Here is a 57,671-nt window from a genome sequence, read left to right as displayed (position 1 = left end):
ACAATAGCACAGCGCTCCATGGCCGAACACTTCAATGTCCATGTCTATGTTGTCCTTTTTAAGCTGTTCTGTTGTTTGCCTGATTTCATCGATTGTGACTTCCCTTGGAAGCACCACCCTTTTTATGTTGTTTTTGGCAGCCCATTTGATTGATGAGTAATTGTTCAGTCCCATTTGTGTTGATGCATGTACTTCCAAATCAGGAATGAATGTCTTCAAAAGCCAGATCAATCCGAAATCCTGCACGATGACTGCATCCACTCCAATCTGATATAATTTGAACAGGTATTTCAAAACGTCAACTATTTCAAAGTTATTGACCAATGTGTTGACGGTCACATGGATTTTGCTGCCATTCATATGGGCATAATTCACTGCCTTTTCAATTTCTTCGAAGCTAAAGTTTTTAGCATATGCCCTGGCACCATATTTTTGGCCTGCAATATAAACTGCATCGGCTCCTGCATTGACTGCAATTGTCAACACTTCAGGAGAGCCTGCGGGAGCTAATAATTCTTCTAAAACCATTTTATAATTACACCTTGATTGATTATTCATTTATATATTTGTAATTAATTATATATTAAATTAAAACATATTCTATCATATGTATATCGTTTTTGAAGGAATTGATGGTGCAGGTAAATCAACCCAAATCCAAATGCTGAAAGACTGGCTTGAAGCCAATGGGTTCAGGGTTGAAACGGTAGTGGAACCGACAGAGTCTGAAATTGGGGATTTGATTCACAAGATTCTGCAGCGTCCCGATGCACAAACAGATAAGGTTCAGAATCTTCTGGCGCTACTGTTTGCGGCTGACAGGATGATGATAATGGACAAGCTTGAGGATAAATCCAAGATTATCATTTCCGACAGGTCATTCATCTCATCTCTTGCATATCAGGACAATGCCGAATGGGTGGGGGTTCTAAATAAATATGCCAAAAGACCTGACCTGCTAATCTTGCTTGATTTGGATGTCAAGACATCAGTTGCAAGGACTTCCGGTGAGGATACCTTTGAAAACGAGGCATTTTTAACCAGGGTCAGGGAAAACTATCTTAACTTTTCCAAGGATTACACCTGCGAGATAATTGATGCAACCCGAGGTGTGAATAAGGTCTCCTCAGATATTAAAAAGGCTGTTGCGCCGTATCTTGGAATTTGTCCGGACTGCGTTCTGTAGCTGCGGACAATCCTTAATATAGTTTTAAAAAAAATAAGGTTGGGAAATTATTTTTTCCCTTCTAATTCTTCTAGTCTTTCGCGAATTGCGTTTTCCAGAAACTCTCTTACTTTTACAAGCTCATCATATTCGCCGATTAATTTAGGACCGAATTCGGTTTGTTCCAGTTTAATGTCGAATTTTTCAAAAGCATGTGCAAGCATCTGTTCACCAACACCGTTTGGCAAACCCATTTCGAACTCTTCTTTTTCTTCTACCATTAGTTTTCCTCCATAAATTCTCTAACAGGAGCAAAGAACTCAATTAAGAAGTCTTTAATTCCATTTTTCAAATCCATCGGATGCAAGTTACCTTCACTGAAGTCTTTAATCAACTCATCATGGGTAAGTTCAATGTCTCCTCCGAATTTTTCAGGTCTTTTGATAAGTAAAGTATCTTGATTTGGGAAAACGAATGTTTCTGCAATCTCAATCATAGGATTTCCCTCAACTTCTCCCTGAGGACAGAAACTTTTCTTGATTTTTTTGGTGATCACTTCAACGGAATCGTCCACTGCAATGTAGTTTCCTTTACTTGAAGACATCTTTGCGTCACCGTCAAGACCATGCAATAAAGGTGTGTGAATACATACGGGAACGTTTTCACCGATTTTTTCCAGGTTTTCACGTGCCAGCATCTGGATTTTCCTCTGTTCCATTCCTCCAAGGGCGATATCGACTTCCAGTGCAGCCATGTCAACAGTCTGCATAATAGGATAGATTACACTTGCCACCTTAGGGTTATCGTCTGCACGGCTTACCTGATCCATACTTCTTCTGGCCCTTTTTAAGGTGGTCATGGTGGCCAATTGATAAACTTTATCGGTGTAGGATGGCTCTAACTGAAAAGAGGACCCTAAAACGAATTCGGTGGTTTCATCAAGCCCTAATGCCTGGAAACATTTTTTGTTGTATTCCGCAGTTTCGGCGATTTCTTCAATTGTTCCTTTTCCATTAAGGAATGCATGATAATCCGCTAACAGGATTTTGATTTTGAAACCTAACTTCTGGAGCTGTTTTAATTTCTGCACGGTTACGGCATGGCCTAAATGGATTTTACCTGAAGGTTCATAACCGGTATAAGCTATAGGCTGTTCTTTTTCAAGCACTTCTTTCAATTCTTCAGTGTCTATAACTTCCAAAGTTCCTTCTTCAATCAATTGAATCTTTTCTTCAATATTCATTTTATCACTTAATTCAATAAATAAACGTTATTGTCAATTCTAATAAGTTTCACTTCTTGGCCAACATTCAATTCATCATATTCCTCTTTCATGTTCAGGTCCAATGCAGAATAGTCGACTGGATCGAGAATTTGTATGAATTGAGGGGATTTTGAAATGACTGTTGCAGTTTCGATATCGTCTGATTTTTTAACGAGATTTATGTTTTCCATATTTTTCATTGGGATGTTATGCTTTTTGTTTGTTGAAATGTCGACTCCAACAACGCTGCTTTTGCTGATGCTGTGCACTTGTAGGATCTTATCCTCAAAGCCAATAAAATCATCAATTTCAAATTCAGGGATTCTGACAGAAATCCAAACTCTGTAAAGCCCTTTTCCGGTGGATTTGTCTTCACTGATGAGCCTTGGAGATTCCTTCACGATTCCTCCAAATTCTTCTGTAAGCGCTTCGGCAACCTTGTGGCCTGATTTGAAAGATCCGATATAGTAATCATAGCCTTCCTTTAGCTTTGCAATCTGAGGGCAATATGCTAATTTGTCGCTTTTGGATTGTTTTATCAATGTACGTTCTACAATTTCATCGGCTTTGGCATATTCTTCATCTTTTATTTCCCTTGAATCTGCTCTAAATTGAACAACGGTTTCATAATATCCGGACTGCATTTTGCTGCAACTCGGACAAACTGTCTTGAGGATTTTAACTTCACACTCGTGGGTTTCTTCTATTTGTTTGCCATGAACTTCACCGACAACTTCGACATAACAGTAAGCTATTGTTCCCTTGATTTGGTCTATCTCAAGGTTGATGATTTCATTTTCAACTTCATCGGCGATTTTGATGTTTCTCTCGAGTGCGCGGTAGATAATTTCTTCTTCAGGAATGAATTCATCACTCCACTTGCCTTCTTCAAGTTTGCTGTTACAGTGGCTGCATATTTGAACTTCAATGCGCCTTTCCAGTTCGATCATCTGGAATTCTTTCAAAAAACAGTCTATGCAGATGTCTCCAACCATTTCTTTATCTGTACTTCCACACTCTGGACAAAACATAATATCTCTAAAAATAAGTAAAAAAGTAGAATTATAATGATTTTAAAGGTGCTGTTGCACCGCATGCAGCACATTTAAGTAAGAATATTCTACCTTCTCTGATAATTCTTGTATCTGGCCTGTTGCATTCGTGGCAAATTACATATTTGTCTACATAATCTTCAATTCTTTCATTAATTAAGTAGTGGGTAAATTTACCTTGTAGGATTGCTCTTTGACCTTCAATATTTCCTGCAGTACCTAATTCTCTCATTAAGAATTTTAATAAATGTTGAGGGTCTCTGTTCAAACCTTCTGCAACATCTTTAAAGTTTTTAATGAATGTTCTATTACCTTGGATATCTGAATAAGCTTTAGGAATTTTGAATCTTTTGTGTTCAAATACTTCAGGAGGTAATTGGTCTATTGCTCTTTCTAATAAATCTTCATATTTGTCCATAATTATCGCTCCTTATAAAATTAGTATAAGTATAATATATTAAGTTTTGTTTTAATGTTATATTAATGTATTGTTAATATGGGGATTTTGCAAAAATTTTCATAAAAAAAATAAAAAAATGGATTATTCAGGCTATACCCGCCTAAAGTATCCTGTGCTTGGTTCGTAGATGACTCCTTTTTGAACAAGGTTTCTTACAATTTGCTCGGTTTTATCTTCGCTGACTCCATATTTTTCACTCATGTTGGATATTAAAACATTTAATGGAGCATCTCCGGCAAATTCTTCTTCAAGGAGTTTGATTTCTTCAGTTACTCTTTGTATTTTGTCCCTGTCTGATTTCGGTGTTCCTCCACTAAGGACTTCGGCATCGATTTCACCGGTTTCAGGATCTACACCAACATCTTTTAGACAGTATAACGTTAATTTCACAGCTTTGTCAGCATCCTCTTTTTCAACTTTGTCCTTGAGTTTGATTTTGGCGCTTGCTTCCGCCAAACGAATGAGTGCTTCGAGCTGCCTTGCAGTGATCGGAACTGCGCCCTGCTCTTCAGGGTTGCTGTTCCTTGTGCTTACATAAAATTCTTTCAGAATTTCAACAGCTTCATCGGTCAGTTGAGGATTGACATTTTTACGGGCGTATGCAATGTACTTTCTAAGTAATTCAGGTTCAATTTCATAATTAACGGTATTTTCTTTATGTATTTTTAAGATGTGTTCCGCTAACTTTGAATCCCCCTCTTTACTTGGCTTGTCTTCAATTACAAAGATTAAATCGAAACGGGAAATGATTGGTGCAGGAAGGTCAATTTGCTCTGCAAGCACTTTGTACCTGTCGAATCTTCCAAATTTAGGGTTTGCCGCTGCAAGAACGGAACATCTTGAATTTAATGTTGCCATGATTCCTGCCTTTGCAATACTTACGGTCTGTTGTTCCAATGCTTCGTGAAGCGCTGAACGGTCTTCTGACCTCATCTTGTCCAGTTCGTCAACACATACGTTACCTTGGTCCCCGAGCACCAATGCACCGGCTTCAAGAGACCATCCTCCGAGTTCGTCCCTTACTGCTGCTGCGGTTAATCCGGCACCACTTGTACCCTTACCACTTGTATAGATACTTCTTGGGGCGAGTCTTGAGACGTATTTTAATATCTGGGATTTACCGATACCAGGGTCCCCAACAATCAGAATGTGGATGTCTCCCCTTAGTTTGGTTTCATCCTCGAGCTGTTTGGCAGCTCCTCCGAATAGTTGGAGAGCAATTGCTTCCTTAACTTCTCTGTATCCTCTGATTGATGGAGCTGTGGATTGGATAATCTTATCGTAAATGTGAGGATCCTGTGACAGTTCAATGATTTTTTCCTCATCTTCTTCGGAAAGATGCAATTCTTCGAATTCCTGCTCCAGCGGTTCTATGTGGTTTACGTAAATGTAGTTTTTGAATTTGCCGCTTCTTTCCTCTCTGAAGGTTTTTAATGTTCCGGTAATTCTCACTTTATCTCCAGGATTTAAATCGTCAACCAAATCGTCTTCCAAAATCATCAGCATTTGTTTAGGCTCGGTTCCTCCGGACAGATTCTCCAAAGGCTCTTGCATCCTTGCGGTCTGGGTATCGATGTATTTGGATTCCTCCTGGAGCAATCTGAATGACCGTCCTCCACATTCACTGCATAATGACGGTTCTATAATGTGATTTCCGGATGTTTGTTCGACCTCGTGCAATCTCATGCATCCTCTACATTCAAAAACACCAGTCTCAATACGAGGCCTTATTTCATCAGTTTTTCTCACAATTCCGTCAGCGGCGACAAATGTTCCAATATATTTGCTTAGAAGGTCCTTTAGCGCCACAATATTGCTCAGATTTTCAAAACGAATATTGATGTCTGCATCCTTAACTAACGGGTCAATATTTTTTATTGCGATTTGTGCCGCCTGAATAACCTCTTCAGGCTTTTCAATTAGCAAATCCGCCAATTCCGGATCAAACATCTCTAATGATTGATAATTTACAGTCAGAGACCTTTCATCAGGATATTTTTCAAGTATCTTAAATACATCATCCTTATATGATGTTGCAAAAAATTCTTCAAATTTTGCAGTTGATGTTTGTGTTTTGGTAGTAGAGTTCATTGTCATAATATTATTTTTTTATAGTTAAAAAACATTGCCTTAGAGCATTTGAAAAGTAACATTAATATACTAAAATTAATATATCATTAACTAATAGATTATTTTTTGAGGTTAATATGAGAAAATCTAGATTGAGCTTATTCAAATCCACTTCAATGATGATTTCTGTTGTTGGAATCATTATGATAATTTCAACAATCATTGTTGTTGCATATGTAGGTTACAGTGTTGTTTCAAATGGAATTACAAATGAGATATCCTCTGGAACACAATATGATGAACTTGCAGAGTTAAGATCTTCATATAATAATCTGTCTGTCAAGTTTGATAGTATAAAAGCAACTTATTATGCAGGCGGTCCTGATGATGTCAAGGTGTATAATGATGCTAAAATAGAGTTGTCACGGGCAGATTCGGCTATTCAGAATGTTCAAAGTGCTTTAGATGCAGGTAAACCATCTAACGAAGTGGACAGTAGGATTGAATTTGCTAAAGAAAAACTCAAAACAGCTAATCAGGCCTACAACGAACTTTAATTTATTTTCTTTTTCTCTTTTTTTTATTAGGCGTGTATTCGAGGCCGACGACATACATTTCAGAACTCTTTTTACGTGATGATGCTGGTTTGGTAGTTCTGACATGTCTGAATTTGCTTTTAAGAGAATCCAACATCTCCTTATATTCAGGACCCTGAAATACCTTCATTACAAGGTTTCCCTTTGGCTCCAGGATATTCTCAGCTATTCCAATAACAGCATAGGTCAGGTCAATGGATCTGAGCTGGTCGATGTTTTTGATTCCGCAAAGTGAAGGTGACGCATCGGACATTACGACTTTAGCTTTTCCTCCGATGATTTCCATTATTTTTTGCTGAACTTCTGGAGTCGTAAAATCTCCCCTGATTCCATAATAGTTCTCCTCTTGGAACTTTTTGAACCTGTTCAAATCGACTCCAACAACGATTCCGTCTTCACCTACCTTTTCCAGTGCGACCTGGGACCACCCTCCTGGTGCGGCGCCAAGGTCCACTACGGTATTTCCCTGTTTGATGAGTTTATACTTTTTATCAAGCTGTTTGAGTTTATATGATGCTCTTGAACGGTAATCCTCTTTTTTAGCTTTTTTATAATAGGGGTCATTATGTTTTTCCATTTGCCATTTGCTTCCCATTTCAATCCCTCTTGTATTGGTCAAAATCAAGTGCGCTGCATACTGGAGAGCCAATCTTAACGATTTCCACATCAACTGCCCTGTTATCAATTTCAAGCAGCATCACTGTTCTGTCAGCAAGTCTTGGGACAATCGGACTTCCCGGATTTAAAAGCAGAATCCCTTCCTTCTGCTCTATTTTAGGCTGATGTGAATGTCCTGAAACAAGGATGTCCACATTCAATTCCTTGGCCAGATACAATAGCTGGTCGCTGTCTGCTCGTGGATACACTTCTCCATGTATGATTCCGATTTTCAGGCCTTCGACTTCAACAATCTTTGCCTTTGGCAGGTCGATTCCATTGGCCCTGTCCATATTTCCCTGAACCGCCATGACCGGAGCAATCTGTTCCAGTTCATCCAAAACTTTCGGGGAAGTCAAATCTCCAGCATGTAAAATCAATTCAACATCGCTGAATGCATCAATAACATTTTGAGGCAATATTCTTGCTCTGTCAGGTATGTGGGTGTCTGATATTAAACCAATTAACATTTTTTTCATTCCTTAATTATTCATATAATGTTCTGTTAATTATTCCTATTAAAATTAATTAAAAAAACTTTATTAATTGTTAAAAATATATATTTAAATATCATTCTTTTAGGAGAAGATAAAATGGGAGAAGTTAAAAAGGAAGATATTTTAGATATTTTGGCTGGTTATGACAAAAGTGAAATCACAATAGCTACTCTCGGAAGTCACACTTCTTTACATATTTTGCAAGGTGCAAAAGAAGAAGGATTTAGAACCGCTATCGTTTGTGAAAAAGGAAGAGAAGTTCCATATCAAAGATTTGGCGTTGCAGATGAATACATCATTGTTGATGAATTCAAGGACATAGTCAATGAAGATGTTCAACAAAAACTCAGAGATATGAACGCAATCGTTGTTCCTCACGGATCTTTTGTTGCATATGCCGGACTTGATAATGTAGAAGATAAATTTAATGTCCCAATGTTTGGAAACAGGGATGTGCTCAGATGGGAAGCTGAAAGAGACAAAGAAAGAGCATTGCTTGTCGAAGGTGGTGTGAGAATACCATTCAAATATAATGACCCTTCAGAAATCGACCGTCCTGTAATGGTTAAGTTCCCTGGTGCAAGAGGTGGAAGAGGTTACTTTGTAGCATCATCTACCGAAGAATTCGATGCAAAAATTGAAGCCATGAAGGCTCGTGGATGGTTAGAGGACAGTGATGTGGAAGCTGCTCACATTGAAGAGTATGTTTCCGGATGTAATTATTGTATTCACTATTTCTACTCAGCACTCGATGATACGGTTGAGTTAATGGGTATGGATACAAGATATGAATCAAGTATTGATGGTTTTGTCAGGATGCCTGCAAAAGACCAATTGGACATTGATTTAAGTCCATCTTATGTTGTAACCGGTAACCACCCTGCCGTTATTCGTGAATCCTTACTTCCACAAGTGTTCGATATTGCTGATAAATTAACCGAAAGTGCTAAAAAATTAGTTGCTCCTGGATTAAACGGACCATTCTGTATGCAAACATTAGTAAATGATAATCTGGAAGTAATCTGTTTTGAAATCAGTGCAAGAACCGACGGTGGAACAAACACATTCATGGATGGTTCTCCTTACTCATACCTGACTTATGGTAAACCAATGAGTATGGGAAGAAGAATTGCTCTTGAAATCAAAAACGGTATAGAAAGAGATGAATTAGAAAAAATAATAACATAGAGTTATTATTTTTTATTTTTCTTTTTATTTTTATTTTTACCAATTTTCTGTCTTTTTTCCTGTTCTTTTAATGCTTTTTCACGACTTCTTTTTGTCCATGCGCCAACGAAACCGACGAATGCACCAATAATGAATATCATTGCCGCTAAAGCGATCATTCCATTTTGAGTTAAGAAAAATCCATCGAATTGGCCCATGTATCCCTGGAATGTCAGTACAATGATAGGTGTTGATGCAATCGCACCGCTCAATGTTCCCTCTTGCCAGCTGTTCTGGCCATATCCCGCATATAAAAGTCCGATTGATGCAAATGGATAAAGCCAATCATTAATCTGCCATCCGAATAATATGAATGCGCCAGCTATTGCCGCTCCAAACACCAAAGCCTTAAAATTAAAATTTGTAAACTTGTTCATTTCATATCTCCAAAACTATTCATCTTTAGGAGCTAGTGCTCCTCCAATTGCTCCGGTAATTCCCATTACAATTGCATAATAAATTAAACTTTCAATAACAGTAATCAGGCTTGTAATTCCGGAAATGGTAAATCCAGTCAATCCTCCAAATGGACCTGCAAAACTTCCTCCAAATGTTGCAACCAAAACAAATAATATTGCAGAGATGATTGTACCTAATGCTCCTGCAAGTGCGGCATTCCAAAGGCCGCCTAATGCTCCGGAATGAGCAAGATATCCTGTAATGAATCCTATAATCAATAATCCTACAAATTCATAGGGTGCAAAAAATAATTTTACAAAAATTGTTAGTATAAATCCAATAAGAACTGCACTTGTTTTTGCCATAGTATCACTGTTTAATATAATTATCTAATCTCATTGTTATAAGTTTTTATATTTTGCACGGGGAATGTCAACGAAAATGTCGGTATTTTCCAATAATTTCTTAAACATTTTTCACAGTCTACAAAAGCTTGAAATTAATTTAAATGGATATAATATCCATCAATAAATAAATAATGAATTAAATATTCTTTTTTGACTGTTGAAGGGATTTACTGATTTTTTGGATTGGTATGTAATTTGAATGGTATTGAAACTATTGATGTTTAAAACAGGGGGTCGTGTAAACAAAATCAATGTATGGATTATATTACGGTATTATATATTCTTAAGTACAATAGTTATATATCCGGTTAATTTGATATTTCAAGGGATGAAAAATAATGTTAAAATACAAGCGATTTTTAGTTTCAATGTTTGTCCTGGTGATGCTCACTATAGGTTTTGCTTCTGCTTCAGAAGCTTCTGACTTATATGATGCCTCCGATAACAATTTGGACAGTTCATTAGAGGTGGAAAGTAGTGATGATTTGTCTGCTTCAGATGATGGGGCAAGTTTCACACAGGCGAGTGATGATGTGGAATTAACCGCCACAGTCAAGCCGTCAGGCAACACATTCGCTGATATCCAAACTGCAGTAGACAAAGCAAATGGAAACGATGTGATAGAACTTGATGGCACATACACAAGTTCAGGCAAGACAATTGCTGTTAAAAAGTCATTGACCTTCAACGGTGTCAACGGCGCTACACTTGATGCCAAAAAGCTTTCAGGAATCTTTCACATTACCAAGAAGGTCACAGTAAACTTTAACAACATAACATTCATAAATGCAAAAGATGGTGCAATATTCGCCGATTCGGATGGATATGTTGAAAAGGTTCTAGTCAAAGTGAATATCGATGGATGTAGTTTCAAAGACAATTACAAGGACTGGAATGGGGCTGCCATTGAGGCATTCACTTTTGGATTGTGCAAGATTACAAACTCCAACTTCACAAACAACTATGTTGCAGAACCTGGAAAAAATGTAAAAGGACCCGATTCTTATGGAGGAGCGATTTGTGCATATAATCTTGAGATTGTAAACTGCAGTTTCATCAATAACCATGCTCAAAGGTATGCAGGAGCAATAAAGGTTGAAGGAAGTGCAAATATTACAGATTGCTTCTTTAAGGGAAATTACGCTAACGCCGGTGGGGCGATTTATGGAAATAGGCTCAACATGGTAAACACAATTTTCGAGTCCAATTACCTCAAAAGCTTTTCAGGACTGTCTGAGTATTGTGGAGGCGCAGTATCTGCAGGTGCCGTCAATGCAATAGGATGTACATTCAGGAGCAACTCAGCAGGATACAACGGAGGTAAAGGTGGAGCAATTTATGCAAATGATGTTGATGTCACAAATTGTTCATTCGACAAAAACACAGCAAACTTTGCGGGAGCGATATTCGCCGACAATGCAATAGGTGAAGACGACTATGAGCCGGGATTGCTCAGGATAACCCAATGCAATTTCACTTCCAACGGTGAAGCGGCAGTCAAATCCCCAAAAATTACACTCGACAATTCAAAAACATTCAAAAACAAGGCACTTGACAATAATATGAATGCAATCACTCTTCTCAAGGCGACTTCAAAAAAGCTGGTTACAACATACTACTCAGGAAAGACCTTACAAATCAAGGTCGTCACACTATCAGGTAAGCCTGCTGTAAGGATTCTGCTTCTTGCCGTTGCAAAATCATCCAAGAAAACATATTCCCTCCCAATTACTACCAACTCCAAAGGGATAGCAACAATAAAGGCATCCAAATTGAATGCCGGCACATACAAGATAACAGTTTATGAGGCATTTTGCATTCCGGGAGAGGATCCTGGTGATGAAAGATACGTCAAGGTTCCGGGAGTCCTCACAACAACAACTCTCAAGGTCAAAAAGACAAAAGCCATTGTGAAGGCCCCTAAGGTCAAGTTCAAATACAAAAAATCCAAATATTTCAAGGTTGCCCTCAAACATAAAAGCACTAAAAAGCCAATGAGCGGTATCAAACTTAAATTGAAGATATACACCGGCAAGAAATACAAGAAATACACGGTCAAAACCAATAAAAAGGGTGTGGCCAAGTTCAACACTAAAAAACTCAGCTATGGTAAACATAATGTAAAGGTAATGTCTGGCAATAAAAATGTTATTCTTTCCAAGAAAAGTGTAATAAGAATCAGATGATTCCCTTTACCTTCTTTTTTTATTTATAATTCTTTTAATTTATCTTTGATTTGCTCCAGTATTGCCTGATGCATTCTTTTTGTAAATTCTCCACGGTCATTCTGATTCAATACATCAAGGTATCCCTGTGAAACCAGATTGAATGCAAATGGGCTTGGAATTACTGTATTGATTGTCTTTATTTCCATCTCTCCTGAATCAATCATGTTTATAACTTTCAGTGCATTTTTAATGTCCATGTAGTCTTCCATGGCCTCTCTTCTGGCTTCCTTTAATATTGAAAAATTGTCATCCATGTCCTGCACATACTTAAGCAGTATTTTTCCGCGCACCTGCTGGCGGCCGACTGACTTTGATTCTCCTTTATATCTTCTCAATGTCATCAATGACCTTCCGGCACAATGTCTGAATCGTGAAGCCAATGTTTCGGTCTTATTGAGGGAGTTTGTCAAAATCTGTTCAAAGTTTTCGGGGTTCAGTTCCCTGAATGATTCCAAACCTCCTATTGTACCGTCTGAACTTAGATAAAATCCGTTGTCCGATATGGATATGGTGACATTTGTGTTGTATCGTTGGGCAACCACGTAGGCCACTGCACGTGAAAGCGCGTCATTGACCTTGCGGCCGAAGAGGGAATGGAATATCACGAATTTTCTTCCTCCAAAACCTTTATAGTATTCTATGAGAAGGCAGCGGTTTGAAGGAATTTTGGCATACTTGTACTGCTCAACGAAGTATTCATAGATTGAATTGGCTGCAAAGTCATCAACATAGAGGTAATCATAGATGAATTTCATTATTTCCTCTTTACTTCGCCTGTACTCGAATCTGGCTTCCATGAAAGATCTGAATTTCTGTATGTCCATTGCAAGGTCAAAGGATAATGGAAGCTGCTGTGAAAACCATGAAGGGATAGTTGGTGGTCCGCTTGCGGGGGTCACGTTGATTGTCATTCCCTTGCCGTAGTTGAATCTGTATGTTCGCCCTCCCAGTACGAAGGTGTCGCCCTTTTTCAGCCTTTCCATAAATGACTCTTCGATCTTTCCGACGGTTTCGCCGTCGCATTTGACAAGCACTCCTGATGAATCAGGTATTGTTCCGATGTTTGTTGAATAAAGCATTCTTGCCAGTTTTCCACGCTTTCCGAAGGTATTTTCATTATAGTCAATCCAGATTTTGGCATATACATACCTTTCTTCAAGCTCTTCGTATTCTCCTCCGAGATAGCTTAAAACATCTTCGTAATCGTCTCTTGTAAGGTCCTTATAGCAGTAGCTCTTTCGTATCACATCATATGCATAGTTGATGTCCCATGGATTTTCAATACTCATTCCGTAGATGTGCTGTGCAAGGACGTCCAGACAATTTGTCGGTATTGTTATCTTGTCGATTTTTCCTTCCTTGGCATTTTTAAGCAGAACTGAGCATTCCACCAAATCATCACGGTCGGTCACTATGATTCTTCCCTTGGATTTTTCATGCAACCTGTGTCCGCTTCTTCCTATTCTCTGCAATGCTCTTGCAACTGATTTCGGAGAGTTGATTAAAACAACCAGGTCAATGTATCCTATATCTATTCCCAGTTCCAGGGATGTTGATGAGACGACTGCCTTGAGCTTTCCTTCCTTCAGCTTGTTTTCGGTTTTCAGGCGAACTTCCTTTGAAAGCGATGAGTGGTGGGCCATTATGTTTTCGTTATTGTAATGCATCGGATACATTTTCTTCAGGTTGTAGACAAATCTTTCAGTTCCGCTTCTTGTATTCGTAAATATCAGTGTTGTCTTGTTTTCCTGTATCAAATCATCAAGCAAGTCATACATTCCCAAACGCGTATCCTCTTCATCTGCAAGCACGATGTCGCTTACCGGACACATGACCTCCATGTCCAGTTCCTTTAGGTAGTTCACATTGACTATCTTGCAGTTCCTTTCGGCACCATATTCATAGCCAACCAGAAAGCGGGCAACTTCTTCAAGTGGACTGACTGTTGCTGAAAGCCCTATTCTTGTATATTGTCCGATTAGATGCTGCAGCCTTTCCAGGGACAGGCTTAAATGAACTCCCCTTTTGTTTTCGGCCAGCGAATGTATCTCATCAATGATTACATATTTCACATGGCTCAGCTTTTCCCTGAACTTCGGAGCCACCAATAGGATTGACAAGGTTTCAGGGGTTGTTATTAGAATGTGTGGCGGCTTTTTAAGCATCTTCTGCCTTTGGTATTGTGTGGTGTCACCGGTTCTGACGGCCTTTCTGATTCCCAAGCTTTTGCCAGCTATCTTTTCCACTCCGTCAAGGGGTTCATCCAGGTTCTTTTCAATGTCATTGTCAAGGGCCTTTAGGGGTGAGATGTAGATGCAGTAGACCTTGTCTTCCAGCTTGTCCTTTTCGGCCAGTGCGGTCAGTTCGCTGATGACTGATAGGAATGCGGTCAGTGTTTTACCGGAACCTGTCGGTGATGAGATGAGGATATTGTTTCCCTTGTGGATGTCAATGATTGATTTTTTCTGAGCGGGGGTGAAATCTTCAAATTGGGAGTCGAACCATTTCCTGACCCATGGATGGAGTGTCTTGAAAATTTCCTTTTTGGAATAGCTTTTTTTCTGCTCTTCAATCATTTTGTCTCATCTCTTGAATAATATTTTTGTGCTTGACATAACTGTTTGATTTATGTGAATATATTTTTGTTATACATTTTGTAAATATTTTTGTACAGTCAAAAAAACATAACATGTGTTTATTAACCAGTTTATTCATTAATTTTATCATTTGTTTAAATTTGTTTATTTGTTCAATTTGATTTATTGAATATTACTCAACAATTCAAATAAAAATAGTTAAATAGTTTATTTTTTAAATATTTATACATAGTCTTAGGACTAAGGTGATTAAAAATGAAAAACTATTTCGATATTAAAGACAAAGTTGCAGTCATTACTGGAGCTTCATCAGGTCTTGGTTGGCAAATTGCTCAAGCATACGCAAGCCAAGGTGCAAAATTAGCATTATTCGCTAGAAGAGAAGAAAGATTATTAGAGAACGTTGCTGAAATCGAAAAAGAATTCGGAACCGAAGTAATGTATGCTGTATGTGACGTAGGTGATTACGACAGTATCACCGCAGCTGTTGCAAAAGTCATGGATGCTTACGGAAGAATCGACATCTTAGTTAACGCAGCAGGTATGGGTAACAACAAAATGGTTACTGACCAATCCAACGAAGAATGGGAAAGACACATTCACATCGACTTAAGCGGTGTCTACTACATGTGTAAAGCTGTTGGAGAAATCATGATTGAACAAGAATATGGTAAAATCATCAACATCGGTTCAATCCACTCAAGAGTTATCTTCCCTGGTGGAGGTATTAGTGCATACTCCTCCGCTAAAGGTGGAGTAATGAACTTAACCAAAAACTTAGCTGTAGAATGGGCTAAATACAACATTACCGTAAACGCTATTGGTCCTGCAGTATTCGAAACCGAATTGACTGTAGACTCCATTGAATTACCTGGATTCATGGACCTTATTGCAGCATATTGTCCAGCAGGCCGTTTAGGTAAACCTGGTGAATTAGACGGTATTGCAATTTACTTAGCATCTGACGCATCCAGTTTCTGTACAGGTCAATTGATCTGTATCGACGGTGGTTGGACAGCTATTTAGATAAGAGATTTTTTCTCTTATTTTTTTCTATTTTTTTTTAAAAACATTTTTTTCTTAAAGATTATATATTTCTAAAATCTAATTATAACTATGTCAAATTTAAGTTTTGAAGAAGCAATTAACAATTTATCCGACGAAGATGTTAAGGTCAGAAAAGAAGCTATCGAATCATTGGTCGGAGTCACTGATGAAGAAGCTATTGAACCCTTAATCAAAGCTACTACTGATGATAATGCGCAAGTAAGATTCAAAGCGGCTGAAATTTTAGGCAGCATGGGTGATGTGGCTGTCGATAAATTAATTGAAGAATTTACAAATGCCGAAGGTAAAGACAAACGTTTTTTAGCATTTGCACTTAAAGAAACTGAAGATAAAAAAGTCATTCCTTATTTTGTTGAGGCAACTTCCGATGAGGATTTCGGAGTTAGAAAGGTTGCAGTTCGTGCCTTAGGTGAGCTTCAGGCTGAAGATGAACTTGATTCAATTGCAAAATGTTTGGAGGATGAAGATTGGGGAGTCAGGCTTGCTGCCATTCAGGCATTGGGTGACCTTGCAAGTGATGAATCAATTAAATTGATTAAAGATGCAAGAAAGGCTGAAGAAGATAAGGACTTCAAAAAGTCATGCAATAAGGCCATTAAGAAAGCTCAAAAAAGGCAAAAGGCAAAAGCATCTGGTGAAGCGGTTGTAAAAGTAATTCCTATGAGCACAATTAAGGAAATGGAAAAAACCAATCCTCAAAAGGCTATCAAGGAATATGAACGTTACGTCGAAGCAAAACAGGCTAAGGATGCGCCATATAAAAGATTATGTATTTTATACAGAAAAGCTGATGACTATGACAACGAAGTCAGGGTCATAGAAACAGCAATTGAAGTATTTGACGGCACCAAAAAAGTCGACTACTTCGAAAAAAGATTGGCTAAATTGAAATAGCTATTTTTGAACAACTTCGTAGAGGTCTTTCCTTTTATTTTTTAAAACGGGAAGCTCTTCTCTTACTTTTTTTATTGCACTTAAATCAATTTCGCAGATAATCAATTTCTCTTTTTCATCTGCTTGGGCAATGACTTCTCCCCAGGGATTTGTGACTATTGAATGTCCGTAGCTGTGATAGCTCGCATCCATATTCAATGCCGGTGCAACGCCGACGCAGAAGACCTGGTTGTCCAGCGCTCTTGAGCGGAACAGCAGTTCCCAGTGTGCAGGACCTGTTGTCTGGTTGAATGCTCCCGGATAAAATAAGATTGATGCGCCTTTTTCAGCCATTATCCTTGCAAGTTCAACAAAGCGAACGTCATAGCATATTCCCATGCCAATTTTTCCAAAGTCAGTATCTGCAATCGTAAACTCGTCGCCGGCGGTAAGCACATCAGATTCCTTAAAAGTGATTTTATCTTTAACGTCAATGTCAAAAAGATGCATTTTCCTGTGTTTTGCAATAATTGTGCCGTCTTTATCAAACAGGTAACTGGTATTGTACAGTTTGCCTCCATCCCTTTCGGGAATCGATCCTGCTAGGATATAAACATCATTTTCCTTGGCCAGCTGAGAAATGGTGTTTAAAGTCTGACTGTCCTGTTCCTCTTCACCATATTCAATGAATTTATCATTTGAATAAGGACAGTTGAACATTTCCGGCAAAACAATAAAATCAGCATCGTTATCTGCACTATCAACTATCATTGAGCTTGCTTTTTTGATATTGGCAGATTTATCATCAATTACATTCATCTGACAAAGGGCAAGTTTGATTTTAGTCATTTTAACACAAAAAATAGAAAAAAAAGTATGAATTGAATCATACTTAAGCGATATCTGCGGTTTTTATAGCATTTTCAATATCTTCAGAAGTAATTGATTTTTCAGAAGATCCGGTTACTTTGAAAACATATAATTTTCCATCACTAAACATTGATACGTATCTGGTGTAATCTCCATCAGCATTTTCTAATAGCATATTTGAAGAGTTTCTACCATCTAATGTTATTGTTTCAACAAGTTCGACATAATCTCCGCCTTCTTGGGCGTGTGAGATTCTTTGTTGAGTTATGTCTTTTAGGGAATTAGCACTGCTAGTAATGTTGTAATACTCTATGGTCACATTTTCCTCATTTTGGAAGAAAACGGCATCAGGATGTTCTTCATCGCTTCCATTCACTTTTTCCCAAGTGTTTGGATATTTAAATGAAAAATCTCCTTCCTTGTATTCAACCAAATCATTTGACTGAATTACAGGATTAGAGTTTCCAGCATTATCATTACTATGGGATCCCATAAGAACAATTCCACAGATAACAATTAATGTTATTATTAAAATGATTCCAATAACTAATTTCTTTTCTTTAAGAATAGTAAGAATGCCTTTATTGTCATCGGTTTTTTTCTCTAATCTTGGTTTTTCTTGGAAAATATCCTCTCTTTTAGGTGGTGCAACTTTTGGTTTGGGAAATGTATAACCGCAATTTCCACAAATAGGAGCACCATCATAACTAGGATTTCCACATTCAGGACATTTTTTCACAGATTTACCTCCATTAGATTTTACATTTAATTTTTATAATATAAAAAACTATTTAATTAATGTGATAGTATGGCAGATGAAGAAATTATTAATCTTGATGATATAAATTATGCGGTATATAAAATTGGTGAATGGGAAAACCATTATGAAATTAACCAGATTGGCCTATCCAGAGAAATACCTGTTACAAAAAACACAATTGACCATATCAAGTTTTCTATGGATGAAATCAGGAATACAAAATTTTCTATTTCAGATAAAACAGTCAATGGATTTGTAGCCATTGCAATGCAATTGAATCCTAAGGTTCAGGAGATGGAATTGGAGGATGCCATTGCACTGGAAGAAACAGAATATCAAAATATCCTGTCCGAATTGGAGGGTCTTGAGATTTTAGGTGATGATGGGACTATTCCTCTTCAAAGCGATGAGTATCTCATTTACAAATTGGAAAAGGACTGTCATGTAACCACTTCAATTCCGGCTAATGAATTCACTCAGAAATTCTATGAATCCGAACTAAAAAGAATTGAAGATGCCCTGGATTAAAAGAAATCCAGAGTTACTTTTTTGTCTCTTTTTAACTCACGGGGAGGTTCGACTGATACAAATTCTATGCCTTCCTCTTCAATCATCTCCAATGCGTCATCCATGATTGAAGGCGCAACAAGCAAACCTCTTATCTTTTTCTTTTCAGCTTCAACTTCCCTTAAATAATCGTTGTCGGTATTTTCCATATCCTGAATGTAGCGTCTAAGCTGCTTTACAGCAGTCACTCCTGCTTTTCTTGCTTTCAGTTCCAGAATCATCAAATTGTTGTCGCTGTCCTTTCCTAAAATGTCAATGAATCCATGTTCGACACTGTACTCTCTTGTGGTCGGCTTGAATCCTTCCTCAATTATATGTGGCTTTTCCATTATCATGTCGCTCATGTCCTTTTCATATCCGGCCTGTTCAAGCTCCTCAAAGTCCTCAACATTTGCATAGTTGATGAACTGAATCTGTTTTATTTCAACGGTCAAAAGCTCTTTTGGGGTTCTTCTATGGCTTTCTAAAAACAGGTTATCGTTTTTGATGTATGCTCTGGTTCGTGATTTTGGGGGCTGCCAGTTTACAGGTTCCACCTTTTTTTCCTGATGGATTAAAAAGGCTCCGTCAGGTTTAATCATTATGATGCGTTCTCCCCAGTTCAATTCGCTCAGGGCCCGTCCCTCATAGTTTACCTTGCAGCATGCAAAAATAAGTATTGTTGCCCTTTTTCTGAGAGCCTCCTCAATTAGGTCATATGCATCTTCGCAATTCGGTTTTTCTAAAATTTTATATTTCATCACAATTTACATTGTCTAGATTAATTTAAATAATTTGTTTTCAAAATCAATTATTATAGTTCAGGGGAGGAATTTCCATTTACGATGATGAATATTTTGAAGAAAAAAAAGAGTATTTTACCATGGATTCGTTCGAATTTGAAAATGGTGATGTGATTGATGATGCTGTTGTTGAGTATATGACCTTTGGAACTCCAAAATATGATGAAGATGGAGCTATAAATAATGCAATCCTTTATTGTTCCGGATCTCTTGGAACATTTGCCGGAATAAATAAGATTTTGCCATTGACCGAAAAGGGTGATGCGTTTGATGGTGAAAAGTACTTTTTTGTAAGCATGTCTGCATTGGGCTCTCCTGGGTCTTGCTCTCCTTCGACAACCGATTTGAAGAATAAGTTTCCAAAATATTCCCTTGTTGATGTGGTCAATTTTCAAAGGCAGTTTTTGGCTGAAAAGTTTGGCATAAGACATGTTTTGGGACTGATCGGCAATTCGATGGGAGGCTTCATCGGTCTGACACAGGCTATTCTCTATCCTGAATTTCAGGAATTCATCATCTGTGGCGTAAGCAGCTATAAGGTTGCAGGTCATGATTATATCCTTTCAAAATTCGTGGATGAAATCATAACATCCGATCCGGATTATGCAAGCGGCGAAATGACCTATTCATTGATCAGGACTTTGAGATTGGCGAATCTTGCCGAATTTAATTTTGGACTTTCCAAGGAAGCATTAAGGGCAATGTCCAATGAGGAGCTGGCCTTTGAATTTGAAACATTCGGAAATGAGATGCTTGAAACAGACATTTACGATTTGAAATACTGCAATGAATCCTGCATGAACTTTGATGTCGAGGACGATTTGGACAAGATTACTTCTGAGGTTTTAATCATCTCATGCAAACAGGACCCTCATTTTCCTCCTGAATTGGATGGCATTCCAATGTCTCAGATGATTGAAAATTCACGGCTGATTATAATGGATTCCGAATTGGGGCATCTGTGTTTCAACGAGCTTGAAACAATTTCCGATGACTTGAAAGAATTTATGGAGGGGTTTGATGATTGTTAGCATTTCAGATTATGGTGATGGCGACGATGGGAAATTCATCAGATATTCCGTTTCAGGATTGTCCGAAAGCCAGCTGGATTACCTGAAGGCCAATTTGGATGAGGATGTTGTCGTAAATGATGATGTTTTGACATTGACAATGCATTTCAGTGATGAATTGTATCCCTTCCAAAGTGATGTTGCAAAAATCAGATTGGATGATTTCATTGCCCGTGAAGAGATTGAAATGAATGTCTTCCTGTCAAGTTTTTTGGAAGATATGTAATATATTTTATACTTTTACATTAAAATCTGAATGTATTTAATTTTTCATCAATTTTTCCCAAACTTTTTTTAAAAAAATTTATATGTTTTCAGTTACTACCTATTTATTGAAAAGAGGTTTTTTTTAAATGTATCTTGAAAGTAATTTTCATGTAATGGACTCATTTGAATTTGAGTATGGCAGGGTGCTTGAAAATGTTGAAGTCGAATATAAGACATTCGGCACTCCAAAATATGATGAAGAGGGATTTATTACAAATGCAGTCCTGTTTTTTTCCACTTTCAATGGAATCTATTCCTTTTTAAGAGAATCTCATCAATATATAATGGATAATGGTAATTTTACTGATGAGTTCTATTTTATTGTAATTAGTCCGTTAGGAACTCCAGGGTCATGTTCTCCTTCATCCACCGGTTTAAATTATGAATTTCCAAGATATACTTATATTGATGGAATAAATTTTATTAGACAGTTTTTGGTGGAAAAATATAAAATAAGAAAAATTTTAGGCCTGGTTGGAGAGGGTATTGGAGGTTATATAGTTTTATCATGGGCATGTGAGTTTCCTGATGAAATGGAATTCATTTTTATTGTAAATTCTGCCGCTAAGGTTTCAGGATACAGATTTATCATTTCAAAAGTTTTAGAACTTATCATAGATTCAACTGAGGATTATTATACCGAGGGGTATAGCATTTCAAAAACTAAGAATCTGATTGCAATCAATGCGCTTCTTTTTGCACATTCTTCCTCTAAAAAAATATTTAATAATTTAAACAATGATGAAATTACTGCAATATTTGAGGATTTCAATGATGAATGCATCTTCCGGGACATCTATGATTTCAAATTCAGAAATGAATGTTCTATGGAATATGATGTGGTGGATAAACTGGGCAATATTAAGGCCAAATCATTGTTCGTTGGAACCAATGATAACTATTTCAATTTTGAATTGGATATGTTGCCATTTGAAGAATTGGTTCCAAATTCAATTGTCATAAAACAAGAGGATAAAAAAGAGAATTATTACTTTGAAGAAAAAGATTATGATCCTGTTGGTGAAGATGTTATTGCCTTTTTAAGTCAATTTAAATAATAAGGTGTTAAAGCTAGTCTAGCTAGCATTTAACATGTGTTCAACAGCTTTTCTGGATTTGTCAGCAACATCGCTAGGCAATGTAACTTCCGGAGCTTCATTGACAAGTGCATCCCTGATTTTTTCAAGTGTATGGAGCTTCATTGTTTCACAGATTGCCCCTTCGAGCATAGGATATAATTTTTTGCCCGGAACCTCTGAGTTTATTCTTGTAATCATGTCGATTTCAGTTCCGATAACAAATTCCTCCTTGTCGCTTGCTGCAATGTGTCTTAACATTCCTCCGGTTGACATCACTTCGTCACACGCTTTTTGAACTTCAATCTTACATTCTGGGTGGCAGATTATCTCAGCGTTAGGATATTCTTTTCTTTTAAGCTCAACATCTTCAACATGGAACAGCCTGTGTACATAGCAATGACCGTCTTTTGGAACCGGAATGATTTCCTTGTCTGTTCTTTCTGCAACATAGGTTCCCAGGTTTTTGTCCGGTCCGAACAATATCTTGTCATGTGGCAGGCTTTCGGCAATCTTAACGGCATTTGCGGAGGTACATAATGTGTCTGCGTGCTGTTTTGCCTCAGCAATACTGTTGACGTAAAGAATGACTCCTGCATCAGGATGCTCTTCCTTCGCCTTTAGCAGTTCCTCTTCAGGAAGCATATGTGCCATAGGACATTCGGCCTCAAGTGTTGGGATGATGATCTTTTTATCCGGATTCAGGATAAAAGCGGTTTCTGCCATAAAGTCGACTCCGCAGAATATTACCAGATCCTTGTCATCTATTTCAGAAGCTTTTATACACAATTCCAGTGAATCTCCTAAAAAATCGGCAATTTCCTGAACTTCCTTTGGTTGGTAGTTGTGTGCAAGAATTATTGCATTTTTCTCTTCTTTTAATTTTAAGATTTCTTCTTGAAGTGAGTTACTCATATTTTCCACCCTTTTCAACATATTTCCTTATTTCGTTAGTGACTATTAATTTATATTTATCTTTACTATTATAATCTTTTACCCAAAATGACACTTTCACTTTACTTTGTTTAAAAGATATCTCTTTGGCATAGACCTCGGGTTCAGGTTCCTTTGAGATTTCATCATATTCTAAAATCTTTTTGGTAATGTAGGATTTAAACTCGACAACATCAACATCCAATGCCAGTCCCGTCTCTATATCCACTCTATATTTTTCCGGAGCTTTATACTGCAGATAGGCGTCATTTGTCAATGTTGAGTTGGGAATATGGTCTTTAACTCCAAAATCATCGACAATGATTGTGGATCGGAGGGTTACCCTCTCAACAACGCCCTTTTTGCCGTGGATTTCAAGGGTGTCCCCAACTTTTATGCTTTTGCCCAAAATTAGTATGATTCCGGAAAACAGGTTTGAAATGATGTCTTTTGCAGCAAAACTCACGGCAATACCTACTATACCCAAACTCAATAGGGTTCCGGTCAGATTGATTCCGAAAAACTGCAGAATCACCATCAGTGCAATGAAATAGATTACGTAATTGATGATGTCTCTTATGAGATAGATTATAGTCATGTCCTTTTCAAATCTGCTCATTTTGTTCATTAGAAAGGCAATAATGCGTGTAAGCATTGATGCTGCAATAATGATGAGTAGAATATAAATTAGGGTCATTGGGGGATTGTCTATTTGTGGAATATTCATGATTTGCCTCGAAGATTTTCTTCCAGATAATCTCTTGCCAATTCGGTATTTTCAAAGATTTCCTGAGCTTCCTTCAACATTATCTGAGCGTATTCTTCCCCATATCTTGTGCTGATGTGGGTGATTATCAATTTTTCGCTGTTTGATTCACGGGCAACAAAAGCGGCATCCTGGGAAGTGGAATGCCCATAGTCTTCCGCATTCTGCGCTTCTTTTTGTATGAAAGTTGACTCATGAATGAGCAATGTGCTGTCTTTTGCAAACATGATCATCTCTTCACAGGGACGTGTGTCGCCGGAATATGTTAGCTTAATTCCTTTTCGAGGAGGGCCAAGGACTTGTTCTGGCTTTATGATTTTGCCATCAATTTCAACCTCTTCACCATTGTGCAGCTTTCCAAAAGCAGGGCCAACAGGAACTCCAAGTTCAATGGCTTTTTCACGTAAAAACCGTGGTTTTTTCTTTTCTTCAATTGAATAGGCCAATGACGGAACATTGTGTCTTACGCTTTGCGCTTTTATGACATATTCGTCAGTTTCTTCTATGATTCCTGTGCCGATTTCAATAAATTCGACAGGATACTCGATTGCACAGTATCCAAAGCTGTAAATTGCATCTTTTATTTTATTCAAGCCTCTCGGACCGTAAACGGTTAATTTTGATTCTCTTCCATTCAGGCTCATTGATTGAAGCAATCCCGGAAGGCCCAAAATATGGTCTCCATGAAAATGTGTGATGAATATCTTTGATATTTTCATGGGGCTTACATTGGTAAACAATATTTGTCTCTGTGTCCCTTCACCGCAATCGAATAAGAATACGTCTCCAAACGCCTTGGCTGCAATTGACGGATGATTGCGGTCTTTCGAATGGACCGCTGATGAGGTTCCTAAAAATGTCACTTCCATAATATATCACTTCAATATTAATATAGAATTAATTATATATTCATAATTATATTAAATTTTAGGTGATTTTTTGGATAAGATTATTGAATATATGCTAGCTGAGGATGAGGGCTTTGGAGACATTACTTCAAATGCAGTTGTCGAAAAGGATAAGATTGTAAATGCATCTATCGTATCAAAGGATGAAGGCATTCTGGCTGGAATTGATGTTATTCGTGAATTGTTTGAAGAATATGGTGTTGAAATTACCCTTTGCTTAAAGGAAGGGGTTAGGATTTCTAAAAATGATTTGCTTATATCATTTAGGGGAGATGCAAGAACAATCTTGCTTCTTGAAAGAACCGCACTGAATCTGCTCATGAGAATGAGTGGTGTGGCCAGTGCCGCACATGAATACGTCAATTTGGTTAAGGATTATGGAGTAATAATTGCAGGAACCCGTAAAACATCTCCTGCAATAGCAAAATTTGATAAGTATGCCTTAACTGTCGGAGGCGCTGATGCACATCGCTTTAGCCTGGATGACATGGTTCTGATAAAGGACAATCATATAGCGGTTTGCGGGTCTCCTTTGGATGCGTTGTTGAAGGCCAAGGAAAACACAAGCTTTTCCAAAAAAATCGAAATAGAGGTTGAAACATTGGATGATGCAATCGCATGCGTTGAAAATGGTGCGGATATTGTAATGCTTGACAACATGTCTGGCGAGGAGGTCAAGGAAGTTATCGATGAGTTAATTAGATTAAACATCCGTCAAAACTCCCTGATTGAAGTTTCAGGAGGAATTACCAAGGAAAATATCCTGGATTATGTTGAATATGGGGTTGACATCATTTCAATCGGCGCTCTGACCCATTCGTCAAGAAGCCTTAATTTCAGTTTAAGAATAGAATAACTTACCTAATTATTTAAATTTGATTTATATGAAGGGTTCCGACATTAAACATATAAACGAGTTAAAATTTTGGGCAGGAAATGTGAAAAAAGAAGGGACGTTGCATAATTCTTCCTATGAAACTTTTTATATCTCCGATTTTAAAATAAGTCCTGAAGAATATGAAGACAAGGCGATATTGGATATCGGCTGCGGTCCTAGGGGAAGTTTGGAATGGGCAGATATGGCAGGCTTAAGGATAGGTCTTGATCCATTGGTCAATGAATATTATAAGCTCAATGGCGGAACATTATTCCATAAAATGCAATATGTTAGGGGATACAGTGAAGATATGCCATTTCCGGATGAGATATTTGATTTTGTATTTTCCATCAATTCACTTGACCATGTCGACGATTTGGATGAAACCATATCTGAGATAAAGCGTGTTTTAAAAATTGGCGGCATTTGCGGCATAATTGTGGATGTTAACCACGAACCAACAGTCAACGAACCCATAACAATTGATTTGGATTTGAAAGATAAGTTCTTGGATGTCTGTGATGTAGTTGAGGAAAGGGTCTATGAAACAGTTTACAAAACAGGCTTTAGGGATAATCTGGATGATCCTACCTTTTATGATTTTGATAATGAAGAGTTCAGGCCCGCCATTCTGCTTTTGAAATTAAGGAAAGTTAAGGAATATGTTGCTGAAGTTAATAAAGTCCCTAAAAAAGATGCAAATGCATATAATAATCTATTCAACCAAAATAATAAATTAAAAAAAGAGAATAAACGATTGAAAAAAGAAATTAATGCATTTAAAAACAGAAAAGTTGTGAAATTTGCGAATAAATTAAAGTCCGGAAAGAAATAACTATAATCTTAATGATAACTTTTCCTTTAATTCCTCATCACTCATTTCGGTGATGAATGTTTCATCGCTGCTTATGGCCTTTTCAGCAAGATTCAACTTGTTTTTGCTCATCTCGTCAATCACTTCTTCAAGGGTTCCCTTTGTGATGAACCTGTACACCATCACATCGCTTTTCTGACCAATCCTGTGCACACGGTCTGTTGCCTGATTCTCGATTGCAGGATTCCACCATAAGTCATAATGGATGACGTTCTGTGCGGCTGTCAGGTTAAGACCAACGCCCCCTGTCTTGAGTGTGGCAACCAGAATCTTACAGTCCTTATTCTCCTGGAAATTCTCAATCACTTCTGTCCTTTTCTGCTGTGAGAGGGAACCGTGTAAAAATAGCACTTCGGTTTTCAGCTTTTTGGAGACCAGTTTCTGTATTATTTTGCCCATTTGAGCATATTGGGTAAAGATTATTACCTTTTCATCCATATCCAGAATGTTTTCTAGGATTGTTATCAGCAGCTCCATCTTTCCTGATTCTGAAATCTTCGGATTGTCCGAACGCAGAAACTGTGCCGGATGATTGCATGCCTGTTTGAGTCCGGTTATGATGTTTAGAATAATTCCACGTCTTTCAATGCCGGTCTTTCCTTCCAGATCCTCGAAGATGCCGTCCATTATTGCATTGTACAGTTTAATCTGTTTGTTTGTCAGGCTGCAGTAGATGTCATTGACAATCTTGTCCGGAAGCTCGTCCTTGATGTTGTCATCGGTCTTGAGACGCCTCATGACAAATGGTTTTGTTATTGTCCGGAACTTTTCCAATGTTTTTGTCTCTTCCAGCCTCTCGATTCTCATCACGTAATTGGCCTTGAAACTGTCCAGTGATGAGAGGTATCCCTTGTTTACAAAATCAAATATGGACCAGTAATCTGTCAATTTGTTTTCTATTGGAGTACCTGTAAGGGCAATCTTTGTTTTTGCCTTGACATTCTTGATGGCCTTTGTCTGCTGTGTATTCGGATTTTTGATGTTTTGAGCTTCATCAATGACGCACATGAACCATGTCTTGTCTAAAAACATGTCCAAATCAAGCCTTATGACTCCATAGGAGGTCAGCATGATGTCATATTCCTCAAACGGAAATGTCCTGTTTGATCCGTGATAGACATAATAAGACAGTTCGGGGGTGAACTTTTTAATTTCATTTTCCCAGTTTGATATCAGTGTCGGAGGGACAATAATCAGTGACGGTTCGCTGTCCAGAGGATTTGTCTCCTTGAAATGGAGTATTGCGGTTAAGACCTGGACCGTTTTACCGAGCCCCATGTCATCTGCCAATATGCATCCGAACTTATATCTGGCATTGGAAACAAGCCAGGAATATCCAATTTTCTGGTATGGTCTCAGCTCTCCGGTGAATGACTTTGGAACGTCGTAAGCTTTGGTTTCTCCAATCATTTTTTTGAATTTCTTGAAGTCATTCGGATTTTTCATCTGATTTTTGATTAACTTTTCAGATTCCCTGTCCATGGTCTTATTTTGGTCATTTTAATTAATAAATTTTCAAAATTGAATTTTTAAATTTGAATTATTTTTTCAAAAAATGAGGATTTCCTCACTAAAAAACAAAGTTTAATAATAATCTAAAATAAAATATAATAAAGATAGTAAATTTTTATATTTTATTATGGTGATTTAATGGTAAAAATAGCTAAATTGGCTTTGGAAGATGGAACTATTTTAAAAGGTGAAGCATTCGGTTATGAAACCACCAAATTAGGAGAACTCGTTTTTTCCACTGGTATGGGCGGTTACACCGAATCATTGACTGATCCGTCTTTTAGAGGAGAAATTTTAATGTCCACTTACCCGCTTGAAGGTAATCATGGGGTAAGTGAAGAGTGGTACCAATCTGACAGTATTCAGGTTGAAGGATTTGTTTGTCGTGAAGTTTGCCGTGAGCTTTCAAACTTCGGACCTCAAAAAACATTGGACGAATTTTTAAAAGAGTTTGAAACTCCTGGAATCAGCGGAATCGACACTCGTGATTTGACACTTAAAATCAGAGAAAGAGGTTCACTTAAAGCTGCAATCACAACTGAAGACATCGATGATGACAAACTCCTGGAAATGGCAAAAGCACAGCCAAGCATTGAAGACATGGACGTTGTGCCTTTAGTTTCCACTAAGGAAATCAAGATATTCAATGAGGATGCCGATAGGAAAGTCGCTCTGATTGACTGTGGTGTTAAAAAGAATATCATAAACTCATTTTTGGAACGTGACATCGGAGTCATACTGTTCCCTTATGACACTGACTACAAGACCGTCTTGGATTACTCTCCATCCGGACTCATGATTACTTCCGGACCTGGAAACCCTGACAGAGTGTCCGAAACTATCGAAACCATGAAAAAGCTATCAAACAGATTGCCAATATTCGGTATCTGTATGGGTCAGCAACTGATTGCCAAATCATTCGGTGCAAGGTCATATAAGATGAAATTCGGTCACCGTGGTGAAAACCAGCCGGTAAAAGACCTAAACACCGGAAAAGTATTCATCACATCGCAGAACCACGGTTTCACAATTGACAAGGAATCTCTAAAGGAAACCGATTTAGTATTGACTCAGATTAACTTGAATGATGGAACTCCGGAAGGTATTTCCCATAAGGAGTTACCGTTACATTGTATACAGTACCATCCTGAAGCAGGACCTGGTCCAAACGATACAAGACACATTTTTGATGAATTTAACCAAATGATGGATGATTATTAATTAGAGGGATTACAAATGCCAGTTGATAAAGATATTAAAAAAGTATTAATTATTGGATCTGGACCTATTCAAATCGGACAAGCAGCAGAATTCGATTATTCAGGTTCACAAGCATGTAAATCACTAAGAGAAGAAGGTATTGAAACAGTACTCGTTAACAGTAATCCTGCTACAATCCAAACTGACTTAGGAATGGCCGATACTGTCTATACCGAGCCGTTGACTCCTGAAGTCGTTGCAAAAATTATTGAAGAAGAGGAAATTGATGCTATTTTACCAACCATGGGCGGACAGACCGGATTGAATATTGCAACAGGACTCGGAGATTTAGGATTACTTGATGGAATTAAGGTAATAGGTTCCGACGTTCAAACAATCAAGGATGTAGAGGACCGTGACTTATTCGCAAACCTTATGGAAGAAATCGGAGAGCAAATTCCAAAATGTCACGCTGTTGAAAGCGTAGAGGCAGCTCTTGAAGCGGTTGAGGATATCGGTTATCCTGTTATCGTAAGGCCGGCCTTCACATTAGGAGGAACCGGTGGAGGAATCGCCCACAACGAAGAGGAACTTATTGAAATTGCAAATCACGGTTTGGATATGAGTTTCATCAACCAGGTCCTTATCGACGAATCCGTTCTCGGATGGAAGGAAATCGAATTTGAAGTTATGAGAGATAAGGAAGACACCTGTATCATCGTATGTACAATGGAAAACATAGACCCAATGGGAATCCACACAGGAGACAGTGTCGTAGTTGCTCCTATCCAATGTTTATGTGATGAAACCATTCAGAAAATGCGTGACGCATCAATCAAGATTATCAGAGCATTGGGAATCCGTGGAGGATGTAACATTCAGTTTGCGCTAAACCCTGAAACCGACGAATACAAAGTAATCGAGGTAAACCCAAGGGTATCAAGAAGTAGTGCACTTGCATCAAAGGCAACAGGTTATCCAATCGCTAAAATCTCATCAAAAGTTGCATTAGGATTGACCTTGGATGAAATCAAAAACGACATCACCAAGGAGACTCCTGCATCATTCGAACCTGCCATCGATTATGTGGTTATCAAAATCCCAAGATGGCCGTTTGACAAGTTCAAAGGAATCAGCCGTGAAGTCGGAGTTCAGATGAAGGCGACCGGAGAGGTCATGGCTATCGGAAGAACCTTCGAAGAGGCATTCCAGAAAGCATTAAGGTCACTTGACATGGGATTCGATGGATTCGAATATGTCGAATGGAGCGAAGAAGACCTTGCTCATCCAACAGACCTTATCTACTTCCAGATCTATTCAGTTATAAAGGACGGAATGGATATCGACAAGATCCGTGAACTCACCAAAATCGACAATTTCTTCCTATACAAAATCAGAAATATCGTGGAGTTCGAAAACGATGTCACCGCTGAAAAACTGGACGATGAAGAGTACTTAAGAAAAGCAAAACAGATGGGATGCTCAAACAAACGTTTGGCAGAATTGTCAGGCCAGACTGAAGAGTATATCAAAAACCTGCTTACCAGATACAACATAAAACAGTCCTATAAGATGGTAGATACCTGTGCTGCTGAATTCGAAGCTAAAACTCCATATTACTACAGCAGCTATGATAAAGGTAATGAACTGACTTCAACCACAAAGAAAAAGGTTGTAATTCTTGGTGCAGGACCAATCAGAATCGGACAGGGTATTGAATTCGATTACTGTTGTGTACACTCCTCCCTCGCTTTAAAAGAAGAGGGAATAGAAACAATCCTGATCAACAATAACCCTGAAACCGTAAGTACCGATTATGACATTTCAGACAAGCTGTTCTTTGAACCGTTAACCTTTGAAGATGTGATGGGAGTAATCGAACAGGAAAAACCTGATGGAGTCATCGTGCAATTCGGAGGACAAACCTCAATCAACCTTGCCGTGCCGCTCGCAAATGCAGGCGTTAAAATATGGGGAACACCATATGACAGCATCGACAGGGTAGAAGACAGAGAATTGTTCGCAGAGCTCCTTGAAAAACTTCACATTCATCAGGCACCATACGGAACAGCAAATTCATTCGAAGAGGCAAAAGAGATTGCAGAAAGAATCACATTCCCAGTCCTTGTACGTCCGTCATATGTTATCGGCGGAAGGGCAATGGAAATCGTTTATGATATGAACGAGCTTGAGGAATATATGAAAGAGGCAGTTAAAGTCTCACCAGACCACCCTATTCTTGTGGACAAGTTCCTTGAAGATGCAATCGAGCTTGATGTGGACCTGTTATGTGACGGAGAAGACGTATTCATTGCAGGAATCATGGAACACATTGAAGAAGCAGGTGTTCACTCAGGAGATTCCGCATGTGTAATACCTCCTCAGACAATTCCTGAACATATCCTGAACACAATCCGTGAACACTCAACCAAACTTGCTTTGGAATTGGATGTCAAAGGTTTGATGAACATCCAATACGCTGTAAAGCTTGACGAAGAGATGGTTTACATCATTGAGGCAAACCCTCGTGCAAGTAGGACCGTTCCGTTTGTAAGCAAAGCCATCGGTGTGCCATTGGCAAAAGTTGCAACATGGATTATGAACGGCGCCAAATTAAGGGACTTCGGACTTGAAAAAGAAATCAAGATAGGTCACGTGGCTGTAAAAGAATCAGTATTCCCATTCCTGAAACTTCCTGAATCTGATACAGTGCTCGGACCTGAAATGAAATCAACCGGTGAAAGCATAGGTATTGATGACAGCTTTGGAATGGCATTCTACAAATCACAGCTTTCAGCTAATATGGAACTTCCTAAAGAAGGTAAGATTTTTATCAGCGTCAAGGAAGCCGACAAGAAGAAAATCAGACCTATTGCTGAAAAAGCTGCCAATTTAGGATTTGATATTGTTGCAACTGCAGGTACAGGTGATGCAACCGGCCTCGATTCAGTTGAAAAAGTCCTGAAAGTGTCACAGGGATCACCTAACATCAGGGACGCTATCCTGAACAAGGAAATCGACCTGATTATCAACACATCTGAAGGTAAGCAATCCGCTAAGGATGGTTATATCATCAGACGTTTAGCTATTGAGTTAGGTATACCTTACGTAACTACTTTGGCAGGCGCAAGAGCAGTTTTAAATGCTATTGAAGCTGTGCAAAATAATGAACTCAATGTAAAATCTTTAAACGAATATGTTGATGGAGAATAATTATTCTCTATCCTTTTTTTAATTATTATACAAATAATCCTTAATGTTAATACCACATGAAGGACATTCCTCTTCACCGATTTTCAACCTGCTTTTACACTTAGGACAGAAGTTGAGTTGAACCTTATACTCTTTGCTTTGATCAATGACTGCATTGACCTCGATTCTTTCGGTGATGTGTGATTTCAGCACGTTCATGTCCCAATCGTTGTCCATCAGCATCTTTTTATAGTAAAACGCTTCAGTCATTGTGTCGTAATGGCCTATGATGTCATCGCCTTTCTTAATGTAGAATTTCCTTATTTTATGGTCAAAAAGGATTTCTCCTTCCCTTTCCTTTTTATTGAATTTTGTTCCTTTGATTCTGCCTTTTGGCCGTTTTTCGGGAAAAGGGGGCAATTCCATGTTTTCATACTTGTTTTCAAGGTCGCATTCGACAAGCAGGTCATAATCGAAATTACAAAAAAACAGCGCATCCCTTTCATATAATGCATCAGATAATTTACTGAACTCTCCATAATCCTTATTATTGTATTTGACTCGATATACATTGCCGGTTTTTACAATATTCCTGTAAAAATATCTTATTTCCTGGGAGTTAATAGAAATCACCTTGATGGTTTAAAAAAGAGATAATCGAATTTTCACGATATCTAGTTAATATTATTGTTTTTCAAATTAAATAAATTTATTGAATACAAAAATACTTTAATAAAAAAAATTAGATTTTACTTTAATGTTTACTGTATCTAATGGAATTATATTGAAAGGCCAGGATTTGGTTCCTGTTCGCGAAAATGTCGTTGTGGACGATGGGAAAATCATTGAAATTGCAAAAGATGCAAAAGAGGGCAAAATCATAGATGTTGATGGTGCCATAGTATGCCCGTCCTTCATCAACGGTCATGTTCACATTGGGGACTCCATAATTAGGGATGAGGGTTATGGCCTTTCGCTGGCTGAAATGGTCAAGCCTCCAAATGGCGTCAAGCACGTTGCCTTGTCAAATGCCGAAGACGAGGATTTGGTCAACGCCATGAGGCAATCCATGCAGGACATGATCAGTTCGGGAACAACCCACTTCATCGATTATCGTGAAGGGGGAATCAAGGGAGTCAAGCTTTTAAGGGAGGCTTCAAAGGATCTTCCAATCAAGCCGATAATTCTGGGCCGTGACGACAGTTTCTATGGTGATGATCCCGATTTGGGCAGGGTCAAAATAGCCATTCGAAAATTATTGAAGATTGCGGATGGAATCGCTCCGAGCGGATTTGGGGAAATCACTCCGGAAGTTGCCAGTCTGATTTCAGAGGAATGCAGCAAGCAAGGCAAAATCTCATCAATTCATGTGGCCGAATCAGAATCCAATCAAATCGAGTCATTAAACAATGATAAGCTAACTGAAATCGCCAAAGGCGTTAACAGCAATTTCAGTCAACTGGTTCACCTGACCAATCCAAAGGCGAACGATTTGGAATTGGTTGCCGGTTCAAATCAGAACGTTGTAGTTTGTCCAAGGGCAAATGCAACCTTAAACGTTGGTGTGGCTCCGTTAAACAGGATGCTTGGGTTAGGAATAAGGCCTTTGCTTGGAAGCGACAATGTGATGCTGAATTCGCCAAATATGTTTAGGGAATTGGAATTTACCCTAAAGCTAATGTCCATTTATCATAGAAGTTATATTAATCCTAAAGACTTGGTTAAAATGGCAACAACCAACATATGCGGATTTGAAATCAACACTGTAGTCGAAAAATCATTGATTTCAGAGGATAATTTTGCCGAATTTATTGTTTTAAAATCTTTTTCTAAAAATCCATACCTTAATATATGTAATCGTGTAGAAACGAAAAATATATTATATACCATTAACAAAAAGATAAATGTATAATATCATGGATATGAATCCATATATTATGGGAGATGTTAATGATGTATAAAAAGATATTGGTTCCTACAGACGGTTCAGAATTCGCAAAGAAAGCTGAAAAACATGCGTTATTCTTATCAAAGGTTAGTGGGGCCGAAATAGTTGCTGTGAGTGTCACAGAAAATAATTTTGTTAACGGACTTCCATTGGATGATGAGATATACCAGTTAAACGAAATCTTAAAAGAAAGATCAGAAGAAAATCTCAAGGAATTTGATGAATTGAATGATAGTGATTTAAAGATTACTCACATAATTAGGGAAGGCTCACCTGCTAGAGTTATTTTAGAGGTTGCCCAAGAAGAAGATATTGACCTGATTGTAATGGGTAGTTCAGGTAAATCCGGCTTCGATAGATTTATTATGGGTAGTGTGGCAGATAAGGTTGTAAATTCAGCAAAATGCGCAGTTCTTGTTGTCCATTAAATTATATTTATTATTGTATTTTATAAAGGTGTTTTTATGTTAGTTAAAAGAACAATGTCTAAAAATGTTGTCAGTGTTTCCGTTCCAGGAAACAGGGAAAAAGTTTTAGACTTAATGAGAAAAGAAAACAAAGCAGTGCTTCCTGTAGTTAAAGAAGATACTGATATTTTAGTAGGACTAGTAACTCGTTCTGATTTAATTAATAATCCTGATGAAGAACAAATTGCAATGTTGATGACCAGAGAGTTAATCACCGTCAAACCTGGCGATGATGTAGTTGATGCAGCTCGCGTAATGATGGAAAATAATGTTAGAAGAGTTCCTGTTATAAATGATGATGGTGAATTAGTTGGTATCATCACCTCCTTTGATTTGGTGTCTAAAGCATTAACCAAAATTGAAGTGCATGATGCTGTTGAAAATTATATGATTACTACCGTTCCGACAACCTGGGAAAAAGCTCCATTGAATGTCGCTTTTGAAACCATGAATCAATTCGGATTGAAATCAATCTTGGCACTTGATGACGACGCTAAATTGTCAGGTATATTGACTGAAACCGATTTCATTTCTGAAATCGAAATTATCTCTGAAAGAAGTGAACACAGTTCCACTGTCGGAACCGAAGGGGATAAATGGTCATGGGACAGTACTTCAGTTTTATACATTGAGAAAAACAGTTTGAAATTTGCCGACAAGACTGTTGCTGATGTTGCTGTCAGCAATGTTGAAGTTGCAAATTCCAAAACCAAAGTTTCTGACTGTGCTAAAAAAATGAAATCCTTAAATATCGAGCAAATCCCTGTAATTGGTGTTGAAGGAGATTTGGTCGGTCTTGTAAGGGCTAGTGATTTAATCAAGGCTTTGGTTAAAAAAGAATAGTGGTATAATGGCTGTTAGTCCAGTATTGGTGATTAAAGCAGATGAGAGTACGGTTGATGTTCGTGCAAGATTATACGATGATTATTCCGAACATAAAATTGTACTGAACTCTGTCATTACTTATTGGTGGGCTAATGACATGCCTCCCGCTGTAAAATTTTTAGAGCTTTTCGATTCAGTCATCAAAAGAACCATTAATGAGATTTTCCCACACAAGACATTAACCCTGAAATATGATGTCAGGGCAAATCAGGTGCTGGAAAAGGCATCTGAAATTGAAGTCAAGGTGATTTCTGTTGTTGCCGATGATGTGGGATTTAAAATTGATGGATGTTCATTTTCATTAAATGGAATCAGGAAAGTCGAAAGCGATTTTGAGTCTAAAGAATTTTCAACTAGTTTTGATCATGTCATCGAAACTCCGGATATTGTTCTCAAAAAGTATCGTGAAATGAATGAAAAATAATTCATTTCTCCTTTACTATTTTTCTTCAAGCATTCTTATTTTTTGATAAATCTAAAGCAATGTTTTATCAATAAGGTTATTTTTAATTTATCATCATTTCATTTTAATGAATCATTCAATAAACTCATGTTAAAAATAGTTTTGTAATGTGGATGATACTAATTAATTTCATCAATTTCTTTTTTGATTATCTTAAGCAAGTCTTTTGCATCTTCCTTTTTAATGTCGGGGGATGTTCTGATAAAATCAATCAGTTCCGCCTTTTTATCATCGTCCAAATCGGATTCGCTTAATGTTTGGGAATAGTTTCTTTTAGGATAAAATGTCTTTTTGGTGATTTTCAACAATTCGTCCTTTTCATCTTCAGTAATTATGCTTTCGTCTACAGCATTGGTAAAAACATATTTCATATTGATCAGCGGAACGGACAGGGCTTCGAGGGTCTCGCCGTCAAGCATCACTGCCACATCATCATCAGAGTCGACTTCGCCGGTTGCATACTGGGTATAGACATATCCTACTCCGGTCATTCCCAATGTGTCAAGTTCTGAGGCTCTCAGGGCGCCCATGCTTGAAGCGCCATATACCTTAACTCCACTCTTCATTGCATTGAGAATTTCCTTGTGTCCTACTGCGGAGCTTTGGTGGAACACTCCGTCAATTATTGCGATGATGTCCGGATGCTCTTTTAGGGCCTGGCCCAAATCTCCTCTCTGGATAGGTCTTTTATATATTACTTCAACTTCATCTGTTGAATCAAGAATTTCTTTCGCCTCATCAAAAGGAAGTGACAGGCCAGTATAAACTATTATCCTTAGCATTTTATCACACTTTCAAAAATCTGTATCCTGCCCTTGAAGGGTCAAGTGCAAAAAGCTCCATTTCGGGAATTATGACACGAACAACACTTACATCAAGTTCCGGACGTGTTAAATCGTAATATAGGATTTTATCGATGTCGTTGGTTATCAATTCATCTTTGACAATTTCCAAATCATTTGTAATGGATGTTGTTGACTTATTTTCAATGCTTGAAAGGGATATCTTTTCATCTTCGTCTCTGAAGTAGTATTTATTGATCCTTTTCATGCGCTCATAGCCTGCTTCACGGGCAAAATCAGCTCTGACTGTATCTTCACGTGCGCCATTGATTTGGGTTGCTCTGCTTTGGGCCACTTCAGTCAGCGCCCTTAAGATTGCTACTTCAGGGTCAAGATGGGTTCCCATGCCTAAGGTTAAAAGTCCTGCATCACGTGTAACTGTATCGTCGGCTGAAGCGGCGATTGTCGGAACATTGATGTCTGCAGTGAAATCCATTAATTTTATCTTGATGCCATTTGATTCGAACCTGTCGATGGTGTCGTTGACAATATCGCTTTCAATGCTGTCCAAATCAATTTGTGCATAGTTTTTATGGGTGAGCTCGAAAATGCTCCATGCGTCACGCTCTATAACTTCAAATATTCCATGCAAAATAGCCTCTTCCAGGATATTTCCGGATGCGAGACCGTTGGTGTTTGACTTGAACAGGCTTTCACAGTCATTTCCATGAATGTATGGATGATAAATGGCATTTGTGGGAATGTAATATTCCTTGTCTGAAATAATGTCTTTTACAGGACTCCATTCCAGCTTCATTGAATCCAAATTCTGCTTTTTAAAGTCTTTCGGCAGGTTCAGGGATTCCGGATTGATGTATTCTCCCAAATCGGAAATTTCATCCAAACTGGCAATTGTGACCTCATCGCTGTCTTGCCTTTCAGCGGAATACCTTTCAAAGCCTTCCATCATTGCTGAAGCTCTTGCATGGTCTTTGGTGATTCCTTTTCCACCATAGATGCTTACCGCACCGTCTTCAGCGGTAGGCCTGATTGCAGTATAAATCGGAAGGCCGATTCTGTCCAAATCGGTTATGTCTGCAATACGGGTGATTCCGGCTGTCTTCAGCTTGTCCTCATTGTTTTCAATGGTTTTTTCGGGTGCGATTACCCTGTGTGTCCCTTTAAAGTATGTCAATTCATCTGTCATGCTATATTCCTATAATCAGTCTAACTAAACTTTCAACGCCTATTGTCATAGATGCTGCGGTCATTATTCCTGCGATTGCTATTATAATAATCCAAATTCCGACATTCCACCTTAGCACTTTGGATCCATCCAGATTTCCAATAGGAAGCAAGTTGAATACAGCCAAGAAGCTGTTGATTGAATAACCCACTGAACAGACTATGAATAGAATTACAGAGGTTTCTGATGTAAATGCGGATGGATAGACTGCAGTTGCAATTGCCAAAAAGACTAATGCAAGGACTATATTGACGACGGGTCCTGCAATGGAGATTTTCCCGTTTATCTCATCAGTCATATAGTTTGCATAGGTATAAACCGCACCTGGTGCGGCAAATACGAAACCGAAAAATGATGTGATGAGCGCAAATATTAACCCTTGAGGCCATAATTTGAATTCAGCCCAGTATCCGTATTTCATTGACACGAATTTATGTCCGAGCTCGTGCAGGATGAAACCGGAACCTACACCTACCATAACAAATGGAAGGCTGGTTAATATTGCATTTGGGTTTCTGCCACTATTCACAATTGCAAAACAAAGTGAAATAACGAAAAATGCAATTATTAAATCTCTCACTTCACTACGTGTAAACTTAATCATAATGTTAAAATATCTAATTTTATATATAAAGATTTTTCTAATATTAACTATGGAATCACATGTCGACAATATATTAAATGATTTGGAAAAAGATGATTTTCAGGCTTATCTGCTTACTCAGTTTACAAATGTCGAATACATTTCAGGTTACAGGCCAACCAGCTTCGCATTCTGCATAATTAAGGAAAATCCTATTATATACGCTTCCAAAATGGATATGGAATTGGCCAACAATAATTCATCTATTGAGGTCAGGGAATACGAATCCTTTGAAGTTATTGTGGATGAACTTAAGGCAGATGGCGTTAGGAATATGGCAATCGAGCCGGCATTGCCATTCAGCACATATGTCAGATTCAGGGACGACTTCAAGATAGATTCCAAAACATACATCGACAAGCAGAGGATGATTAAAACGCCGGATGAAATTGAAAAGATTGCAAGGGCAACCGAAATCGCCCAGAAATCATTCCTTCAACTGGATATTCTGAACAATCACGACACTGAAAAGGAGGTCGCATTTGATCTTGTCCGCTTCATGATTGAAAACGGGGCAGACAAGGAATCGTTCGATACGATTGTGACAAGTGGAGCTAATTCAAGCTTGCCTCATGCAATTTCCGAATCTAAAAAGTTGGAAGAACCTATATTGATTGACTGGGGAGCAATTTTTGAAGGTTACTGCTCAGACAATACTCGTACAATGGTTTACACTGAAGACCAACAGGAAATTTGGGATATTGTGGCCGAAGCCCATGACAAGGCAATTAAGGCGGCAAGGCCGGGTATAAAATGTTGTGAGGTTGACAATGTCGCAAGGGACATCATAACTGAATATGGATACGGCGATAAGTTCATACATTCAACAGGTCATAGCTTGGGCCTTGATATTCATGAGACTCCGGGATTTTCAACACGTGATGAAACCGTAATTGAAAAGGGAATGGTGATAACGGTGGAGCCGGGAATATATCTTGAAGGTGAATTCGGTGTTCGTCTTGAGGATACCATTGCAATTTCTAAAAGGGGCAATGTCATAGGCGATCTTCCTTTGGATATAAGTTGATTCAATTCATTTAAATCTGAATAGGAACAGTTTCGATGGATTTCTGTTGTCATTTTTCAGTTATTGAATTATTCATTTTCAGATTATTTTTTCATAAAGTAAACTATTATAAATATTTTAAATAAATATAATTATTAATTAATATTGTGGTGAATTATAATGGCAAATAAATATTTGGCAGTTATCATGTCCTTCCTAATTCCTGGAGTAGGTCAGGCTTATGCGGGAGATATTAAAAAGGGAATAGCATATTTCCTCGTTGCATTTGTAGCCTTGGAAATTATTGGAATATTTTTTGTGGATTCCATTTTAAACTCATTTTATTATATTATTGATATCCTCATTAGTATTTATGCCGCTTATGATGCTTATCTAATGACAAAAGATTAATTTTGGAGAGGTCCATGCCGGATAAAAAATCATTTATCATAAGAATAGAAGAAGCTATTCTAAGATATACTAAACCCAAGCATATGGATTCAAAGGAAGATGTAGATGATTTTTTAAACAATAAGCCTATTCAAAAACCTCCTAAGGGTATTTTTAAGATGTCTGACTCTCAGATGTATACTTTCGGAAATGAAAATGCTGAAAAAACTATACTGTTCATGCATGGTGGGGCCTTTGTCAGTGAAATTAACTATCAGCATTTGCTGTATTGCCTTAAGCTGTCACGGAAATTGAATGCTCGTGTAATTGCTCCGGTTTATCCACTTGCTCCTCTGCATAATGCAAGGGAAACATATGAGATGATAACTGGAATATATAAAACCTTGAATCATGAAAATCTGATTTTAATGGGGGATTCGGCAGGTGGAGGTTTCGTCCTTTCATTTGCACAGTACCTGAAGACGGTCGGGCTGCCTCAACCACACAAAATAATCGCTTTTTCACCGTGGGTTGACATTTCAATGAGCAACTCTCCATATGATAATGAACATGACCCTATTTTAGGTGAAATCGGTCTAAGAGAAATGGGCAAATCATGGGCAGGCGATCTGGATACAAAAGATTACCGGGTAAGTCCCCTTTATGGTGATGTGGCAGGTCAGGCTCAAACATTGATTTTTTCAGGAACCGGTGAAATTTTTTACAAGGACATCGAGCTTTATGTTGAAAAGCTTAAAAAGAGTAATGTTAATGTAAAATTCATTAAAGGCGAAGGATTATTTCATATTTATCCATTATTCCCATCACCGGAAGCAAAAAAAGCATTCAAAGAAATAAAAAAAGAGATAATTGGTTAATTATCTCATGTATAATATGTATTTTCCAAACTTAGGTATTCTATAGATAATTACAACCGCAATATAGCTTAATATTATCAATAAAATCCAAAGGATTATTGCTTTTACAGGTTCTGAGAAAGGTAGTTGGACAACAACAGGAAGCAACGGTAATCTAAATAGATTATGTACCAAAAACACTGCAAATGAATATTTTGATAAAAAGGCGACCAGTGGATATGCCCTGACTGTATCCATTCTGGAACATAGTTCAAATAGTGCAAATGAACCGGTTAAAATGAATGGGAATTCATACCATAACTGGAAATCATATCCCTTTGTGAATGCATAGTACTGGAAGAATAAACATATCATGAATGATATGAGTGATATCAATCCTAATTTTATGCTGTCATAGTGTTTGAATTGTCCTTTTTTAACTAAATATCCTAAAATAATATAAATTCCATAAATGCCACCACTAAATCCAAGACAATATTGGATATTGACATTTTTAATTCCATGCATAGCCAATACAAGAGTGACGAACGGAAGTATGAATGCCAGGATTGAAAATACTATTGTTGCCCTCCAAACCGTATCGCTACTGAATTTTTCAAGGGCTGCTGTGACAAATGGTATTGAAAGATACATTCCAATAATCATTGGCATATACCACATATGGCTGAAGAATAAGTTTCCAGCTTCGCTGAAGTTTACCTGACTACTTCCAACTGAAACAAACTGTAGGCTGAGTGCATAGATTGCCGCCCAAATAACGGTAACGATAATCAATCCTCTGCAGTTTTTTTCCCAAAATTTACGGATGCGTTCATCGTCATATGCCCGATCAAGCAACAGATAACCTGTAATCATTAAAAAGAATGGAACCCCGATACGCCCAATGAATAGGGATGCAAAATTGAATATCCTTGAAAAAGTTGTATAATTCATTATTGCGTCGGATGAGATGATATAAATCCCGTCCGTAGCGTGAATGTATAAAACGGTCAGTATTGCTATTGCACGTACCAAATCAATCCATTCAACTCTAGTCTTACCCATTTATATTCCTTCTTTTAACTATTGTCAAATAAAACATTCTATTTTCCACCGGATGAAGTTGGTAAAAATGGAATCAATGCCGCAGCTAATTTGGAGATTGGCATAGTTTGTATCCACACTTTTCCCGGACCGGTTAACTTTGAGAAGAATAATCCTTCACCAAACAATATGTTTTTGGCTCCTTTTACCATTTCAATATCGAAATCGATTGTAGATTCCATTGCTGCAATATGGCCAGGATCAAGAAGTATTTTTTCTCCAGGGGCAAGGTCTTTTTCTATCACTTCTCCATCGATTTCTAAAAATACCATTCCATTTCCTGAGAATTTTTGAAGAATAAAACCTTCTCCGCCGAATAGTCCTGCTCCAAGTTTCTTTTTAAAGTATATGTCAACGTCAACACTTTCTTCCGCTGCTAAAAATGCATTTTTCTGACCAATGATTGTAGATTCGTTTAATTTTACCGGCATGATTTTTCCAGGACTGCATGCAGAAAAACCTATTTGCTCATTGTCGGATTGTGCAGTGAAGAAATTTAAAAACAGTGTGTCTCCGGCTAATGCCCTTCCAAGTCCTTTCAGGAGTCCTCCTCCAGTGTTCGTTTCCATTTTCATGTTGGAAGTCATGAATGCCATTGCACCAGTTTCATTTTTCATGGTTTCTCCCTTTTGTAATGTACAAATCACAATTGGAAATGAACCACCTCTTATTTCGTATTCCATAGATATCACCCAATATTAATCTATATTAATGTATTATTTTTTTTAAAAGTATATATAATTGACTTTTGTTCAATCAGTTATGTCTAATGTGAGTTTAGTCATTTTTAAATGCTGAGGTAAATGTTATATTGAATAATAAATGTAAACCAACTCTCGAACAAATTTGATTTTTTGCAATGTAGGGTCATGGTACATTGGGCAGTGAAAAGGAATAAATAATTTTCAATAATTCTCAAATTTTTAAATATTTTTCCTTAAATATAAATAGTATTAATTCAAATAAATATAAACGACTCATATTTTCGAGTTTTATTAATTTAAAAGGAGAATAAAAAAGATGGAAATAGGCGAAATATTTAGTGATGCTTTAGTTTATCCATTTCATAATATTAAAGCATTAGTTATTTATCTTGTTTTAGGGATTATTCTAGGAATTGCAGTTGGAGGTACCATTGCAGGTATGGCTGCAGGTATTCTTGCTGAAAATATTCTTGCAGTTATTGGATCTGGAATCATTGGTATTATCATAGCTTTTGTTTTAGGATTTATAATTACAGGTTATGAATTGGATATTGTCAAATTCGGTATTGAAAGAGACCCAAGTTCCCCTGGAATCGACATTGTGAGACAATTCATCAATGGTGTAAAATATTTTGTTGTATACATCGTTTATATGATTGTTCCAATAATCATCAGTGCAATTTTAGCAGTTGTCTTCCAACACTGGTTATCCTCAATAATTTCCGCAATCGTATCTATTGTATTTGCTTTAGCATTGATGATGGGTCAATGCAGATTAGCTAAAACTGAAGATTTAGGTTATGCATTAGCAATTGGTGATGCAATTGGTGATATTTCAAGAGTTGGTATTGTAAAACTTGCTTTATTCATTATCTTGATGTTTATTATTGTATTCGCTGTATTCTTTGTCGCTCTTATTATTACCCGATGGAATTCCACTGTTGGTGGTATTTTGATGGGTATTGTAGGTATTTACATATCATTCGTTATTGCTAGAGCAACAGGTTTATTATACTCTGACGTATAATTAAACCCATTTTTTCTTTTTTTTCTTTGTTTAACTGATATAATTTGGGCAGTTATTTCTTAATTATTGATATTTTGATTATTATTAGCAAATGCTATAATTTAATTCTTTGATGTATATTTCTATTTGACAAAGTGCCGTAATCTGAGAGAACTTGCGTTAATGTTAATTCACCAGTGATTAAATTGGTGGTCAATGTCAAAACTTCATTTTTAATCAATCAGAAATTTCATAATTTTACCATGAACTAGTGGATGGTTTTGTTTATTTTTTTTAAAAAAAAGAAATGAAAAAATATATTTTGTGAGGATTATCCCCCACCTGGAATGGTATATTTATCATTCACGCCGTAAAATATTCCATCACCTTTTCTTTTTTCACTTACATGCAATAATGCATTGTTAAAGATGATATTCAATAGATTATATCCGTCTTTATCAATGAAATCAGTTAACGGAGAGTTATTTTCTCTTGATTTTAATGCATCTTTTTCAATATCAAAGCAGCAAGCATAGATAATTTGTGCTGAATTTTCATCTGCAGATTCAGGAGGATATCTTTTATACAATTCTTCGGATTTCAAGTAATCCCTAAATCCTTCCCATTCTTTTTTAAGTTCTTTTCCCTTTCCGGTTAATTTGCCGTTTTCAAGAATGTCCCTATAATTTTTGCCGTCATATTCATTTTCATTTTCAATGGCTTTTGCAAACTCATCAAGGTCTTTTTCGAATTTATTTGCAATTGAAGGGTTGTTGCTTTGCTTTGCCATGGTTTTCAAGTTGAATTTTTTATTCTTATTCATTTTTTTAAGCAAATTAATTGCAAGTGTTTCAGAGGTTTTCAATTCCCCTTTATTTGCTATCCTAAGGGTTATCTTTTTCATGACTTCCATATCTTCTGAAGTTAATTTGCTGCCTACGCTATATGATTCATTCAAATCAATATCGCATTTGATTTGGTCCTGATTAATTAATTCGAGTATGGTGAGGGATAATGTGTTGATGCCTATCTCCTTATTTTTTGCAAATAATATAGGTATCATTGAATATGAGTCGTCACTTGGAGGATTTATAATTTCTTCTGTGTCATGTTTTTTATTTAGACCTAACATTTCAATCATTCCTCACTGATTGTTAATCGTTTTTTAAAGATTCAAGATATGATTCATGAATTTCTTCAGCAAGTTCATCATTTCCTTCAATTATTGGGCCGGTATAATCGCAGTCTTTACAGACGCATTGTGACCAATTTTGAGGGATAATCCAATCGATATTTCTGGAACCGCATCTAGGACAAATTTTATGCATTTTCATGTTTAATCTCCAATATTTTTTTTTGTCTTTGTTGTAATCACATTTGATAATTGTATATATCAATAATTAATTTTTGAATGTATGTTGCTGTTTACTAGTTGAATGCCTAAAGTAATTTTTACTCTATGTTTAAAATTTTGTTAAAGCCGGACATTTCAAGAATCTCTTTTATGGCGTCGTTAACCTTTATGACGAAAGGAATGCCTTCTGGTTTTAATTTTTTTTCAGTACTGACCAAAACTCTTAAACCCGCACTTGAAATGTATTCCAAATCGGTAAAGTCTATTATTAGTGAATCGAATTTGCCCATTTCATCTGTAATTTCATTTTCAAAGTCCGGTGCAGTAGTTGTGTCAACCTTATCTTTGACGATGATTGTTAATTCTTTTTCATTATATTGTTTCATTAAATCCATATAGACCCCTTGATTTTTTTCTTAATATTAGTATTTTTGAGTTTTGAACTTAAAATATTTTTTTTATTAATCATCAATGGACATTTTATCATTTTCCGTAATTTATTATCTTTTAAAGATTTCAAGCAATGCCCTTAATGTGATTAATGCTGGATAAATTTCTAATCTTCCGGTCCACATGTTAATCATGCCTATGATTTTTAATGGCCATTCTATTGTTTGGGACATATGTCCGATTTCCAAACCGATATTTCCCTGCATAGACATGGTGAAAAACAGTGAATCAAATGGGTTATGGCCGTATAAACATAACAATGACCATGTAATCAGGATGAATAGGAAATAAAGGGTGATATAATTTCCGCTTTGTTCTGCCACTTTGTCAGTAATTTTTTTATTGGAACGGTCTATTGGAACAATTGTGCCTCTAGGAGATATTATTTCACGTAAATTTTTATAAATTCCCTTTGAAAATGTGATGACACGCATTAATTTGATTGCTCCTACTGTAGATCCGTTGGAACCTCCGATAAGCATTAACATCATTATGATAAATATTACAAACGGCGGCCATCTGCCCATCACTACTGAATTTGGAATGCTTGCTCCTGTTGTTGTAATTGCAGAAACTACAGTAAATAACATGTCCATTGGAATGATTGTGGATGTGAAATATATTAATAGCGTTGAAATAGCTATTAGAGAAATCATCACTTTAAATTGCAAATCATCAATTAATGATTTCCCGCGTGTTTTAATAATTTTGGAGTGAACTAAAAAGCTTGTTGCACCCAATATCATCAAGACCATGGTGATGAAATAAATCAGGTCGTTGTTGTAAAATCCTATATTTGCATTTTTTATGCTCATTCCTCCGGTTGAGATAATGCAGAAGGTATTGCAGATAGAATCAAAAAGGGGCATTCCTGCAAGCAAATACAAAATAATTCCGAGCACTGTATAGATTGAATATATTTTGAAGGTTTCTGTGAGTGTGGCTTTAACGGATGGTCTAATCTGATCCTCACGTGCTTCAGATTGATATAATTTATATGATGAGGTTCCGGGTTGGGCCAGGAAAAACAGTATCAGGACAATAATACCCAAACCACCAATCCACTGTTGAAATGCCCTAAAAAATAGTATCCCATATGGTAGGACTTCCACATCACTGTATATTGTAATTCCACTTCCAGTCAAAGCGGACATACTTTCAAAAGTACTATCTACGAGACTTATACCAGTTACGAGGTACAGTACCAAACCACACATTAGACATGCCCATAACCATGATAGGGCGGATATTATCATGCCGTGCTTTAGGCGCATTTTGTTGACAGTGTATTTGTCCAGGACTTTTAAACTGATTAATCCAGTTATGATGGATATTAATCCTGGTATGAGATAACCTAATGTGTTGAACTCTAAATAGATTAAATCAACAATAATTGGGATTAGGCACACTACACCAATACCAATCATCAGTTTACCGGAGTTCCTGGCTATGATTAACACATCATTTTTGTTAATATATCTCATGGGCGACCTACTAATATTAAACAAATAATTATTTGAAAAATAGATATATAAGTTTTTATGTATAGGATTTTTAACAAAAAATCGGCAATGCTAACTTTTTTCACTTGGAAAGTGAGAATAAATTTAACTATTCCGCACTTTTAAGTGATTCAACCATGTCTAACTTTTTAATTTTACGTGAAAACATTAGGTTTACAAGTATTGATAATGAGAATGTTATTATTGCGGTTATTATTAAATTTGAAAGGGTTATTGAAGGGAGAATATAAAATGAGTCCCCTGATGAATCCCACATGATTTTTAATATGTAATAACCGACAGGAATGCCCAATAGATATCCGATAGTTGTAAACCATAGGTTCTGTGTTAAAAGCAGCTTCCTCAAGGCTTTTGTCTTAAAGCCCAAAACCTTAAGAGTGGCTATTTCACGTTCGATTTCTGTAAATGACAGCAGTCCTAGATTGTACAGCACCACAACTGCCAGAAGTGATGCGAAAAATATCAGGATGTATATCAGCAGCCACATGGCCTCTGTCAGCTCATCCCAACTTGAGGTCATGTCCTTTATTGAGCTGGTTGTTTTGATTGCAGTATAGTTCTTATCGACATGCTCAGCTGTTACGATACTTGTTGTAGTGTAGTTCAAATCCAAATCCTCTAATTTGTCTGCAGACATTATGAACCCTTGTGAAGTTGGGTCTGCATGGATTCTATCAATTTTGGTTTTAATCCATTTGTTTGAACCCATAATATGCCATTTTACGCTATCGCCTACATCAACTCCAAGCATGTCTGCCATTTTTTGTGAAATAGAAACCTCATCATCTTCAATTTTGATTTTATTCCAATCATAATCGGTTGGAGTAATCAAATCAGTATGATTTAAAACCAATAGAGAACCTGACTTTTTGCCCGTATCCGATTCGATTTCAATGGCAGATTCCATTATTTTATCTCCGTTGACCTCTTCTGCCACGTCATCGATTTGTGAAATGCTTGCCTCATCATCAATGACCAGCTTTGAATCATAATGGTTTATCTGATTGAATTCCCATTCCTTCAAATCATTCATCCCATCATACATTCCAAATGCTGATACCAAAAGGGCAGTGCACCCTATAACTCCAATGATTGTCATAAGCGCTCTGAATTTATTCCTTTTTGCGTCACGGTAATTCCAACGTGAATTGAATGACATGTGTTTGAAAAATCCTAATTTTTCGATTATGCCTGATGAGGATACTTTAGGGGCCTTTGGCCTTATTGTATCTGCAGGTTTTTCATTAAAAATACTTTTGACAGCATAGTATGAAACCAGGACAGACATTAAAATCATTGCCAGCGCAACATAGACAAAATCCATGCTCCATGCAGGATTCCATGACGGCAATATGTAAGTGGAGCTCATTGACGGATAGAACAATTTAGGCAATGTCATTGGACCGATAATCAATCCCAGGATTGAACCGATTAAAACCAGCCAGAATCCATAGGAAATATAATGAATGATTATTGATTTGTCCTTAAATCCGCATGCCTTTAAAATTCCAATTTGAGTTCTTTGATGTGTAATTATCCTTGTCATTGTTGTTAACAGAATCAGCATTGCAATCAGTATGAATACAACGGGAAAAATTCCTGCCATCATCTGGTGCTGGTCCATTTCCTCTGAAAATTGGGATACGCTACTGTGCTCTGACCTTTCTACAAATGAACTGTAATAACCATCCATATGATAGGACAATATGTCATTGTAATTTTCGGCTGTTCCGTCAAACTTGACATTCAAAACATTATATGGGACAGTATCTCCTGGAAATGCCTTATAGGACATATAGGCAAAGCCCAATTTTGAAAAATCAGGGATTACTGATGATTGGGATGCATGATAGACATATTCAGGGGAATAGCCGATTCCCTTTATTTCCTTTTCAATGTTGTACTCTTCAAATTTGAATGTGATGTTGTCGCCCACCTTCAGACCCTTTGCATCTGCAAAGCTTTTGTCCAGCCATACTCCATCCTTGTCATTGATGTCTAATGGTGCACCTTCAATCAGATAAAATTTTGATATTGTGTTATTCTCTACAAAATGCAGCGTAATTTCGGGGTCATTTGAAAAATCCGCAACGGAATCCACGACCAATTGTCTTTCCATTTGAGTGGTTGCACCCAAACAGTTTACCTGGTCTAAAAATAAGTCATTGATGTAATTTGAATAGATCCAACCGTCAGCCAGATTGGTGTCATCGTAAAACTTTTCCACATTGACCTCAAGGCCAACAGATTCGCCTCCGACACCTGCAAAGACAAAAACACCTAAGAATGCCATCAAAAAAATTGACAGGAATTGGGTCTTGTGCTTTCGAATGTCTCTTATCATCTTTTTCTTAAGCATATGCTCACCATTCTAAATCTGTGATCTTTTTTGGATTTTCATTAACAGTTATGCTTTCGATTTGACCATTTTTAATTCTAATCACTTTATTTGCTGCTTCGGCTAATATTGCATTGTGTGTCACGATGACAACTGTAGTTCCTTTGCTGTTGCTCATGTCCTGCAGCAAATTCAGAATCAGAACGCCTGTTTTTGAGTCAAGCGCTCCGGTTGGTTCATCACATAAAAGCATTGTAGGCTGTTTGGCCACTGCTCTTGCAATTGATACTCTTTGCTGTTCTCCTCCGGATAATTGTGCAGGAAACTGGTTTGCATGGTCTTTAAGCCCAACTGAGTCCAAAACATTCAGTCCATTTATGTCAACATCTACGATGTCTTTCATCAGTTCAACGTTTTCAAGAGCTGTCAGGTTTGGAATCAGGTTATAAAACTGGAAAATGAATCCTACGTTATTTGCTCTGTAACTGGTAAGTTCATTATCATCAAGTTCCTCCACATGTTTTTCCTTAACGACAATCTGGCCTGAACTAACTGTATCAAGACCTCCCAATAGGTTTAAAAGTGTTGATTTGCCTGCACCGGAGGGTCCTAGAATCACTACGAATTCCCCTTCATCAATTGTGAAGTTGACGTTATCCATGGCTTTTAAAATGTGGTCTCCAGATTTATAAATCTTATTAACATTTTTGAATTCAATAATTGTACTCATTAACAATGCCTTCTTAATAATTAATTTAAGTATTCTTTGCTAAAATAAGCATATCCTAGTGGATATTCTAATTTAAAAAAAGAAAAGGATTAAGAAATATCGGCCACTTCAATGGCCTCCACTTCTATACCTTTTGAATAGTCTTCATCTTTTAAAACGGATTTAGTGCTCATCATTCCGAACAACATCGTAGACAGATTATGTATCATTGATGATGTTGATGGAGGAATTACTCCTAAAACTCCTAAAACAAGGAGACTTCCGTTTACTGCAACAATGTTGCGGTAATTGTTGTTGATTTTATCCAACATTCCTACACTTAATTTTCTAAGTGTCACAAGGTCATACAAATCATCTGATAGCAATGATATGTCTGCAACCTCTCTGGCAATATCGGATGAATGTTTCATTGAAACGGATACGTCTGCAGCTGCAAGGGCCGGTGAATCGTTAATTCCGTCACCAACCATTATCACTGTTTTTCCGTCCTGTTTTAATTCTTCAACGATTCTTGATTTGTCCTCAGGAAGCACTTGTGATTTATAATCGGTAATGCCTAATGCTTTGGCGCTGGCTTTTGCACCGCTTTCACTGTCTCCGGTGAGCATTATGACATTTTCAATGCCTAAATCCTTAAGTTCTTCAATGACATATTTTGCTTCATCACGTACCGGGTCGTCAATGCAAATCAAACCTTCAAGCTTTCCATCAATAGCAAGATAAACCACAGAATGCTCTGCCGCTTCTTTTGCCATCTTTTTCTCTTGAGTCTTGGTTGCTTTCACCTTTTCATCATCAAATAAGAAGTGTTTTGATCCGATAACTACACGTTTTCCATCATATTCTGTTACAATACCATGCGCTACAATGTATTCCACTTCACTGTGGTCCTCTTCATGCTTTAGGCCTTCTTCTTTTGCCTGATTTACGATGGCTGTGGCAATGCTGTGGGCGAAGTGTTCCTCAATGCATGCGGCCATCCTTAAGATTTCGTCACGTTTGTATCTTTTGGACATAGGAACCACTTCAACAACTTTTGGTGTTGCATTTGTCAGGGTTCCGGTCTTGTCGAATATGATTGTGTCTGCATTTGCATAGTTTTCCAGGAACTTTCCACCTTTTATCATCATTCTGTTGTCTGATGCTTCACGCATTGCAGATATGATTGATAATGGTGTTGTAAGCTTGATTGCACATGAGAAGTCAACCATCAATACGGATAATGCTTTTGTTGAATTTCCTGTAATCAGATAGGTCAGTGCGGTTGCAATGAAGCTGTATGGTACGATTGAATCGGCAAGTTTTTCAGCCTTGCTTTGTGTGTCTGCTTTCAGCTCTTCGGAATTCTCAATCAGATCAATAATCTTGTTTAGTCTTGTCTCTTTATTCATTGAATAAACTTCGACAATCAGATTTCCTTCCTCTATAACGGTTCCTGCGTGTACTGTTTTTCCAGGTCTTTTATGGATGGCCAATGGTTCTCCAGTCATTGAAGCTTCATTAACCATTCCTTCTCCTTCGATTACTTTTCCATCAACTGGTATCACATCGCCCATATGGACTTTGATTTTATCTCCCTTGTCAATATCAACGGCAGGGCACTGTTTTTCTTGGCCGTCTTCTCCTACTACCCATACAGTATCTATGTTTAATGCCAAACTGTCCTTAAGTGTGCTTTTGGCTTTCTGCAATGTGTAGTCTTCGAGTGCGTCGGAGATTGACAACAAGAACATCATTGAGCTTGCAGGTTTATATTGTTTTTGAAGCAGTGCTCCGGTTACTGCTGCACCATCAAGTAGTGCAACATCAATTCTAAAGCTGGTCAAGCTGTCTAAACCTTTCCAAATGTATTCTGCTGCATTAAAAATTGTTAATGCATTTCTTATTGGTATAGGTAAAAATATTCTATAAACGAATCTATTAAAGACCATTTTTGATAACTTTAAATAGAAGTCGTCTGTAATTTCTCTTGAACTTTGAGCCTGAGTCGGTTCTGCTTCGAAGAGATCATCTAATGTGATGCTATCTAAAATGTTGAAAATCTTATGTTTGCTTTCAACATCTCCATCATGATATATTAAGATACTTCCGTTTCTATGGGAAGTGTATACTTCATGGATAAAGCTCTGATTTAAAAGTAATGAAGCAAGACCATGACCTTCCATTTTAGTGAAGGCCCATTGGCCTGAACGAACTCGTAGACGAGGTCCGTTATCATACATTACTTGATATTTCATTTTTTTATACCTTGAAAAAATAAGTTTATTCTACGTAAATTTCTTTTTTGTCTTCTTTGTGTGCATCAACTACAATGTCTTCCGCATTTTCTTTCATATCTTGAAAGCATTCTTCCGCATCTTTTTTAGCAGACATTACTGATGCCATTCCTTTTGTTGCAGCATTTTTTACGGTTTTGGATTCCAATACTTTTTTACCAATAATTGCAGTTGCAATTCCTGCTGCGAAAATTAATGCATGTTTGTGTTCATAACATTTGTCTAAAATTTCCTCACGTTTCATTTTAATAACCTCTCTTTAAAAATAATTCTTATCTTTTTTTCCAATTTTAAGTCTGTTTTTGAGTTTGTTTATAAATTCAAATTCCTCTTCGAGTTCGGGATGATTGCCAAATCCACAGTTGGGGCAATGAACCTGATTGCAGTGGCCATGTTTTCCGCAGCCAACACAACCTCTGTTTTTTAATTCTTTTTCGTCAAATTCAAAGCCACACATACGGCATTTCATATTAAACACTCATTAAAATAAAAAAATGGAAGTTTTATTCAACTTCAATGTTTTCAGCTTCTTCCTTTCTAAGGCAAACATCATATCCTTTTACGCTCATTTCTATTGGATCGCCTAAAGTAGCAACTTTTTTAACTGTAATTTCTGCTCCTTTAACAAAACCCATTCCTAATAAGTGTCTTCTTAAACCGATGTCTCCAGTATCATGGTATTTTACTAATTTAACTGTTTCACCAGGTTTTACTTCTTTTAAAGTTCTTGTCATTTTTAATCACCTTCTAAAAAAAAATTTAATAATGACAATTAGAAATTCTAATCGTCATTTGAATTTCACGTCTTTAATTCACTATCCGAATCCTGCAAGTAAACCAACATTGTAAATCAGGAATGAAACGACATATGCGGTTACTAAGGTTATAGCACACATTGTTAATGCCCATTTGTAACTGTTGGTTTCCTGTTTGATTGCACCGATTGCTGCGAAACATGGGGTGTAGAGCAATGTGAATGCCATGAATGAAAATGCTGATAATGGGGTGAAGGTATCATGTACCAGGTTGGTAATTCCTTCTTCGTCATCTTCTTCCATACCGGCTAATGTACCGAATGTTGCCACTACTACCTCTTTAGCAGCTAATCCTGCAATGATTGCTACAGCAGCTTGCCATGTTCCAAATCCTAATGGAGCAAAGATTGGAGCAATGACTGAACCGATTATACCTAATACGCTGTTGGCTGATCCGTATTCTACTCCTAATGGGAATATGCTTAAAGCCCATAAGACAATTGAACATGCAAGAATAATAGTACCTGCTTTTCTTAAGAATCCTTTTACTTTTTCCCAGGTGTGTAATAATACACCTTTTACTGATGGAATTTTATATGTTGGCAATTCCATTACGAATGGTGTGGATAATCCTTTAAACATGGTTCTTTTGAGGATAGCTGCAACAATAAGTGCCACAACAATACCTAATACATAAATCGCAAGCAACATTGTTCCTTCGTTGTTGGAAAAGAATGCTGCAATAAAAATAGCATAAATCGGCAGTCTTGCAGTACAGGACATGAACGGAACGAGCATCATTGCAAGCATACGGTCCCCTTCGTTTTCCATGGTTCTTGTTGCCATGATTGCAGGTACGCCACAACCGAATCCTAAAATCATAGGGATGAATGCCTTACCGTGAAGTCCAACAATTTTGTGCATCAGTTTGTCTAAGGTAAATGCTGCCCTTGCAAGATATCCGCAGTCTTCTAATATGCTTAAGAATAAAAACATCAGAATAATGATAGGCAAGAAAGTGAGAACTCCACCTACTCCTCCGATGATACCGTCACAGATGAATGATGCTAGATATTCGTTTGCAATATATCCTGCAACAAATTCTGCTAAAGATCCAAATGCTTCGTCAATCATGTCCTGGAAAGGAGCTCCGATTGTGAATGTCAATTGGAACATTACCCACATTATGATTAAGAATATGAATGGGGCTAATAATCTGTTGGTGACAATCTTATCGATTTTATCTGTTGTGGTTTCCTTCTCAACGGATGGCTTTTTAACTGCTTCGGCCATTAAACCGTCGATAAATGCATATCTTGCATTTGCAATAACTTCTTCCGGACCTTCTTTATAAACATCATGTAAATGTTTGCTTACTTTATCAACTTCAACTAAAATTTGGGATCCATAACTGGATTGTTGAACTTTTTCTATTACGATTGTGTCCCTTTCCAATAATTTGATTGCGGTCCAGACTGAAGGGACATCCATTAAATTCTTGTCTTTCTCAATGATTTCTTGAATTTGAGACAAATGCCCTTTTATATCATTTCCGTATGATAATTTTTGACTGGTGTCCCTCGGATTTTTAGATTGCTTTTCCACAGTTGACAATAGCTTTTCAAATCCGTCACCAGTTTTAGCATTGATTTCAATTACTGGAAAACCAAGAAGTTCACTCATCAAATCAATGTTGATGATGTGATCTTTTTTCTTTGCAAAATCATTCATGTTAAGTCCCATTACTAAATTGGCACCTAATTCCATCATTTGCACTGTTAAGTATAAATTACGTTCCAGATTAGCGGCGTCCACTATGTTGATAATCACATCTGAGTCATCATCTACAATGAAATCCCTTGACACGATTTCTTCCATAGAATGAGCACTCAATGCATAATTACCTGGCAAATCGATTACATCATAGTCGTAGCTTCCATGTTTGAAGTGGCCTTCAGCTCTTTCAACTGTTTTTCCAGGCCAGTTACCGACATGTTGTCGCATACCAGTTAATTGATTGAAGACAGTGGTTTTCCCTACATTTGGGTTACCGGCTAATCCTACAATTAGTTCTGTCATTAACCATTCTCCCGTTTTGTTATTAACTTAAGGAATAATGCCTGAAATGGCATCACTCCTCACTAAAAAAATTTCTTAGTTTAAGTTTTCATAAACCCAAAAAAAGTTTTAGGTTAACCTAAACATATATATCAATTGATTTTTATAGTATTTAAAGTTTAGGTATGACTAAAAATATTTATATTAAAAGTAAATAGATATTATATAAAAACAAAATAATTTTAATTTTTTAGGGAAGATATGATGAGCAAGTCTATTGAAGCAGCAAAACAATATATTTCTGAGAACAATTATGAAGAAGCTCTTAAATTGGCCAGGAAAAGGCACGGAAAAGATGAAGTTGAGGATTATCTTGCAATTTTAGATTTATTGATTGATGCTGATTATTTGCCTGCAATTGAAGAGAAGGGAATTTATTACCAATATTATGACGAATCCCATGACAACGGCGATTACGGTGAAAGATATTTTGATCAGTACTTGCAAAAACAGCCCAAGTCCATAAATGTTTTATGTGATAAGGCATTATCCAGATTTAACAAGGGAAACGTTGAGGAATCATTGGAGTATATGGATAAGGCTCTTGAGAAATATGATTCATTTTCAGCTGTTGAAAAGCCCCGTATCCGTAAAAAGGAAGTCTTGATGAATAAAATCAAATTGCTTATTAAGGCCAAAAGATATGATGATGCATTGGATCACTTGAATCAATATGAAGGAGATTATGGTTGTGACAATGATTCTGACCTGTATAAGGGGCAAATGCTTCAAAAGACCGGCAAAAACGATGAAGCGTTAACCTATCTTGACAAATCTCTTCAAAATGAGGATACGATAATCGGATTTAATGCAAAAGGCGACGCATTGTATGAACTTGGCAGGTATGGGGAGGCATTGAAAAACTACAAGTACTGCATCGGCTATGAAAGTAAGGTTGTGGACGACTTGGAACTCGTTACCAATTTCAATTATAAGGCTGCATTCTGCTGTGTGAATATGGGCAATGAGGCGAAAGCCGTAAAACATTTAAATAAAACAATAAACATGTTGAATGAACACGGAAGGCTTCCAAAGGACCTTGAAGCAATCTATCAGAAATGTTCCTTCGAGAAGGAAAGAATAATTAAAAAGGGTGAAGTCAAGGATGAGGAGTTTAGAAAAACCAGATTCTTTTCCGCAAGAACTTCTCTCATCATATTGGCCGTAATATTAGTTATATATGTGATTCTCCGATATCTGGGATATCACTGATATCCGTCATTTTAATCTATTTTTTTTAAACATTATTTTAATTATACATCTATTTTTTTTAATTCTTAATTTTCATTGATTCCTCCAGCATTTCTATCGGCTTGGAGTACTTTGCATTTTCATAATTTGCATGATGTTTAATATTTTTTACATTACTAAAAACTATTATATACATATTTAAACATAAATTATGTCAATTAGTTCAACTATGGAAGAATATTTTAAATGAAGTTCAAAAAGAGTTTACTAATTACATCTGGTCATTTGCCTGTTTGCGATGGCAAGCGTAAGTGCAAGTGACACAGACAATACGACAATGTCCCTTGAAGATAAGGGAGAAATTGAATTATCACATGAAAGTGATATGGAAAGTGTGGATAATAATTTAAAGACAAGTGAAGAACAAGAAATCCAAAAAAGTTACAAAAGTAAAAGTTTCCTTGAAGAAGGTCAACGGCAAATACCTCAAAGGTAAAGTCCTCAAGATTAAATTCAACAAGAAAACTTACAAAGTAAAAACCAACAAGAAGGGTATAGCAACCTGGAAAGTCAAAAAATCCATGCTCAAAAAGCTCAAAGTTGGCAAAAAATACAAATACAAAGTAACCTACGGAAAAGACATCGTAACCAAAAAACTAACCATTAAAAAATAGAGATTACTAATCTCTATTTGCCTTTTTCTTTTTTTAACCAATTTCATTGATTCATTTTTTCTAAAATGTAAATTTTAGATTAATCTTGTTTTTACCTTGTAAAATTGCTTTGGAATGCAACAAAGCTTTTATATGATTTAAAATCTAATTTTATTTTATGAAATTTAAAATAGTAAATGATTTGGCATCAGTTATTGACAATATTGTTCCTGAAAAGCAATTATCTAAATTGCAGGAATTTTTACTGAGCGGAGCCATTTTTACAGATGCAAGTAAAGTTTTAGCCATGCTTATAATTTTCATTTCAGTAAGTGAAATTGCATTAATGTTAACAGTATCAATGTTAAGCTTTCCCATTTCCGTATTGATTCTACCGTTATTCGTAATTCCGGGGCTTTTCACGTATGTTGTAATCCAGCAGGAAAGGCGGGCACAGGAAATCGAAAAGACTGCACCTGACTTTTTAAGGCAGCTTTCAAGCATGCTTCAGGTCGGTTTAAGTTTCGAAAATGCAATGGAGGACATGTCACAGTATGGCGAAGGCCCC

The 57,671-nt window shown here is 37.1% G+C and carries 61 protein-coding genes (1 of these 61 running past the window's edge); 26 read left to right on the top strand and 35 right to left on the bottom strand.

The features are described 5' to 3' along the window. Positions 1 to 528 carry the start of a DUF3656 domain-containing protein gene (locus tag ACJMML_RS02620; protein WP_405305837.1) on the bottom strand. 1,977 nt of this gene lie to the left of the window's left edge, so only the first 528 of its 2,505 coding nucleotides appear in the window; the start codon lies at positions 526 to 528; its stop codon lies beyond the left edge, outside the window. Between the two features lie 79 nt (positions 529 to 607). Between ACJMML_RS02620 and tmk the strand changes: the two genes are divergently transcribed. Further along, positions 608 to 1,186, top strand: coding sequence for a dTMP kinase (tmk, locus tag ACJMML_RS02615; protein ID WP_405305836.1), 579 nt, complete (start codon positions 608 to 610; stop codon positions 1,184 to 1,186). Between the two features lie 47 nt (positions 1,187 to 1,233). Here tmk and ACJMML_RS02610 read toward each other — a convergent pair whose 3' ends face one another. The 5 genes from ACJMML_RS02610 to mcm all read right to left on the bottom strand — a co-directional run bounded on the left by ACJMML_RS02610 (position 1,234) and on the right by mcm (position 6,032). Further along, positions 1,234 to 1,446, bottom strand: a complete 213-nt coding sequence (locus tag ACJMML_RS02610) for a hypothetical protein (protein WP_405305835.1) — start codon at positions 1,444 to 1,446, stop codon at positions 1,234 to 1,236. Beyond that, positions 1,446 to 2,408, bottom strand: a complete 963-nt coding sequence (locus ACJMML_RS02605; RefSeq protein WP_405305834.1) for a tyrosine--tRNA ligase — start codon at positions 2,406 to 2,408, stop codon at positions 1,446 to 1,448. Before ACJMML_RS02605 ends, ACJMML_RS02610 begins: the two co-directional genes overlap by 1 nt. A gap of 8 nt (positions 2,409 to 2,416) precedes the next feature. Beyond that, positions 2,417 to 3,460, bottom strand: a complete 1,044-nt coding sequence (locus tag ACJMML_RS02600; RefSeq protein ID WP_405305833.1) for a 60S ribosomal export protein NMD3 — start codon at positions 3,458 to 3,460, stop codon at positions 2,417 to 2,419. A 31-nt stretch (positions 3,461 to 3,491) separates the two neighbouring features. Further along, positions 3,492 to 3,899 (bottom strand): translation initiation factor IF-2 subunit beta, encoded by a 408-nt coding sequence (locus ACJMML_RS02595; RefSeq protein WP_067040760.1) that lies wholly within the window; start codon positions 3,897 to 3,899, stop codon positions 3,492 to 3,494. A gap of 132 nt (positions 3,900 to 4,031) precedes the next feature. After that, complete coding sequence (gene mcm / locus ACJMML_RS02590; RefSeq protein ID WP_405305849.1) at positions 4,032 to 6,032, bottom strand: minichromosome maintenance protein MCM; 2,001 nt, start codon at positions 6,030 to 6,032, stop codon at positions 4,032 to 4,034. Positions 6,033 to 6,148: 116 nt separating this feature from the next. Between mcm and ACJMML_RS02585 the strand changes: the two genes are divergently transcribed. After that, complete coding sequence (locus tag ACJMML_RS02585) at positions 6,149 to 6,568, top strand: hypothetical protein (protein WP_405305832.1); 420 nt, start codon at positions 6,149 to 6,151, stop codon at positions 6,566 to 6,568. A gap of 1 nt (position 6,569) precedes the next feature. Here the strand turns inward: ACJMML_RS02585 and ACJMML_RS02580 are convergent, their stop codons facing one another. After that, positions 6,570 to 7,202, bottom strand: a complete 633-nt coding sequence (locus tag ACJMML_RS02580; RefSeq protein WP_405305848.1) for an RlmE family RNA methyltransferase — start codon at positions 7,200 to 7,202, stop codon at positions 6,570 to 6,572. A 1-nt stretch (position 7,203) separates the two neighbouring features. Then, the gene (locus ACJMML_RS02575; protein ID WP_405305831.1) at positions 7,204 to 7,743 is read right to left on the bottom strand and encodes a metallophosphoesterase; all 540 of its coding nucleotides are present in this window, start codon (positions 7,741 to 7,743) and stop codon (positions 7,204 to 7,206) included. Between the two features lie 114 nt (positions 7,744 to 7,857). Between ACJMML_RS02575 and ACJMML_RS02570 the strand changes: the two genes are divergently transcribed. Next, complete coding sequence (locus tag ACJMML_RS02570) at positions 7,858 to 8,949, top strand: formate--phosphoribosylaminoimidazolecarboxamide ligase (RefSeq protein ID WP_405305830.1); 1,092 nt, start codon at positions 7,858 to 7,860, stop codon at positions 8,947 to 8,949. Between the two features lie 5 nt (positions 8,950 to 8,954). On the opposite strand, the gene ACJMML_RS02565 is transcribed toward ACJMML_RS02570, so the two are convergent. Both ACJMML_RS02565 and ACJMML_RS02560 read right to left on the bottom strand, forming a co-directional pair. Then, positions 8,955 to 9,365, bottom strand: coding sequence for a hypothetical protein (locus ACJMML_RS02565; RefSeq protein WP_405305829.1), 411 nt, complete (start codon positions 9,363 to 9,365; stop codon positions 8,955 to 8,957). 15 nt (positions 9,366 to 9,380) lie between these two features. Beyond that, positions 9,381 to 9,752, bottom strand: a complete 372-nt coding sequence (locus ACJMML_RS02560) for a DUF5518 domain-containing protein (protein WP_405305828.1) — start codon at positions 9,750 to 9,752, stop codon at positions 9,381 to 9,383. Between the two features lie 380 nt (positions 9,753 to 10,132). On the opposite strand from ACJMML_RS02560, the gene ACJMML_RS02555 reads away from it, so the two are divergent. Then, entirely contained in the window at positions 10,133 to 11,980 is a 1,848-nt protein-coding gene (locus ACJMML_RS02555) for a hypothetical protein (protein WP_405305827.1), read from the top strand. Between the two features lie 23 nt (positions 11,981 to 12,003). Here ACJMML_RS02555 and ACJMML_RS02550 read toward each other — a convergent pair whose 3' ends face one another. Next, positions 12,004 to 14,598, bottom strand: a complete 2,595-nt coding sequence (locus tag ACJMML_RS02550; protein ID WP_405305826.1) for an ATP-dependent helicase — start codon at positions 14,596 to 14,598, stop codon at positions 12,004 to 12,006. Positions 14,599 to 14,874: 276 nt separating this feature from the next. On the opposite strand from ACJMML_RS02550, the gene ACJMML_RS02545 reads away from it, so the two are divergent. Together ACJMML_RS02545 and ACJMML_RS02540 are read left to right on the top strand one after the other, a co-directional pair. Beyond that, on the top strand, positions 14,875 to 15,645 hold the full coding sequence (locus ACJMML_RS02545; RefSeq protein WP_303738758.1) for an SDR family NAD(P)-dependent oxidoreductase: 771 nt from the start codon (positions 14,875 to 14,877) through the stop codon (positions 15,643 to 15,645). 90 nt (positions 15,646 to 15,735) lie between these two features. After that, positions 15,736 to 16,581, top strand: coding sequence for a HEAT repeat domain-containing protein (locus ACJMML_RS02540; RefSeq protein WP_405305825.1), 846 nt, complete (start codon positions 15,736 to 15,738; stop codon positions 16,579 to 16,581). On the opposite strand, the gene ACJMML_RS02535 is transcribed toward ACJMML_RS02540, so the two are convergent. Both ACJMML_RS02535 and ACJMML_RS02530 read right to left on the bottom strand, forming a co-directional pair. Next, entirely contained in the window at positions 16,582 to 17,409 is an 828-nt protein-coding gene (locus tag ACJMML_RS02535) for a carbon-nitrogen hydrolase family protein (protein ID WP_405305824.1), read from the bottom strand. 43 nt (positions 17,410 to 17,452) lie between these two features. Further along, a complete protein-coding gene (locus ACJMML_RS02530; RefSeq protein ID WP_405305823.1) occupies positions 17,453 to 18,169 on the bottom strand; it encodes a PsbP-related protein in 717 nt (238 codons plus the stop codon). Between the two features lie 69 nt (positions 18,170 to 18,238). Between ACJMML_RS02530 and ACJMML_RS02525 the strand changes: the two genes are divergently transcribed. Continuing rightward, positions 18,239 to 18,718: a hypothetical protein gene (locus tag ACJMML_RS02525; protein WP_405305822.1), complete on the top strand. Its 480-nt coding sequence runs from the start codon at positions 18,239 to 18,241 to the stop codon at positions 18,716 to 18,718. On the opposite strand, the gene nucS is transcribed toward ACJMML_RS02525, so the two are convergent. Then, the gene (nucS, locus tag ACJMML_RS02520; protein ID WP_303738753.1) at positions 18,715 to 19,497 is read right to left on the bottom strand and encodes an endonuclease NucS; all 783 of its coding nucleotides are present in this window, start codon (positions 19,495 to 19,497) and stop codon (positions 18,715 to 18,717) included. The two genes, ACJMML_RS02525 and nucS, sit on opposite strands and share 4 nt — an antisense overlap. Before the next feature lie 122 nt (positions 19,498 to 19,619). Between nucS and ACJMML_RS02515 the strand changes: the two genes are divergently transcribed. The 3 genes from ACJMML_RS02515 to ACJMML_RS02505 all read left to right on the top strand — a co-directional run bounded on the left by ACJMML_RS02515 (position 19,620) and on the right by ACJMML_RS02505 (position 21,934). Further along, a complete protein-coding gene (locus ACJMML_RS02515; RefSeq protein WP_405305821.1) occupies positions 19,620 to 20,570 on the top strand; it encodes an alpha/beta fold hydrolase in 951 nt (316 codons plus the stop codon). Continuing rightward, complete coding sequence (locus tag ACJMML_RS02510; protein WP_405305820.1) at positions 20,560 to 20,835, top strand: DUF5750 family protein; 276 nt, start codon at positions 20,560 to 20,562, stop codon at positions 20,833 to 20,835. Before ACJMML_RS02515 ends, ACJMML_RS02510 begins: the two co-directional genes overlap by 11 nt. Positions 20,836 to 20,962: 127 nt before the next feature. Further along, positions 20,963 to 21,934, top strand: a complete 972-nt coding sequence (locus tag ACJMML_RS02505; RefSeq protein ID WP_405305819.1) for a hypothetical protein — start codon at positions 20,963 to 20,965, stop codon at positions 21,932 to 21,934. Positions 21,935 to 21,952: 18 nt separating this feature from the next. Here the strand turns inward: ACJMML_RS02505 and nadA are convergent, their stop codons facing one another. The 3 genes from nadA to rnz are packed head-to-tail and all read right to left on the bottom strand — an operon-like array spanning position 21,953 to position 24,520. Next, positions 21,953 to 22,867, bottom strand: coding sequence for a quinolinate synthase NadA (gene nadA / locus ACJMML_RS02500; RefSeq protein ID WP_405305818.1), 915 nt, complete (start codon positions 22,865 to 22,867; stop codon positions 21,953 to 21,955). Then, positions 22,860 to 23,612, bottom strand: coding sequence for a mechanosensitive ion channel family protein (locus ACJMML_RS02495; RefSeq protein WP_405305817.1), 753 nt, complete (start codon positions 23,610 to 23,612; stop codon positions 22,860 to 22,862). Before ACJMML_RS02495 ends, nadA begins: the two co-directional genes overlap by 8 nt. Then, positions 23,609 to 24,520, bottom strand: coding sequence for a ribonuclease Z (rnz, locus tag ACJMML_RS02490; protein WP_405305816.1), 912 nt, complete (start codon positions 24,518 to 24,520; stop codon positions 23,609 to 23,611). Before rnz ends, ACJMML_RS02495 begins: the two co-directional genes overlap by 4 nt. Before the next feature lie 70 nt (positions 24,521 to 24,590). On the opposite strand from rnz, the gene nadC reads away from it, so the two are divergent. Continuing rightward, positions 24,591 to 25,415 (top strand): carboxylating nicotinate-nucleotide diphosphorylase, encoded by an 825-nt coding sequence (gene nadC / locus ACJMML_RS02485; protein WP_405305815.1) that lies wholly within the window; start codon positions 24,591 to 24,593, stop codon positions 25,413 to 25,415. Between the two features lie 82 nt (positions 25,416 to 25,497). Continuing rightward, entirely contained in the window at positions 25,498 to 26,271 is a 774-nt protein-coding gene (locus ACJMML_RS02480) for a class I SAM-dependent methyltransferase (RefSeq protein WP_405305814.1), read from the top strand. On the opposite strand, the gene ACJMML_RS02475 is transcribed toward ACJMML_RS02480, so the two are convergent. Continuing rightward, positions 26,272 to 27,792 carry a DEAD/DEAH box helicase gene (locus ACJMML_RS02475; RefSeq protein WP_405305813.1) on the bottom strand — a complete coding sequence of 507 codons (1,521 nt, stop codon included), beginning with the start codon at positions 27,790 to 27,792 and terminating at the stop codon, positions 26,272 to 26,274. A 168-nt stretch (positions 27,793 to 27,960) separates the two neighbouring features. Here ACJMML_RS02475 and carA point away from each other — a divergent pair, with 168 nt between their 5' ends. Continuing rightward, positions 27,961 to 29,043 carry a glutamine-hydrolyzing carbamoyl-phosphate synthase small subunit gene (gene carA, locus ACJMML_RS02470; protein WP_405305812.1) on the top strand — a complete coding sequence of 361 codons (1,083 nt, stop codon included), beginning with the start codon at positions 27,961 to 27,963 and terminating at the stop codon, positions 29,041 to 29,043. Between the two features lie 15 nt (positions 29,044 to 29,058). Further along, positions 29,059 to 32,235 carry a carbamoyl-phosphate synthase large subunit gene (gene carB / locus ACJMML_RS02465; protein ID WP_405305811.1) on the top strand — a complete coding sequence of 1,059 codons (3,177 nt, stop codon included), beginning with the start codon at positions 29,059 to 29,061 and terminating at the stop codon, positions 32,233 to 32,235. 18 nt (positions 32,236 to 32,253) lie between these two features. Here the strand turns inward: carB and ACJMML_RS02460 are convergent, their stop codons facing one another. Next, positions 32,254 to 32,847 carry a zinc ribbon domain-containing protein gene (locus ACJMML_RS02460; protein WP_405305810.1) on the bottom strand — a complete coding sequence of 198 codons (594 nt, stop codon included), beginning with the start codon at positions 32,845 to 32,847 and terminating at the stop codon, positions 32,254 to 32,256. 124 nt (positions 32,848 to 32,971) lie between these two features. Between ACJMML_RS02460 and ACJMML_RS02455 the strand changes: the two genes are divergently transcribed. The 4 genes from ACJMML_RS02455 to ACJMML_RS02440 are packed head-to-tail and all read left to right on the top strand — an operon-like array spanning position 32,972 to position 35,938. Beyond that, the gene (locus ACJMML_RS02455) at positions 32,972 to 34,126 is read left to right on the top strand and encodes an amidohydrolase family protein (RefSeq protein WP_405305809.1); all 1,155 of its coding nucleotides are present in this window, start codon (positions 32,972 to 32,974) and stop codon (positions 34,124 to 34,126) included. 41 nt (positions 34,127 to 34,167) lie between these two features. Next, positions 34,168 to 34,590 (top strand): universal stress protein, encoded by a 423-nt coding sequence (locus ACJMML_RS02450; protein ID WP_405305847.1) that lies wholly within the window; start codon positions 34,168 to 34,170, stop codon positions 34,588 to 34,590. A gap of 36 nt (positions 34,591 to 34,626) precedes the next feature. Further along, positions 34,627 to 35,472, top strand: coding sequence for a CBS domain-containing protein (locus tag ACJMML_RS02445; protein ID WP_303738740.1), 846 nt, complete (start codon positions 34,627 to 34,629; stop codon positions 35,470 to 35,472). Positions 35,473 to 35,479: 7 nt separating this feature from the next. Continuing rightward, a complete protein-coding gene (locus tag ACJMML_RS02440; RefSeq protein WP_405305808.1) occupies positions 35,480 to 35,938 on the top strand; it encodes a hypothetical protein in 459 nt (152 codons plus the stop codon). Positions 35,939 to 36,096: 158 nt separating this feature from the next. On the opposite strand, the gene ACJMML_RS02435 is transcribed toward ACJMML_RS02440, so the two are convergent. The 3 genes from ACJMML_RS02435 to ACJMML_RS02425 are packed head-to-tail and all read right to left on the bottom strand — an operon-like array spanning position 36,097 to position 38,609. Next, positions 36,097 to 36,759, bottom strand: a complete 663-nt coding sequence (locus ACJMML_RS02435) for a TfuA-related McrA-glycine thioamidation protein (protein WP_405305807.1) — start codon at positions 36,757 to 36,759, stop codon at positions 36,097 to 36,099. 4 nt (positions 36,760 to 36,763) lie between these two features. Next, positions 36,764 to 37,966: a YcaO-related McrA-glycine thioamidation protein gene (locus ACJMML_RS02430; RefSeq protein ID WP_405305806.1), complete on the bottom strand. Its 1,203-nt coding sequence runs from the start codon at positions 37,964 to 37,966 to the stop codon at positions 36,764 to 36,766. A 1-nt stretch (position 37,967) separates the two neighbouring features. After that, positions 37,968 to 38,609, bottom strand: a complete 642-nt coding sequence (locus ACJMML_RS02425) for a site-2 protease family protein (protein WP_405305805.1) — start codon at positions 38,607 to 38,609, stop codon at positions 37,968 to 37,970. A 49-nt stretch (positions 38,610 to 38,658) separates the two neighbouring features. Between ACJMML_RS02425 and ACJMML_RS02420 the strand changes: the two genes are divergently transcribed. The 3 genes from ACJMML_RS02420 (at position 38,659) to ACJMML_RS02410 (ending at position 40,922) form a co-directional block, all read left to right on the top strand. Further along, positions 38,659 to 39,675, top strand: coding sequence for a M24 family metallopeptidase (locus tag ACJMML_RS02420; RefSeq protein ID WP_405305804.1), 1,017 nt, complete (start codon positions 38,659 to 38,661; stop codon positions 39,673 to 39,675). Between the two features lie 159 nt (positions 39,676 to 39,834). Then, on the top strand, positions 39,835 to 40,065 hold the full coding sequence (locus ACJMML_RS02415; RefSeq protein WP_405305803.1) for a hypothetical protein: 231 nt from the start codon (positions 39,835 to 39,837) through the stop codon (positions 40,063 to 40,065). Positions 40,066 to 40,079: 14 nt separating this feature from the next. Next, entirely contained in the window at positions 40,080 to 40,922 is an 843-nt protein-coding gene (locus ACJMML_RS02410) for an alpha/beta hydrolase fold domain-containing protein (RefSeq protein ID WP_405305802.1), read from the top strand. Here the strand turns inward: ACJMML_RS02410 and ACJMML_RS02405 are convergent, their stop codons facing one another. Together ACJMML_RS02405 and ACJMML_RS02400 are read right to left on the bottom strand one after the other, a co-directional pair. Then, positions 40,923 to 41,966 carry an acyltransferase gene (locus ACJMML_RS02405; protein WP_405305801.1) on the bottom strand — a complete coding sequence of 348 codons (1,044 nt, stop codon included), beginning with the start codon at positions 41,964 to 41,966 and terminating at the stop codon, positions 40,923 to 40,925. It abuts the gene before it with no gap. A 38-nt stretch (positions 41,967 to 42,004) separates the two neighbouring features. Next, positions 42,005 to 42,688: a TIGR00266 family protein gene (locus ACJMML_RS02400; RefSeq protein WP_405305800.1), complete on the bottom strand. Its 684-nt coding sequence runs from the start codon at positions 42,686 to 42,688 to the stop codon at positions 42,005 to 42,007. 337 nt (positions 42,689 to 43,025) lie between these two features. Here ACJMML_RS02400 and ACJMML_RS02395 point away from each other — a divergent pair, with 337 nt between their 5' ends. Continuing rightward, positions 43,026 to 43,736: a DUF4013 domain-containing protein gene (locus tag ACJMML_RS02395; RefSeq protein WP_405305799.1), complete on the top strand. Its 711-nt coding sequence runs from the start codon at positions 43,026 to 43,028 to the stop codon at positions 43,734 to 43,736. A 310-nt stretch (positions 43,737 to 44,046) separates the two neighbouring features. Here the strand turns inward: ACJMML_RS02395 and ACJMML_RS02390 are convergent, their stop codons facing one another. The 11 genes from ACJMML_RS02390 to feoB form a co-directional block, all read right to left on the bottom strand. Continuing rightward, the gene (locus tag ACJMML_RS02390) at positions 44,047 to 44,847 is read right to left on the bottom strand and encodes a hypothetical protein (protein ID WP_405305798.1); all 801 of its coding nucleotides are present in this window, start codon (positions 44,845 to 44,847) and stop codon (positions 44,047 to 44,049) included. A gap of 22 nt (positions 44,848 to 44,869) precedes the next feature. Continuing rightward, positions 44,870 to 45,049, bottom strand: a complete 180-nt coding sequence (locus ACJMML_RS02385; RefSeq protein WP_405305797.1) for a hypothetical protein — start codon at positions 45,047 to 45,049, stop codon at positions 44,870 to 44,872. Between the two features lie 118 nt (positions 45,050 to 45,167). After that, positions 45,168 to 45,464, bottom strand: coding sequence for an STAS domain-containing protein (locus tag ACJMML_RS02380; protein ID WP_405305796.1), 297 nt, complete (start codon positions 45,462 to 45,464; stop codon positions 45,168 to 45,170). Positions 45,465 to 45,569: 105 nt separating this feature from the next. Next, positions 45,570 to 47,003: a TrkH family potassium uptake protein gene (locus tag ACJMML_RS02375; protein WP_405305795.1), complete on the bottom strand. Its 1,434-nt coding sequence runs from the start codon at positions 47,001 to 47,003 to the stop codon at positions 45,570 to 45,572. 127 nt (positions 47,004 to 47,130) lie between these two features. Next, positions 47,131 to 49,401: an ABC transporter permease gene (locus ACJMML_RS02370; RefSeq protein ID WP_405305794.1), complete on the bottom strand. Its 2,271-nt coding sequence runs from the start codon at positions 49,399 to 49,401 to the stop codon at positions 47,131 to 47,133. Between the two features lie 4 nt (positions 49,402 to 49,405). Continuing rightward, positions 49,406 to 50,110 carry an ABC transporter ATP-binding protein gene (locus ACJMML_RS02365; protein WP_405305793.1) on the bottom strand — a complete coding sequence of 235 codons (705 nt, stop codon included), beginning with the start codon at positions 50,108 to 50,110 and terminating at the stop codon, positions 49,406 to 49,408. A gap of 89 nt (positions 50,111 to 50,199) precedes the next feature. After that, positions 50,200 to 52,347, bottom strand: coding sequence for a heavy metal translocating P-type ATPase (locus ACJMML_RS02360; RefSeq protein WP_405305792.1), 2,148 nt, complete (start codon positions 52,345 to 52,347; stop codon positions 50,200 to 50,202). Positions 52,348 to 52,372: 25 nt separating this feature from the next. Next, a complete protein-coding gene (locus ACJMML_RS02355) occupies positions 52,373 to 52,630 on the bottom strand; it encodes a DUF6110 family protein (protein ID WP_405305791.1) in 258 nt (85 codons plus the stop codon). Positions 52,631 to 52,645: 15 nt separating this feature from the next. Further along, entirely contained in the window at positions 52,646 to 52,855 is a 210-nt protein-coding gene (locus ACJMML_RS02350; RefSeq protein ID WP_405305790.1) for a hypothetical protein, read from the bottom strand. A 34-nt stretch (positions 52,856 to 52,889) separates the two neighbouring features. After that, a complete protein-coding gene (locus ACJMML_RS02345; protein ID WP_296784374.1) occupies positions 52,890 to 53,120 on the bottom strand; it encodes a FeoA family protein in 231 nt (76 codons plus the stop codon). A gap of 81 nt (positions 53,121 to 53,201) precedes the next feature. Further along, positions 53,202 to 55,220: a ferrous iron transport protein B gene (feoB, locus tag ACJMML_RS02340; protein WP_405305789.1), complete on the bottom strand. Its 2,019-nt coding sequence runs from the start codon at positions 55,218 to 55,220 to the stop codon at positions 53,202 to 53,204. A gap of 243 nt (positions 55,221 to 55,463) precedes the next feature. Between feoB and ACJMML_RS02335 the strand changes: the two genes are divergently transcribed. From ACJMML_RS02335 to ACJMML_RS02320, 4 genes are all read left to right on the top strand, one after another. Then, positions 55,464 to 56,471, top strand: coding sequence for a tetratricopeptide repeat protein (locus ACJMML_RS02335; protein WP_405305788.1), 1,008 nt, complete (start codon positions 55,464 to 55,466; stop codon positions 56,469 to 56,471). Between the two features lie 277 nt (positions 56,472 to 56,748). Continuing rightward, on the top strand, positions 56,749 to 56,946 hold the full coding sequence (locus ACJMML_RS02330) for a hypothetical protein (protein WP_405305787.1): 198 nt from the start codon (positions 56,749 to 56,751) through the stop codon (positions 56,944 to 56,946). Then, positions 56,912 to 57,124, top strand: coding sequence for a hypothetical protein (locus ACJMML_RS02325; protein ID WP_405305786.1), 213 nt, complete (start codon positions 56,912 to 56,914; stop codon positions 57,122 to 57,124). The genes ACJMML_RS02330 and ACJMML_RS02325 overlap by 35 nt, the downstream gene beginning before the upstream one ends. A 157-nt stretch (positions 57,125 to 57,281) precedes the next feature. After that, the coding region (locus ACJMML_RS02320) for a type II secretion system F family protein (protein ID WP_405305785.1) at positions 57,282 to 57,671 on the top strand (390 nt) is incomplete at its 3' end.

Origin of the sequence: Methanobrevibacter sp. (genome assembly GCF_045130115.1) — an archaeon.
Taxonomy (GTDB): Archaea; Methanobacteriota; Methanobacteria; order Methanobacteriales; family Methanobacteriaceae; genus Methanocatella.
The sequence above is the reverse complement of the archived record's forward strand: the minus strand, read 5'-3'. Positions and strand labels throughout refer to the sequence as shown.

Bases quoted from the DNA above. Each gene is read 5' to 3' on its own strand.
- tmk (WP_405305836.1), top strand. From the start codon at position 608: ATGTATATCGTTTTTGAAGGAATTGATGGTGCAGGTAAATCAACCCAA.
- ACJMML_RS02610 (WP_405305835.1), bottom strand. From the start codon at position 1,446: ATGGTAGAAGAAAAAGAAGAGTTCGAAATGGGTTTGCCAAACGGTGTT.
- ACJMML_RS02605 (WP_405305834.1), bottom strand. From the start codon at position 2,408: ATGAATATTGAAGAAAAGATTCAATTGATTGAAGAAGGAACTTTGGAA.
- ACJMML_RS02600 (WP_405305833.1), bottom strand. From the start codon at position 3,460: ATGTTTTGTCCAGAGTGTGGAAGTACAGATAAAGAAATGGTTGGAGAC.
- ACJMML_RS02595 (WP_067040760.1), bottom strand. From the start codon at position 3,899: ATGGACAAATATGAAGATTTATTAGAAAGAGCAATAGACCAATTACCT.
- mcm (WP_405305849.1), bottom strand. From the start codon at position 6,032: ATGAACTCTACTACCAAAACACAAACATCAACTGCAAAATTTGAAGAA.
- ACJMML_RS02585 (WP_405305832.1), top strand. From the start codon at position 6,149: ATGAGAAAATCTAGATTGAGCTTATTCAAATCCACTTCAATGATGATT.
- ACJMML_RS02580 (WP_405305848.1), bottom strand. From the start codon at position 7,202: ATGGGAAGCAAATGGCAAATGGAAAAACATAATGACCCCTATTATAAA.
- ACJMML_RS02575 (WP_405305831.1), bottom strand. From the start codon at position 7,743: ATGAAAAAAATGTTAATTGGTTTAATATCAGACACCCACATACCTGAC.
- ACJMML_RS02570 (WP_405305830.1), top strand. From the start codon at position 7,858: ATGGGAGAAGTTAAAAAGGAAGATATTTTAGATATTTTGGCTGGTTAT.
- ACJMML_RS02565 (WP_405305829.1), bottom strand. From the start codon at position 9,365: ATGAACAAGTTTACAAATTTTAATTTTAAGGCTTTGGTGTTTGGAGCG.
- ACJMML_RS02560 (WP_405305828.1), bottom strand. From the start codon at position 9,752: ATGGCAAAAACAAGTGCAGTTCTTATTGGATTTATACTAACAATTTTT.
- ACJMML_RS02555 (WP_405305827.1), top strand. From the start codon at position 10,133: ATGTTAAAATACAAGCGATTTTTAGTTTCAATGTTTGTCCTGGTGATG.
- ACJMML_RS02550 (WP_405305826.1), bottom strand. From the start codon at position 14,598: ATGATTGAAGAGCAGAAAAAAAGCTATTCCAAAAAGGAAATTTTCAAG.
- ACJMML_RS02545 (WP_303738758.1), top strand. From the start codon at position 14,875: ATGAAAAACTATTTCGATATTAAAGACAAAGTTGCAGTCATTACTGGA.
- ACJMML_RS02540 (WP_405305825.1), top strand. From the start codon at position 15,736: ATGTCAAATTTAAGTTTTGAAGAAGCAATTAACAATTTATCCGACGAA.
- ACJMML_RS02535 (WP_405305824.1), bottom strand. From the start codon at position 17,409: ATGACTAAAATCAAACTTGCCCTTTGTCAGATGAATGTAATTGATGAT.
- ACJMML_RS02525 (WP_405305822.1), top strand. From the start codon at position 18,239: ATGGCAGATGAAGAAATTATTAATCTTGATGATATAAATTATGCGGTA.
- nucS (WP_303738753.1), bottom strand. From the start codon at position 19,497: ATGAAATATAAAATTTTAGAAAAACCGAATTGCGAAGATGCATATGAC.
- ACJMML_RS02515 (WP_405305821.1), top strand. From the start codon at position 19,620: ATGGATTCGTTCGAATTTGAAAATGGTGATGTGATTGATGATGCTGTT.
- ACJMML_RS02510 (WP_405305820.1), top strand. From the start codon at position 20,560: ATGATTGTTAGCATTTCAGATTATGGTGATGGCGACGATGGGAAATTC.
- ACJMML_RS02505 (WP_405305819.1), top strand. From the start codon at position 20,963: ATGTATCTTGAAAGTAATTTTCATGTAATGGACTCATTTGAATTTGAG.
- nadA (WP_405305818.1), bottom strand. From the start codon at position 22,867: ATGAGTAACTCACTTCAAGAAGAAATCTTAAAATTAAAAGAAGAGAAA.
- ACJMML_RS02495 (WP_405305817.1), bottom strand. From the start codon at position 23,612: ATGAATATTCCACAAATAGACAATCCCCCAATGACCCTAATTTATATT.
- rnz (WP_405305816.1), bottom strand. From the start codon at position 24,520: ATGGAAGTGACATTTTTAGGAACCTCATCAGCGGTCCATTCGAAAGAC.
- ACJMML_RS02475 (WP_405305813.1), bottom strand. From the start codon at position 27,792: ATGGACAGGGAATCTGAAAAGTTAATCAAAAATCAGATGAAAAATCCG.
- carA (WP_405305812.1), top strand. From the start codon at position 27,961: ATGGTAAAAATAGCTAAATTGGCTTTGGAAGATGGAACTATTTTAAAA.
- carB (WP_405305811.1), top strand. From the start codon at position 29,059: ATGCCAGTTGATAAAGATATTAAAAAAGTATTAATTATTGGATCTGGA.
- ACJMML_RS02455 (WP_405305809.1), top strand. From the start codon at position 32,972: ATGTTTACTGTATCTAATGGAATTATATTGAAAGGCCAGGATTTGGTT.
- ACJMML_RS02450 (WP_405305847.1), top strand. From the start codon at position 34,168: ATGTATAAAAAGATATTGGTTCCTACAGACGGTTCAGAATTCGCAAAG.
- ACJMML_RS02445 (WP_303738740.1), top strand. From the start codon at position 34,627: ATGTTAGTTAAAAGAACAATGTCTAAAAATGTTGTCAGTGTTTCCGTT.
- ACJMML_RS02440 (WP_405305808.1), top strand. From the start codon at position 35,480: ATGGCTGTTAGTCCAGTATTGGTGATTAAAGCAGATGAGAGTACGGTT.
- ACJMML_RS02435 (WP_405305807.1), bottom strand. From the start codon at position 36,759: ATGCTAAGGATAATAGTTTATACTGGCCTGTCACTTCCTTTTGATGAG.
- ACJMML_RS02430 (WP_405305806.1), bottom strand. From the start codon at position 37,966: ATGACAGATGAATTGACATACTTTAAAGGGACACACAGGGTAATCGCA.
- ACJMML_RS02425 (WP_405305805.1), bottom strand. From the start codon at position 38,609: ATGATTAAGTTTACACGTAGTGAAGTGAGAGATTTAATAATTGCATTT.
- ACJMML_RS02420 (WP_405305804.1), top strand. From the start codon at position 38,659: ATGGAATCACATGTCGACAATATATTAAATGATTTGGAAAAAGATGAT.
- ACJMML_RS02415 (WP_405305803.1), top strand. From the start codon at position 39,835: ATGGCAAATAAATATTTGGCAGTTATCATGTCCTTCCTAATTCCTGGA.
- ACJMML_RS02410 (WP_405305802.1), top strand. From the start codon at position 40,080: ATGCCGGATAAAAAATCATTTATCATAAGAATAGAAGAAGCTATTCTA.
- ACJMML_RS02405 (WP_405305801.1), bottom strand. From the start codon at position 41,966: ATGGGTAAGACTAGAGTTGAATGGATTGATTTGGTACGTGCAATAGCA.
- ACJMML_RS02400 (WP_405305800.1), bottom strand. From the start codon at position 42,688: ATGGAATACGAAATAAGAGGTGGTTCATTTCCAATTGTGATTTGTACA.
- ACJMML_RS02395 (WP_405305799.1), top strand. From the start codon at position 43,026: ATGGAAATAGGCGAAATATTTAGTGATGCTTTAGTTTATCCATTTCAT.
- ACJMML_RS02390 (WP_405305798.1), bottom strand. From the start codon at position 44,847: ATGTTAGGTCTAAATAAAAAACATGACACAGAAGAAATTATAAATCCT.
- ACJMML_RS02385 (WP_405305797.1), bottom strand. From the start codon at position 45,049: ATGAAAATGCATAAAATTTGTCCTAGATGCGGTTCCAGAAATATCGAT.
- ACJMML_RS02380 (WP_405305796.1), bottom strand. From the start codon at position 45,464: ATGGATTTAATGAAACAATATAATGAAAAAGAATTAACAATCATCGTC.
- ACJMML_RS02375 (WP_405305795.1), bottom strand. From the start codon at position 47,003: ATGAGATATATTAACAAAAATGATGTGTTAATCATAGCCAGGAACTCC.
- ACJMML_RS02370 (WP_405305794.1), bottom strand. From the start codon at position 49,401: ATGCTTAAGAAAAAGATGATAAGAGACATTCGAAAGCACAAGACCCAA.
- ACJMML_RS02365 (WP_405305793.1), bottom strand. From the start codon at position 50,110: ATGAGTACAATTATTGAATTCAAAAATGTTAATAAGATTTATAAATCT.
- ACJMML_RS02360 (WP_405305792.1), bottom strand. From the start codon at position 52,347: ATGAAATATCAAGTAATGTATGATAACGGACCTCGTCTACGAGTTCGT.
- ACJMML_RS02355 (WP_405305791.1), bottom strand. From the start codon at position 52,630: ATGAAACGTGAGGAAATTTTAGACAAATGTTATGAACACAAACATGCA.
- ACJMML_RS02350 (WP_405305790.1), bottom strand. From the start codon at position 52,855: ATGAAATGCCGTATGTGTGGCTTTGAATTTGACGAAAAAGAATTAAAA.
- ACJMML_RS02345 (WP_296784374.1), bottom strand. From the start codon at position 53,120: ATGACAAGAACTTTAAAAGAAGTAAAACCTGGTGAAACAGTTAAATTA.
- feoB (WP_405305789.1), bottom strand. From the start codon at position 55,220: ATGACAGAACTAATTGTAGGATTAGCCGGTAACCCAAATGTAGGGAAA.
- ACJMML_RS02335 (WP_405305788.1), top strand. From the start codon at position 55,464: ATGAGCAAGTCTATTGAAGCAGCAAAACAATATATTTCTGAGAACAAT.
- ACJMML_RS02330 (WP_405305787.1), top strand. From the start codon at position 56,749: ATGGCAAGCGTAAGTGCAAGTGACACAGACAATACGACAATGTCCCTT.